This window comes from Paenibacillus sp. FSL H7-0331 (genome assembly GCF_001956045.1).
This window is the reverse complement of record NZ_MRTH01000034.1, coordinates 1-57,671: the sequence shown is the minus strand read 5'-3', so window position 1 is coordinate 57,671 and position 57,671 is coordinate 1. Positions and strand designations below refer to the sequence as shown.

The window sequence follows — 57,671 nt, the reverse complement described above, 5'->3', positions numbered from 1 at the left end:
AGCCAGCTGGCGATTTGGACTTCATTGCATACATCAAGCTCCGTAAAGCTCGCGCTGCCGTCATTTCGCCCAATTTCCCGAACAGTTTCCAAGCCGTTCGATTTATCGAGATCCACGATCAGTACTTCGGCCCCCTCTTCGGCGAACCGCATAGCAATCCCTTTTCCAATTCCTTTGGCCCCGCCAGTAATTACCGCTGTTTTCCCTTGCAATCGCATATAATCGCCTCATTGGTATGCGGGAGCTGTCTCCCTTAATCATGCTCCTGCCTGGAATGGCTTCAGTATACCTTAAACAAAATCGCAAAAAGTTCAATATTTATTGAAGTTGTTTCAATATTTATTGTCTGGTGAACGGAAATCATTTCAGCAAAAAGACTACTCCCGCGTAATAACTTCACGGAGAATAGTTGTTGATAATGAGAATTGAGCTATTCGGTTTATCAATGCGGAACGAACATGGCCGAGTCCGCTGTCGTGTAGTCGCTGGCGGCACCTACTATTTTCAAATAATTGCCTGTGCCTGCATTGAAGTTATACGTACCCACGAGCACCCATTTTGTGCCGTTAACTTTGTCATTCAGTGTTTTGCTCGTATCCGTGCTGGAGCCGCCATTGTAACCAATCTCAAGAGGAACGGCATTCGAGCGGTTCGGGTGAGACTCATACCAGACATAACATCATAGCTTCCGCTGGTCGGGATCGTAGGCGTGTATTTGATCGTATTCGCGGAACCCCCCGTTTGAAAACAAGAAGTCAGTGCCCTTGTATCCCGCTATGCTTGCGCTTGAAGTCCAGGTGCCTGTTTTGGTTATGCCCGCTGTTTTTCTTTTATGTCGGCTCACAGGATGTAAAAACTAAGAAGGAGATGAACGAGGAAGGTTTGGGTTACGAGCCGATCCAGAGTTGTTAAGTGGCGTCGACTGCAGCTTAACAGCGAATAAAAAGGAACTGCGCAAATTCGCAGTTCCTTTGTCGTATACATCGTTATGAGTGAGGCAACTCCATTCCAACTCAAATACCTGTATAATAATTAGCTGTAATATATCCCATCTTCATGGAAATTTTATCTGTGGCCTCGATCAGAATGGCCGACAGCTCAGCCTCCCGTCTGGAGAGATTGATTTCGGATAACGGCCCGGATAAGCTGATTCCGCCTATTACCTTGCCGCTGCGGCCTCTGACCGGCGCGGCGATGCAAGCTCTGCCCAGCGCCAGCTCTTCATTCTCTATCGCATAACCTTTCTTTCGGGTTGATTCCAACTGCGACTCCAGCGCTGAAAATTCCGTGATCGTTTTATCGGTATAGGCAGTCATCCCTTCCTCTTTCAATAATGACTCCGCCTCTTCCTTATCCAGAAAAGCGAGCAGAACCTTGCCAATGCCTGTGCAATGCAGCGGGTTTTTCCGTCCGATCAGCGTGTACATGCGAGGCGACTTGTGGCTGTCCACATGAGCCAGATAAAACATATGAGGCCCGTTCAATATTGCCAGGTTAGCTCCCAGCCCAAGCCGAGTCTCCAAGTCATGAAGCTCGGGTAGCGCCTGCTTGCGGATTTCATAATGATTCAAAGCGATCCCACCAAGCGAAATAATCGATGTTCCCAAGCGGTAAAAGCCTGTAAGTTCATCCTTCTCCGTATACCCGAGCGATACCATCGTTGTCAGCAGTCTGGAAACGTTACTTTGCGTCAGATTCAGCTTTTTGGCAAAATCGATTACCCGCAGCTCCGGCTGTTCATCGGAAAAACACGATAAAATCGCCAAAGCCCTTGTGACGCTTTGCGTTAACGCTGCTGCGGTTTGCTCCTGCTTCAATACAACCACCCTTTCATTTGAATTCATTGTATAATCTTTGATTCACAACATCAATAAATTGACTATTGAAATATATAATTTCTTATTATACAATCTATTTGCATATTATGATATTAAAAATCAAATTAAGTAGGTGTTTCATGAAAATTACGAGTGTAGACGTATTCCCTTTAAAAATCAAGAATGGTCCGGTGTATTTGGGAACCTCCATCGGCCAATCCGATGAAAGCGATTACTACATCCGTCCTGAATACCGCTCCATCTATTCACGCAATCTGGAAACGCTGCTGGTCAAGATTACAACAGACAGCGGCATATATGGCTGGGGAGAAGCACTGGCCCCCGTTGGGCCGGAGATTGCCGGGGAAATTATCGAACGGCTGTTTAAGAATTTCCTGATCGGGCAGGACCCGCGGGACATCGATGTGATCTGGAGCAGGCTCTACGATTCCATGCGGGAGAGGGGCTACTTCACCGGGTTCATGGTCGACGCCCTGACCGCCGTCGATGTGGCACTGTGGGATATTCTCGGCAAGTCCGTACAACTGCCCGTGTATCAGCTGCTGGGCGGCGCTTACCGTCGGGAAATACCAGCTTATGTATCCGGCATTCCGAAGCAGACGCAGGAAGAACGTATTGAACTGGCACTCGAATGGAAGTCGAAGGGGTTTACGGCAATCAAGCTGCATCTTGGGTTCGGGGTACATGAGGATGCCGAAATTGCCGCTTACATGCGTGAAGCGCTCGGACCTCGATTTCGTCTGATGGTTGATGCACACTGGCAATATTCTGTTCCCGAAGCGATCCGGTTAGGCCGGGCGCTGGAGCGATTAAACATTGAATTTTTGGAGGCGCCGACCGCACCAGAGGATATCGAAGGAACGGCTGAAATTACAAGAGCTTTGGACATAGCTATTGCCATCGGGGAGGCCAAACGCACACGCTATCAATTCAAGGACCGCTTGCTGAAGCGGGCAGCTGACATCTATCAACCCGACATCGGGCGCACGGGCATTACCGAAGCGCGGAAAATCGCCAACTTGGCCGATGCGTTCAATATTCCTATCGCTCCTCATCTGAGTGTCGGTCAAGGCATCTGTATTGCTGCGACTTTGCATCTCAGTGCCGCGATCTCCAATCTGCTCATTGTGGAGTATCAACCTACGGTGATGACAGCGGCCAACTCTCTGCTTGTCCGACCGCTCATATGTGAGCAGGGACGTTATCTGCTGCCGGAAGGCCCAGGGCTTGGCGTGGATATTGACGAGGAACAGCTGAGAAAGCATATGAGCGCATAGAAGCCTGCAAGCAGAACTTTCTGACTAAATGAAACATATGGAGGTTATGACTATGAGTCAACAAGTGAAATTAGAAGGCGTTTATCCAATTCTGGCAACACCCTTTACTGAACAAGGGGAGGTGGACGAGAATAGTCTGCGTGAGCTTGTACGCTTTCAGCTTCATGCCAAAGTCGACGGTATTGCTCTGTTCGGCATGGCCAGCGAAATGTATACGCTGCTCGATGAAGAAAAGGCGAGAATCGCTGAAATTGTCGTCGATGAAGTCAAAGGCCAAGTTCCGCTCGTCTTCGGCAGCGGTCATACGGGGCTAGAAGTTGCCGTTCAACTAAGCAAACGTGCGGAGAAACAGGGGGCCGATGCGCTCATGGTACTCCCCCCTTACATGGCCAAGCCGGACGGCAAGCGGCTGTACGATTATTTTGCCGCCATTGCCAAAGCCGTGACGATCCCGATCATGATCCAGGACGCACCGCTCGCAAGCGGTGTGAATATGCCTGCTGTCCTGCTCGCCCGTTTGTCCAAGGAATTCGAGAACATCGCTTACGTGAAGGTTGAGGCCCCGCCAACAACTTTGAAGGTTACCGAGGTGCTGGAGCAGTCCGAAGGCCGGCTGACGGTATTCGGAGGAATGAACGGACTTTATTTTTATGAGGAGCTGGGTCGTGGCGCTGTAGGTACGATGCCTGCCTGCGAATTTCCGGAGGTTTGTGTGCGGATTTATCAGGCCTTCAGATCCGGTGATCTGGACACCGCACGCCAAACTTTTTATCAGTATTTGCCGTTCATGCGAATCGGTACGCTCCCTGGTTTTGCGATGGCTGTCCATAAGGAAATACTCCGGACAGGTGGCGTAATCGAGTCTGCCTATGTCCGCAATCCAAATGCACCAATCGACGAACGTATCCGTCAGGAAGCCTTGGATACACTGAAAGATCTCGACCTTCTGGCGCTGCGCTGGCATGAGGTGAAGGCGGCGCGTTAGAGTGCATGTAAGACTTGTCTCCTTTTTATAAGCTCTAAGGCATTCTACTGAGTTAGCTTTATTCCGTAACCATCGGCTTGTCGCATGTACCGTTTCCGCTAAACCAGATCCTCGGGTCAGGTTTAGCGGCATATTGAAATGCGCTTCACATTGTTTTAAGTAACCCGAAGTTTCTGGCTGGCCTCTTCATATGTATATGTAGAAAAATTTGATTTTGATTTCCATTCGACTACACTGTAATAAAGAATTTTTATTTTACTGGTATATAAATATCAATTTCACCATCTTGACTTTCTAATGTATGAATATCATTCCAATATTCAATATCAATGGGTCTAACACCATACGTTTTGTTTATAAAATCATAAGTAGTACCGATCTGTGATTCTGCACCTTTATGTATAATTTTGATAAACCGCCCCGGAGACACAGTATGAGTTATCATACCAGTAGGAATCTCACCATAAGATTTCACTTCGAAGGCGACCACATGTTGAAATGGCACATGGGGAGTCCATTGACCGTCATGAGGATAAATTTGAATTAAAAAAACTCCTGGACCTTTTCTGTTTTCTATTTCAATCATTCGATTCGTCAAGTCCTCGCGTAATGTTCTTACAATCTTCGTTTCTAAAACATTGTTTAGACTTTCAGTTATTGAAAAACCAACCAACTTGATCTCTTCTTTTTCCACAGTATCGACATGATAAGTTTTCATTTTAATCTCCTCTCCCTCATATGTAAAATATATCCATTTAAATATTAACGAATATACGTTCGTTTGTACCATACTCAATCAAAATTTCAAATGGCAGACCTACGCCTCGCATTGTATCACACTGCACCAATTACCGGATGGGGAACATACGGCTCTTCCAGCGATGCAATTTCTTCAGGTGTTAACATAATCGAAACAGCGGCTACTGCATCTTCGAGATTAGATATTTGGGTAGCTCCGATAATGGGAGCTGTTATTGGTTCTTTCTGCAACAACCAGGCAAGTGCGATTTGAGCGCGAGGAACGCCACGTTTTTCTGCGATTGCTGCCACACGCTCCACAATCAATCGATCCGTATTTGCCGTCGCATCGTATTTAGATTTCTGAACTTGATCGGTTTCGGAACGATAGGTTGTTTCCGACCAATCACGAGTCAATCTTCCTGATGCGAGCGGGCTATATGGAATCACACCGATTTTTTCTTCCTTACAAAGAGGCAGCATCTCCCTCTCCTCTTCACGGTATATGAGGTTTAAATGATTCTGCATCGACACAAACCGGGTCCACCCATTTTTTTCAGCTACATGTAATGCCTTCAGGAACTGCCATGCGTACATGGCAGAAGCACCAATGTATCTTGCCTTACCAGCCTTCACAACATCATGCAAGGCTTCCATCGTTTCTTCAATAGGAGTATTGTAATCCCAGCGATGGATTTGATACAGGTCTACATAATCTGTTCCCAATCTCCTAAGACTCTTATCTATTTCACTCATGATTGCCTTTCGGGAAAGACCAGCACCATTTGGACCTTGATGCATACGGAAATGTACCTTTGTCGCGAGGACAATTTCATCACGATTGGCATAATCCTTTAGAACCCGGCCAACAATTTCCTCGCTTGTTCCGTCTGCATACACATTCGCTGTATCAAAAAAATTGATACCAAGCTCCAAAGCTTTTTTTATAATAGGACGACTGCGCTCCTCATCTAGTACCCAAGGATGAACCCACCGTTCTGCTACGCCAAAGCTCATACAGCCAAGACAAATCCGAGATACATCCAATCCAGTATTTCCAAGTTTCACATATTCCATTTGATTGTTCCTCACTTTCTACTAGATATTGTTTCCTTCATAAGGATACAATTCTCCCTACTCTCCATCATCCTCTTGGTTTAATTCAAAGTCAAAAATATTGTAGTTTTTTTTCGAGGAGGACTTACAGGTGTAAAACATCTGAAACAATGTGGTATGTCCGTGGAAGACATCAAAACCTATATAGACCTGTGTTTGGAGAGTTTTTCTACCATTCAGGAACAATGGACCACCTACAGCAAATGATCGACAGTTGCAAAGTCATCTAATTTAAAAATCCCATCCTGACAACTTACTTTTGTTATTGAACACTCGGAGACCAAATAGCTTTGCTCTGCAAGAAAATTAGGGTGTCTCTTTCGCAATTCCTCCTCGGTGATTACATTTACCAAGAAATCTGTTATCAGACCACCGTGTGTAACAACGATGATGCTATCCTGTGAATGTTCAACTGACAATTCCAATAAGCACAAAGCTAAACGCTCACCTGCTTTCCTTGCAGAATCGCCTGCTGGTGGTGAAAAGTCTCTATCCTGTACGCATCGTTCCCACATCTCAACAAACTCCTCAAATGTTTGTCCAGGTACATCTCCCCAGTTGGCACGCTCTCGCAAACGAATATCCTCTGCAATTGTTGTCTTTGTTTCTTTTGCGATGAACATGGCTGTCTGCTTAGCCCTTTTAAGGGGACTACTCACGATTTTATTAATCGCTATTTCACGAAAATGGTGTGCAGTCGCTTGAGCTTCCAATATGCCTTCGGACGATATAGCGACATCTCCAATCCCCTTTTCTTTTTTAGCATGTCTGACAAGGTAGAAATCAGTGGTCATTTCACGGCCTCCTACGATTTATTTTAATCATATGTATTCGATGTAAGTGTGTTTTAATATTGGTCTAATTAGTCGGTCATTTAATTATACTTGTTTCTCCACTGTCAGCGCCATGTGATGTTTAATTAAAAAGAATTTTTCATCCAAAAATAACTGTCCGTTACGTCTGGCATACAAACTTAGGAAGATGATTATGAAGGCTGTAACTTATCAAGGTGCAAGGAACGCATTGCGAACTATCGAGCCAGTGGTCTTACGTCGGCTGCGTGGTGCAGACCGGGAAACCGGAAACGTCGAAGAGAGATAGGGCTTTGCTCCTCCCATGCTTTCGCCCTTCCGGAGGCATTTTGAACCTATCGATTCAAATTGGGAACAAATGAAAGGAGACCCGTAACCACCGGATCTCCTTTTTCCATTTTCTCAAAACATCCTAAATCATTTAATTAATATGATGACCGAAACTGCCAGAAAGGCAGGTAAGCTGATATTCTTCAGTTTAACTCGCTGAATTATACTAAAGTCGTGGAACGGCTGAGCCAATCACTGAACCGCGTCGTAGTGATGCGCGCATTGTCGCTCGGGACGAGAGATTGATCGTCTAGCTCTGCGCCGAAGTAGCGCGCGTTGACATCTGCAACCACCTGACGTGTATCCTGTATTGCGCTCAAGTATTGTCGGACGAGTTCGTCGAGATGTAGCCTTTCGGGACCAGCTAACTCGACAATACCATTCACTGGTGCCTCGAGTGTGAAGTCGACCATCGCCGTAGCAACATCATCCGAAACGATAGGCTGCACAAAAACAGACGGCAATCGAACGGTTTGTCCTTCGGTGGCCGTATAGGCAATGCCGTTGACGAACTCGAAGAACTGCGTTGCACGAACGATGGTATAGGGAATCTTGGAAGCTCTGATCAGGTTTTCTTGGGCCATCTTCGCACGGAAATAACCACTCTGGAGAAGGCGTTCAGTGCCAACAACCGACAGCGCAACGTGATGTTTCACTCCAGCAGCCGCTTCAGCGGCAAGAAGATTTCGACCCGATGTCTCGAAGAACTCCAATACTGCTTTGTCATCAAACGAAGGCGAGTTCGCCACGTCGACGACAACCTGAGCACCACTAAGCGCTTCAGTCAGCCCCTCAGTAGTAATGGTATTGACGCCTAAGGATGGTGATGCTGCCACTACCTCGTGGCCAAGATTACGAAGGTTGTTAGCGAGTTTTGTTCCAATGAGCCCACTACCACCAATAACTACTATTTTCATGTTGATCCTCCCAGTTTTTAGCCCGTAGTATACTGGCTAGAGATGTCTAAAGCCTTGTACTGTTTTTCTGTGACATTGTCATAGGATGTGCCGCCAAAACACTGACCACTTAGCAAAGATTCGCCGAAGATCCGGCTCATAAGCCATGCAGTAAGTCGCGCGAAGTGTGATTTGCATTGGTAATTGGTCAGCTCAGACCTGCTTTAGACAATCCAAAAGCTGCATCAGCCGAGCCCGGTACAGTTTTGAAGCCGACGTTTATACGGTTCCAAGCATTGATCGCCATAATCGAGAAGGTCAGATCCGAGATTTCTTTTTCAGACAATTGCCCGCGAACGCGATCATAAACGTCGTCGGGCACACCTTGTTCAGGTAGTTTGGTCAGAATCTCGGTCCATGCCAGTGCAGCCCGCTCGCGTGGAATAAACAGCGTCGATTCCCGCCAAATTGAGATGTGGTAAAGGCGAAGTTCGCTCTCGCCGTGGATTTTGGCCTGCTTGACGTGCATATCCAGGCAGAAACCGCACCCATTGATTTGCGAGGCCCTGATGTGAACAAGATCGAGGATCTTCTCTTCAATTACGCTGTCTTTCTCGGCGTTGCTGAATTCCATTAATTTTTTAAAAAGTTCTGGTGATTGCTGCATATAATTTACACGTTGTGCCATAACAGTACCTCCTGTGTATTTTTTTGACACTAATAAGACAACTGACGAGTTCAATGTGTGACATCCAACAGATTTCTATTTTATGGATAAATGCCTCCTCCCCATCAAACATCAAAATAACCTATCTGGCGCACAAATTTCCCTTTGAAGAAAAGAGCTCAAAGAGATGTATTTTGAATTCAGTTTAAGTGTTGTAATTTATCTGGATTCACTATAATGTAAATCCGCTGAATCGTCATTGATTCAGCGTCCCATTCAAAACAAATAACCCCCGTTGGTAGGCCATCTTTCGTTAACAATATCCCTTTTTGATCATTGACCTCGACTAGCTGGGCTTGTGATTCTGGAAATCGATTTAACGAAAGTACATTCAATAAGTCAAGCACACGTTCTTTGCTATATATTGGATTGGTAGCGGCGGACACCTTTCCTCCACCGTCGGCAATCAATATTACATCCTCTGTTAACAAGTCCACAAGTGATTGAATGTTGCCATTCGCCAGTGCAGAGATGAAGCGATTCACCAGTTCCTTTTCTTCAATGGGATGGGTTAATAACCATTCATTTTTTTCGGAGGACAACTCTACTTTTTTCTTGACACGACTGAATATTTTACGGCAATTGACTTCTGTTTTGTTAAACATTTCGCCAATTTCACTATGCTCATATGCAAAGACTTCCCTTAAAATAAACACAGCTCTTTCCAAAGGCGTAAGTTTTTCCATAAGAATAAGAAAGGCATAAGAAATCGTATCATGACGCTCGACGCTCTCAAAGGGACTATGTTCGATGAATTGCACGGTTGGTTCTGGAAGCCAATTACCTACGTAGCTTATTCTTTTTTTTCGCACAGATTTTAATTCGTTCAGACATCGATTGATCATCATTTTGCTTAAGTACGATTTGATATTAATAATATTATCATTTAGATATCCATGAACGCTTATAAACAAATCTTGAACCATATCCTCTGCATCTGATCTAGAACCAAGCATACGGTAAGCAATAGAAAATAAATGAGGCTTGTAGGTTTTATACAAATCTTCGATGTTAGCAATTGGTGGATTGTTTGTATGACTTTGCATAGTATACCCCCTTATTGTGACACTGATAAGACAATTGGCGAGGTCATTGTGTGACATAAATCAAAGTATTTTTTACAAGAACTCTGAATTCCTAGGGATATTATTATCATACCTCCAGCTATCTATAAAATTTTTATCACTATTTTAGTAATGATAAATAAACCTCTATAGATGTGGAGGTTTAGAGTGGAAACAATCGCTCAATTGGGCTTTTATAGTTTAGACTGGGGAATTTTTAAGGTAAATATAAAAAGTCCTTCCGCCGTAGGAGTGCGAAAGGACTTCTGACAGTCAAACACGTGGTGAGCTCTTGCGGTATTGCCAGGCTTGCAGCCAGACAGTTAAGCATTCATATTGTTGGCATACGAATTTTATTAACCTACCTTGGCACCATGAGAAAGCGAAAACAATACAGATTGCTCTCTATCCATTCTCATACCTGTAATGGTGAATGTTTTAAAATCCACGCCTTCCATTTTTGCCCCTCTTACATCAGTACCTTGTAACTTCGCTTTTGCCAGTATCGCCATAGTCAGATCACAATCTCTTAAATCGGCTTTTTCTAAATTTGCTGCTGACAAGTCTGCTTCATGAAATTTAACCCCACGCAAGTCCTGTTTAACTAATCGGGTATGTCTCAAATTGGTATATGACCAATCGCCTTGAAAAATAGTGATCCCATCCAAATTAGAGCCAGAAAAATCCGAACCTGTCATTTTACATATTTCAAATTTAGAAACAAACAGATTTGCTCCGTTAAAATTGCAATTCTCAAACGCGGATTCTTTATGAATAGAGCCATTTAACGATGCTCCACGAAAATCACACTCGATGAAACGGCAGTTACTGGATGTAATCTCCTCTAGTGATCCATTAGAAAAGAAGCAACGATTAAATGTACAACTTAGTAGCTCGCCGTACCTTAAATCTTGTGTGCCAAAGTTTACTCCTTCATATTTTTGATTACTATGCTGAAACATTAGATGCCCCCTATGTATGGTTATTAAGCTGCTTCGTCAATGTCAGATATACTTTTTTTAGTATAGCACACGGCTGTCAAGTACCTGTATGATCACAACTAAAAGTCAAGCGCTTTATTTTTTCGTATTTATTGTGGGATTGGGTCTTAGTACCGCCTGCAAACAAACGCCGATTTATGCACCATTTAATGCTAACATAGTTTTTTACTTCCGACATCTTTTATCAACATAGCGGTTGACAAGAACATTAGGGAATTCCCCCATAGGTTTTACAACAACAAAAATAAGGATGAAACATGCTCACCCTTAAATTTGTTGTTGTAGTATTCGTTATTATTGCTCCCGGGGTTGCCACACTCAATATAATGAACGCCAAGTGCATCAAGCTTACACACGATTTTTAATTTATCCTCTGCAGTGAAACTGACACCTTCTCTTTGTGTTCCATCACGAAGTATTGTATCAAATACGAAAATCATCTGATTGCTCATTTTAAATTCCCCAGTTTAATCTCCGTATAACACGTTGTGAGCACTTTCCTTCATTAGACTAGAAATATTATATGGGCAAAAAAATCATTATATCATCAGATGTTTATTGATACAAGAGTATAGCATACTTTTATTTGCCCAATAGTTTTATTCAAATTTTTCAATGGAATTCCTCTGCTTTATAGAGAAAGCGAAAAAGAGTACATTTTTTCTATGATAATCTAATTTTTAACTCGGTAGGTGCAGCTTCTTTGAATAATTCTTCACGATTTCCTGATAAGGGTGGATAAATTAGTTTTTGGTTAATGTACTGTTTGATTTTTTTGCCGTCTTCTCCTTGAGACTGGGGAACTCGATCCCAACCATTAGTAACAAGTGCTCCCCAAGGACCTAAATCAAGGCAGGTATTATAAATTTCTTGTTTGTATGGAATTCCTTCCAATCCAAGTAAATCGCTCACAACGTTATGTCCGGCAAATTTCCCCTGAGGTATTGCATGCTGACAAGTCATTAGTGCTACATGATTATCATCTGTTTTTGCTCGAGCGGTATCTCCAGCCGCAAAAACAGACGGCAAACCCTCTACTTTCAAACACGAATCGACGAGTAAACGCCCCAATACATCTTTTTCCACTGGTAAATCTGCCGCCAAAGGACTCGCCTTTACTCCTCCTGTCCAAATTGTTGTAAGTGCAACAAGACGTTCCCCAGAATCTAAAATTACTCCTTTTGAATCAATAGAAATAACTGTTTCATTAGTATGAATTTCAATATCCATATCAATTAAAGCCTGTTCAATAATGGGTCCTGGGTGTACTCCCAAATCTTGGCCTATGGTAGGATTTCTATCAATTAAGATAACTTTTACTTCTGATTCTTTATTTTCCTTCTTAGCAATCTCTTTTAAGCGAGAAGTCATTTCAGTTGCTATTTCAAGCCCGGTAAAACCAGCCCCAACTACAATCGTAGTATATTTACCCTCAACTTCAGGCAAATCAGGTAGACCATTAATATGCTTGTCAAGATGAATTGCATCTTTTATGGTATCAACAGTAAATGCATACTCCTTTAGTCCAGTGATCTCGGGAAGTAACAATTGACTACCGGCAGCAATGACTAGCCGATCATAGTTTAATTCAATCTGCTTTTCTGTTTGATTAATAATTATTTTTTGAGATTGGGTATCTATTCGTCCTACTTCTCCTTCAATCAAGCGAACCCCAACCGGTTCAAGTACTTGAATAAGAGGGATACGATAATTGTGTGGATCTTTTTCATAAAAGCGAGGACGCACACCAAAAAAAGAATCACGGTTAATTAAAACAACTTCAACTTCGTTTCCTTCGACTCTTAATTCATGTAATTTTCGTGCTGCACCTATAGCGCTCCACAATCCAGCAAAACCTCCACCAATAATAACAATTCGTTTCATTTGAATCCTCCTTGTATTGCGCTCCAAATTAAACCTCTCTGCTATAATCACTACCATCCTATAGCAAGATTTACTGCCTTTGTCATCGCCTCACTGATAATTTCTTCCGCTTTCTCTGGGTTAATTTCGTGGCCTTCCACATAAAGCGCTTCTAAGTCACTTATACCTACGATACTTAGAACCATTTTCAAATAAGGATGACTGTGATCCATTATCGCTGCGGGACCATGAGAGTAAATTCCACCACTTATTTGAATATGAATGGCTTTTTTATTATTCAAGTATCCAACTGGACCTTTCTCTGTATAATAAAAGGTTTTTCCAACCACTACAAAACTATCAATAAACGCTTTTAAACGTGGGGGAACTCCCCAGTTCCACATTGGGGAAACAAACACATATTTATCAGCGTGAACCACCCTATCTGCGAATTTGTTGAGAGCATTTATTTTTTCTTGTTCGATAAGGTTTAATTCAGCAAAATTCATATAATGCTTACGCATTTTTCTCCAAGCATTGAGTACATCTTCATCAACTGTTTGAAAATCTTCTTTGTATAAATCTATTTCGATAATTTCATCGTCTTTATGTGTTTCACGATAGGACTTAAGAAAACCCTGTCCAATTCTATGTCCTATAGAGTATTCGAATGAGTTGGGATTAGCTGTAATGTAAAGTATTTGTGCCATGATATCCTCCTGAACTTCTTTGATGACTAAATACCATTTCTGTGCTTATTTCGCTAATACAGTCTGATTCGCACGATTTTTGTGCATTCGATCAAGGACAAATCAGTCTGACGAAGCTGGGCATCGCCAGCCTTCGTCGCTCATAGGTTAAGGTGCCGAAGCTTGTCGGGGTTCCGCAAGATGTACATGTTGCGGATGCCGTCGGCTTCGATCTGGAAGCTGATGACCGCGTTATAACGATCGCCGATACTGCCTATGATCAGGCCGATAGTACCATTGATCCGCGCAGAACGAATTCGGGTTTGTCCGTCCATCTTTGAAGAAAGACCTAGCACGAACGCTGCGACGCGCGGTATCGTTCTGATTGGATGGGTCGCAGCGTGCACTTTACCTCCCCCATCGGTGTAAACAGTGATATCTTCGGTCAGCGTCGCGACAAGCGCCTGCATATTTCCCGTCGAGGCGGCATGAAGAAACCGATGAACGAGTTCCTCGGACTTCGCTTCGTCAGTCTGCGAAGTATCTGGCTCAGCTTGAATTTTCCGCTTCAGGCGGCTGTAAATTTTGCGGCAACCCAGCTCTGTCTTGCCAATCATATCCGCTATGTCGCGGTAATCGTAATCGAAAGCTTCTCGGAGAATGAAGACCGCGCGTTCGACTGGCGTGAGCTGATCAAGCAGAATAAGAAATGCATACGAGATTGTATCCTCCAGAATGATCGTCTGTAGAGGATCTTGTCCCGATTCGTTCGTATCATACTGAACGAGCGGTTCCGGCAACCACGGACCGACGTATACCTCTCTTTGCTTGCGAGCGGATTTCAGGAAGTCAAGGCAGCGGTTCGTGACGACTTTGCACAAATATGCTTTCAGATTGCGAACGTGATCGCCTTCTTCGTTCTCTTCCCACTTCCGGGCAATGAAAAATACATCCTGTACCAAATCTTCTGCGTCGGACACGGAACCCAGCATCCGATATGCGATGGACAGAAGCAGCGGCCGATGGCACAAGTACGCTGAATCAAGCTCCAAGTGAATCCCCTACCTTGTTGTGATCTTTGTCTTTTAATATACATTGCGCGGCACTCTTGGCGCTAGCCAGCGATGCGCCCAGCAGCATGCCCTCTGCGCCCACCCAGTCTCCTGCAACGAACAGTCCTTTCCGTCCTTTGACGACAGGGCCCGGTCTTCCGGAGTATCCTCCACTTGCCGCGGCAACAACAGCATGCGATACGAGCAAGTGCGGCAAAAAACGACGCTGAATGACATGTAAGCGCCAGCCAGGCTGGATCAGGTCGAGAAACTGTTCCAGTTCCTGTTCGTCTTGCTTGGCGTTCGAATCAGCTCCCGGTCGCAAATATTTCATAACATGCACGACCATTTGTTTCGGGTTATCACTAAATTTAGCGATGGCCGAATGATTAGAGAAATACCAGGGATAATCGGCACCCATAGCGAAGGTTGTTTTAGGCTTTGGCATTTCAGCCATAACCAAATCCAGGCAAGCCGCCCGAATGGGAACAAGCCGCTCGAACATCGCTGCTTCCTCCGGCTGCAGGGCAGGATCAAGGAGTGCCAACGATTCTTTCGGTCCTAAGGTAGACAAGACATAGTGAGTCTTCAATATTGTTCCATCTTTCAGGGAGACTATCATTTCCGGTTCGCTTCCCGCGATGGTCCGTGCCGAACAACCGCATTGGATCGTCACTCCCGCAGCCAGAGCTTGTTCCTTTAATGCGTCCACAAGGGTACGCCAGCCTCCGTCTACGTACAGCACTTGCCCGTTTTGCAGCTGTGCGATCGCCGCTCCGGCGCTGAGTAAATCCGGGGCACTACAATACGTGGATGTGCGCACGAGCGCAAGTACGGCATTGCGAACGCGCGGACTCGGGAGGCGGGTTTCCAAATATTTCTGCAGATTGATGTTCTGGAGGATGGAAGTGTCCTCCTTCTGCATCTGGGCGTAGAATCGTATCAACTGGGTTTTCTCGGACCATTTAAGGAACGAGCCCAACAGAAATTGAAACAAAGGCAAGGCGACGTCTCCGCCTTTCGTTTTTTTGTAAACTAGCAAACTGTTCGGCTTCGGCGTCGCGCCCGTCGGTGTAACGCCAACTTCCTGTAAAATCCCGCACGCACTCTTATAGAGCGCATGCGGGCCAAGATTAATCCAAGCATCCGCTATATTCTTCGATGCGGCTCTGCCGCCGGGCTCTTCCGCTCTCTCTAGCAGTAGCACTTTACGTCCAGCCCTTGCCAAATAAACGGAAGCTGTCAATCCTGCAATTCCAGCTCCAATGATGACGACGTCCCATTTCATTTCGCTGATGTTCGACATCTTCTGCACCTTCCTTTTCCGGTTGGATGTTAATAAGACGATTTAGGAATCGGAAACGTGACAGAGCATACTACTTCGTAGCAAAAGTATGAACCCCATGTAAAAGCAAAACCAGTCGTATCTTTGAATTCATCACCAGTAAAAGCTACGAGCGCAAGAATGAACAACGCGGAGACAAGCACAAACACAATCATACAAATATAAGAGGAGATTTTTTGCGCACGCGGGGAAATCGTAATACCCCAGCTGATAAGGAAAGCCCAGATACCATTGCTAAAATGGAATACCGCCGACAATACACCAATAACATAAACAACGAAAAACGCAGGATTAGTGGCAATTTGATGCATCGTCGAACCAAGTTCATCATGCGTAATATTGCCCATATAAACTTGAAAACGAGTATTGTATAAATGCCAGAAAACGAAGATAAACGTCAGAACGCCAGTAATACGTTGCAGAGTGAACGCCCAGTTGCGGCTGTACGTGTATTGACCCGAGTTTATATTGGACTGATAGGCCATGTACAAGCCATACATGCCGTGAAACAAAATCGGAAGATATATCCCAAAAATCTCAAGCACCGGCAACAGCGGCAGGCTATTGATGAATTGCACGCCGTTTGCGAACCCTTCTGGTCCGCGCTCAAACGCTTGATAGTTGGTCAATACGTGCACAATAATAAAGCCCCCGAGCGGAATCACCCCAAGCAGCGAGTGCAGTTTACGCCAGTAATACGAGTTTCTTTTCATTTTATATTTCTCCTTTCTAGATGAATTACTTCCGGCTCGCATAAGTATTTCATTAAAACATTGGAAAAAAAGTTTTATGGTTTGCTCATAAGACGAATTACCTGTTTGTTTTGTGACAAACGACAGGTCGACTGCCGCAAGGAATACTTTCTCAATTCCAGTCAAGTGACATAAACCGCTTTAACTAAAATAAAAGAAGCAGCGGCAGTCTTGGACGAGAAAAAGTCCGAGACTGCCGCTGCTATATTGAACTTGCGTTATCCTTAAGATTCCTGTAGATGGATTATTTGTTTTGATGAATCCAACTGCCGACAAATCCAGGGACTTTACCGGATGGACTGCCATGCTGTACAGGCGCGACCAGCTTAGCTGTTGAACCTGGCTCTAAACTCGTTTAATGCCTCACCTTGCGACGGATGAACCCCGCGTATAAATGCGAGATACAGCGTGACATGATCGATCAGATATACCAGCGAGCACATCCGCGCCAATCGGCTCTCACCCACGGAAGTGATGACGCGCACAGCACCCGCCCGGGAGGCCAGTACCTCCCGGGTCGCCCGCAGCCTTCTTCCCATAGGCTCTGTATCCTCCCGGTCATGGATCAGGGTAAAATGGAACTGCCTCAGCATCGCGCTGTCCGCATCCCAACCATTAGCTTCATCGTGATGAAGCCCCGACATCGCGTTGCTGAAAGCCATCACCTTGCTGACCTCAGCCAATTGGTTCTTGAAGCGCACCGTAGAAGCATCCGTAAACGGCAGCGTGCCATATACCACAGGAATCAGCCCATCCATTTCAGTAGCAATCTGTTTGGCTTCATTGTCGGCCAGTACGGCCTGCGGCGCATAGGCCGGCGTCAATTGCTCGATCAAACGGATCGTTTCGGCAATCCCCTGATCGGGATCGGAGATCAGCCCCAGCCGATGCAGAATAACGAGCATCGGAACAAGAACATGGCTGGTCGAGATCATTCGCGGCTGTCTGCCCGCGGGCAGCTGGAACAGCAAATGTCCATTCTGCTCAGCAAGCTCCCTCGCCTTCCCGCCTGCAGTCAGTACAATAATCATCGCCCCGGTTGTGATCGCGTGTCGGTAGGCGCTGACAACCTCCTCCGAACCGCCGGAATAGTTGACGATGAAGACAATCGAATCGTCATCGACATAAGCAGGCATTGAATACGCTTGCGAAAGAATAATCGGAACCCTGATTTCATCGAACAGCAGCGACTTCAACTGAACGAGACTCGCTACCGGCCCTCCGCCGACACTGCACATCACGATTTCATCTACCTTGCCGGACAGCGCCTTGACTTCCAGTGCCTTGGCCTGGGTATACCCGTCTGCTATCCAGCTGGAATAATGGGCTGTTGCCTCGAACAATTGGGTTTTATCGAGCTGAAGCAGCGTATCGGATTGATCCAAATTGATTTTCATACCACGATCTCCTTTGGCGTTTCTTCAATCTTCACAACGATGGCGGCAAACTCCTGCAGCTCCGGCAGTTGAATCACTATCTTTCCGTTGGACATGGCATAGGCGGCTTCAACCTGCTCCGTTAAGCTTGTCAGCTGGCTGCAATGCCCTATATCATGTAGCGTGATCTCCAGCCTATAGACTGGAAGCGGCTCGGAATACGTCATCCCATTAAAGCCGGACAGGTTTAGCACGTGCAGGATATAGGTTTGATCATCAAGCTTATTGAAGAACACCTCCACATTGGACGGAGCGTTGGTCGTCAGCCTCCAGCGCTGGTCCAGCATATCGTCCAATATATCGAGTACAATGTGCTTATGATCGGCAAAGCCATACCTGTAGTACAGCTCCCCGGCCTGCCATGGCAGGTAAACGGCTCTGCGCAAGCTGTTCTTGCCTCCGCTGACCGGATTATCCGTACGGATCGAGGCTCCAAAGCTTTTGTCAGAAATCAGATGTCCCGATGCACGCTCCGGCGGGCCGAAGGTTGAGGGGATGACAAAAGGCAGCTGCGACAGCGTATGCTGCCCGAATTCCAGCTCCTGAAATGTCCCCTTCAGAAAGATCCAGTCCCGCTCCGGAAAGCTTTTAAACAGTCCTTTATCGGCAGTTTTCAAATATGCGGCGTCTCGTTCGTACACCTGTACCTGCCCGGGCTTTAGATCGAATACACGCTGCATAAAAGATAGATTGGCCGCCCCCTCGGTAAAGGAACATCCCGTACTGATGAGCTGCACTCCTTCCTGATAAAGCGTCTCCAGCAGCTGCAGTCCCTCCTCGGAAAATTCGGCAATGTCGGGGATGATCACAGCCTTGTAGCCCTGCAGACTGTCTCGTTGATTCAGCAAATTATTTTGATGAATCACATCAAACACGATATGCTGCTCCTTGAGCATCTTGAACAGGCCTGAGTATTCCTTCATGCTTTTGGGTGCTGGTCCGCCCGGCTTGATCAGCGCAACATCCGCAGCGGACAGAAAGCTGCCATAATAAGCCTCATGGTCCTTATGGTATTTGAAAATTTCGGCAACGATCGGCAGATTCTCACGGTCCGGGTAATCCTCGAACACCCCGATAATGCAAAAGTCCAGACCCGAGCCGCTGGCGAGGCATTCCCTTAAACGGATGCTCATCTCATGCTTGGAAACCGCTGTGAATCTATGTACCAGATCAATCGCATTGATACAGCAGTTGCTGATCAACTTATCCTCCCACGAATCCTCCAGCGATTTTACATTTTCAGATGCTGAATACAGCCATAACGGGTGCGGACGCCTGTTATCCGTATTCGATTCCTTGCGAACAATATCGACCTTATGCTCGTTATAGGTCGATATTGCAATTTCTTTGCCGGTGCTTGTTACCAACTCATGAATCCGCTCCAACATTTCCTTCGTTGTCACATCCTGGAACACTTTGTACCTGCGGAACACGAGATCATCCAGGCTTTGCGTTTCGGGAAGTTCCAGGCCGCTCCACTCGCGGAAGCGGGTTCTGCAGCTGTCGCAGAAGCAGATGCCGTAATCATAACCGCTGTAATCGCGGGTCTGATAGCCGAACATATTGAAGAAGATACCGTCCACTTCATATTGGGAAATAACCTCGTTGATCAACTGAAGTGAGTATTCACGCTGGTAGTATCCGTTGATGCACGTATGGACGATGCCGTGGTAGTTGACTTCCTTGCCTGCCTTGGTACGGTAAAACCACTCCGGCCGTTTATTGAACAGGCTTTCGTGCGCTTTGCTGAAATCAAACCGGGCAATGAACCTCATGTCGGCCGCATGCGCCTTGTCAATCGCTTCCTTGAGCAAATCCTTCTGCTGATTGGCGGCTCTGTAATGATATTCCAGCCGGGTCGGGTAAAAGGCGACAATACCGCCTGCATTCATCATCAGTACATTGGTTGATAGCTTCTTCAGGTCGCTGATCAGCAGATCCACATCAAGATTCGCATCGGTTTCACGAAGATTATTCTGGATAAGCCGCAGCTGATTGCCGGACCACCATGATGCCATGGGCATAGCCTCCTTAGTAGCCTTTTCCGAATTGACGGATATTGATCATCTCGTCCGTCCTGCCTGCAAGGAACAAGTCGAGATTATGCATGAACCCCTGGCTGAACCGGTCGTGGAATTGATCCCCGCCGCCTGCGCAGTGCGGAGTGATGATGACGTTGTCCAGCTCCCAGAACGGACTTTCGGCCGGCAGCTTGCCGAGCTTGAATTCTTCAACGAACACATCCAGTCCGGCTCCGGCAATCTTGTTGTTTTTCAAATAATCGAATAAAATTTCTTCGTTGATCAGCGCCCCACGCGATATATTAATAATAAATGCACTCGGCTTCATCAGCCTGAACTGCTCCTCATCCAACAGACTAAGCGATGCGTCAGTCAACGGGAGCGTCAGTATAATAAAGTCGCTTTGCACAATCACCTCATTCAGCTGCTCTTGCTTGTACATCCGGTCGAATTCAGGTAGTGGATTGCCGGTCGTATTGACGCCGATTACCTTCATACCGAAGGCGCGGGCGCGAATCGCCGTTTCCGTTCCGACATCCCCGGCTCCGATAATACCGGCCGTTTTCCCGGACAGATTCATAAAGGGGCCAATACGTCCCCAGGTATGCTCGAGCTGGTTTTTGACGCCTTTGACGCTGTTTCTAGCCAGCATCAGCATCTTGGCCATAATATCCTCGGCAATCGGCAGTCCCATCGAACCACGGGCATTGATTACGATAACACCGCGCTCCTTTAAATAATCCATCGGCAGACGCTCGATACCGATATGGGCTACCTGCACCCACTTCACCCTGTCGCATTTCTCCAGAAAGTCCTGCTGCAGCGTTCGGTGATTGGCAATGATGATATCCGCGTCCGTATAGGCATCGGAATCGATTAGCTCCTGTTCTCCTTTAAACAGTGTGACTTCGATTCCTTTACTGTTCATTTCGGTAACCTGTCCAGAGTCGAACGGGTAGGTGGATACTAATTTCATAGGGCTTCCTCCTTAAAATTGGCTAAGCTTACCAGTTCAGTTTAAAGCGTTTGCAATGAGATACCTATACAAAAGATTTAAGATGATACCACTTTATTTGTGCGGCCTTCCTATTGGCTCAGCTTGAACTCCTGAGGTGTAACGCCATAATATTTCTTGAACACCCGGATAAAATAATGTGGTGTCTGATAGCCCAATTGGCTTGCGATGTTGTAAATTTTCTCATGCTTGTTACGCAGCAGCTCGACGGCCTTCTCCATCTTGACCTTCATCACGTAATCGCTGATCCCGATACCGGTCTCGACCTTGTACATTTTGGACAAATACGCCGGATGCAGGGCGACATGATCGGCAATCGCCTGCAGCGAGGCGTCACCATCCATATGCTGCTCAATATAGGCCTGAATCCGTTCAACAACGGTCAATTTTGGGTCCTTCTGCTGCTTTTGCAGGTCATTTTGAAGCAGCGCGAACACATCGAATACCCACTCGCGTAACTGCGCAAGCGAATGAAAAGGACGAAAGGTGCGGTTCTGCTGCAGCTTCTTCCCGTAATGACCTATCATGTTTTGCAGCTGCCGCCCGTTCTTATGTGAGATGTGCATAAAAGTGCCGGCGATGAAGAAAAAGGCCTCGCTCAAATACTCCGGTGATTCCCTCCACTTCGCATCCAGCTCCTTAAAAACCAACTCCAGCCGCTCCTCCGCCATATCCCAGCGTCCTATTTCCAATACATGCAGCAGCATTGGCGGCTCATACAGGGAATGCAGCGAGCCTATACGGATCGTCTCGGCATCATCAGTAACAACAGCAAAAAACTGCTGCTCACTACCGATATGCTTACGGATTCCCGTGATGGCGCAATGATATAGGGGGACAATCTGCTCGGACAGACGCACCCAGCGGTTAACTAAAAGGACCGATATTTTACGCTTCAGATAGGTTCTCGTTTTCTTCTGCAGCTCCCCGATATCCGCTGCCAGCTGCAGCCGGTACTGCTCATTCGTCTGCTCATGAAGTGGTTTTTCCAGCTGCTCATGATTGAGGCTGACCAGAAAAACCAGATGTCCATTGATGTCCTTGCAGTGCCAGAGATGGAAGGTTTCACGAAACACCTCCTCAGCCATATTCGTAATCGCATATTCCAAAAGGGAGAGCTTAACTTCATCCTCCACAGCGCTCTCCTCATCCATCCGGATGACCATCATACACACATAATCCTCGCAATCAAAAGGCAGCTCCAGCGCTCTCATCTTCTTGCATAACACGGGACGCGCGATTTCCCTGCCCTGCAGCAGGTCCATTAATAATTGGGAACGCAGAAAAGGAATGTTCTCACGCAAGGTATACATCGCATTGTGGTATACCTCCTTCACATTCCACTCCTCCCGCAGCTCGCTGCAGATTTGCTCGATGAGAGCTGTCAATTCCCCGGTATCAACCGGCTTCATCAAATAACCTGCCGTCTTAAATTGAATAGCCTGCTTGGCATATTCAAAGTCACTATATCCGGACATCAGTACACAGCGGATTTTCTCAGATATAGACCTTACGCTTTGGATAAGCTCCAGACCGTTCATATCGGGCATGCGAATATCGGTAATCAGGATATCAATGGATTGGGCTCGGATCGTTTCCAGCGCTTCCTTAGCCGAATAAGCCTTATAGACCGCTTTGACTCCGTAATCACACCAAGGAATCGTCTGAGCCATACTATCGACCTGGGCCGGATGATCGTCAACAATCAGCAACTGCATTAGCAACCCTCCGCTGCGAGTATGTTCTTAACAAGGAAACGAATCAGCTTATCCGTACTTTCATCGTAAGCGCAACCTTCCAGCCACCCAGCAGTGAAGCGGAAATGTGCAGGCCGGAGCCTCCCCCGAATTGATGCCTCAGCCGCTGATGCACGTTCCACATGCCATGTCCAAGCTCTTCATCCAGCCCTCTTCCAAACCTTTCATTCATCTGTGCAATTTCTTCCAGACTGCTGCCGATTCCGCTATCTTCGATGATCAGAGTGTGCTCTGTTTCGGTAGTATAACCGGAAATTCGGATCGTTCCGATACCCGACTTGCATTCAATTCCGTGAACGATGGCATTCTCTACAATAGGCTGGACAAGCAGCCTCGGAATAATACTCGCCTTCATCTCCTCCGGAACATCCAGCACATACTCCAATCTGCGGGTTTGCAGCTTGTGAATTTCCAAATAATTTACAATTAAAATCAATTCATTCTCCAGTGTAACCTCCTGATGCTCAATATGGGTTGCATAACGGTAATATTTACTCAAATGCTGTGTCATGGCAATGATTGCCTGCTTGTTTTCCAACTGGGCCATACTCTGGATAAAAGCGAGGCTGTTATATAAAAAATGCGGATTAATCTGTGATTGCAGCTGCTTCAGCGTCGCGTCACGCACCCTGATTTTCTCCCGAAGCACCTTTTCTACCAAATCCTGAATTTGCTCGGCCATGCTGTTGAAATGATTGAATAAAATCGTGAATTCGCGGCTCGCCTTCAGCGTTATCCGTGTCGAGAAGTTTCCCCGCTTCAGATTGTTTACGCTTCCAATCAATCGGGTTATCGGAACCTGAACATTTTTAAATAACAGGTAGGAAGCCATAATACTCGTCAGCAGCAGCATAGAGATCGTGGTGTAGAACAAATTGCGGCTCGTCGTAATCGGAGCCAGCACGCTCTCCAGAGGAACCACGTCAACCAGATACCAGTCCAGGGAGCTGGATTTAGCATAACTCAGCATATATTTGATTCCATTCATCTCCACAGTCCTGCTACCCGACCGCTGCAGCTTATCGCCTTTGAGTAGAGCAGCCAGTTCCGAGACAGTTTGCCGGTTTGCCGTGGAATTCATGATCGGATCATAGCCCTCATGAAAGAAAAACGGCTCCCCGACGCTGCCAGCTTTGAATTGGTCCAGCATCAGCTCGATATTCCGGGCTGCGAAAGCCACCTCAATGATGACATTCACCTGACTGAGGTCGCCAAACAGCAGCGACGGATCGGTCGAATATCGGTAAAAATAGTTTGGCTGCTCGCTGCCACCCGTATGGGGACGATAAACCCAGTCGGGTGACATGTTTTTCTGGAAATAGCTTAAATCATAATTTTCCAGGGCGTTCGTCGAAACCAGCTGCTTCAAAGCCGGTGAGTAGATCGATAGCTTATTCGTCCAGCTGTAGGAGGCGCTTTGCAGATTGATTTTTTCCAGCAGCGTTTGGCGAATCTGAATCGAATCGAACAACTCGTAGGACAAATGAATCGACTGGAACTTGACGGCCTCCGGTTCTCTACCCAATGTAAAAGCTACCTTGGCCAGCTGATCTGCGTTCGTATCCATCTGATTCAAAAAAAAGGAAAGACGGTTCACATTCGATTTCTCAATTTCCGATTTCACGACATTCGTGCTCACCTGATTCGAATAAGCGAACAACAGCAGCAGTGGAATCAGCAGCAAGCATACAATGATCATGATTTTGCTGAAAATACTCAAGTTTTTCACCATGACATGAAGCACCCCATCACCTATTATCCAATGATACCCATATTGTACAGAGCTGTCCCCGCAATGCACAACCCTTTTTTCACAGCAGGTCAGGATACAGGCACACAGGGATTTAGAAACGGAATGAGGTGCCAGGCCAGGCATCAATGCACGCTATTTTATTCCTTGACGGACCCGAGAATAACTCCCTTAACAAAGTAGCGCTGCAGAAACGGATATACCAGTAGTATAGGCAGCGCGCCGATAAACACCTGAGACGCCTTCACGGTCCGTGGCGATATGTTTTTGATCTCATCCTCGGTAAGACCGAGTACCGAGAAATTCTCGGATACAATAATCGATCGCAAAAAGGTTGATATCGGATAATCGCTGGCATTTGACAAATAAATCATCCCGTCAAACCAGGCATTCCAATGGGTCACCATCGCAAATAAAGAGAGCGTCGCCACCGCCGGCATCGAGATCGGCAAATATATCGTGAACAGAATCCGCAAATGGCTGGCGCCGTCCATCAATGCCGCCTCCTCTAGCTCCTTGGGAATCGCACGGAAGAAGTTCAGCATCAGGATCAGATTCCAGATGCTCACGGCTCCGGGCAGCACCAGCGCCCAGATCGTATTCATCAGGCCGGTTCCCTTGACTACCAGATAAGTCGGAATCAAGCCTGCATGGAACAGCATCGTAAAGACGAACAGCCAAGCATAGAACGTACGCCCTTGAAACCGCGTTTCTTCCTTGGACAGCGGATAGGCCGCCAGCACAACCAGCAGCATGGACAGCGACGTGCCCAGTACGACCCGCTTGATGCCTATCCATAACGCATGGAGGAAGTTGCTGTTGCCAAGCGTCTCCGTATACGCTTCGAACGTAAAATGAACCGGCCAAAAGGTGACAATATTACCGGTCGCAGCAGCGCTGGAGCTTAACGAAATCGCCAATACATGAATCAACGGAAGAACGCAAAGCGCGCTCAGGATGAACAAGCAGGCGTAGTTGCAATAAGAAAACACTTTATACGGCATCGATCGATACATGGCAGCTCACCCGCTTCAGAATATTCGATAGTTGGCAAATTTGTAGGCCAACCGGTATGAAACGACAACAAGTATAAAACCGATCAGCGATTTGAACAAACCGACAGCCGAGGCAAAGCTGAATTGTCCACCGACAAGCCCGACACGATAGACGAAGGTGTCAATAATATCGCCTTTGTTATATACCAACGGATTATAGAGATTAAATATTTGATCAAATCCGCCGTCGAGAATTTTGCCGAGCGCCAATGTCGTGACAACGGCGACAATCGGCAGCACGGAAGGCACGGTAATATGAATCGTTTGCTCCCAGCGGTTGGCTCCATCCACTTCAGCGGCCTCGTACAAGGCAGGGTTGATTCCACTTAATGCGGCCAAATACACGATCGCCGAGAACCCAAAATCCTTCCATACATCGCTGACGATAACCGTAACCCGGAACCAATCCCCGTCTCCCAGAAAGAAAATCGGCTGAAATCCAAGCAGCTGCACCACATGGTTCACAATCCCGTCCTTTACCGACAGTACATCAATCAATATCCCTCCAAGAATAACCCATGATAAAAAATGCGGTAGATATACGAGTGTTTGCACCACCCGCTTGAAATACGTCTTTCGGACCTCATTCAGCAGGAGAGCAAATATAAAGGGAATCAAGATATTGGTACTGATCTTCAGCGTCGAAATCACGATTGTATTGATAATGACCTGTACGCTGTCGGGATAGGTGAATAAATATTTGAAATGATCCAGCCCCACCCATTCGGAATTTATGATGCCCAACCAAGGCTTGTATTCTTTAAAAGCTATGACGATGCCGAGCATCGGGATATATTGATATATAATGACCACGATTAGTGCAGGCAGCAGCAGCAGGTGAAAGCTCCAGGTTCTTTTGAAATAGGAGATGAATTTGGAGTTTTTTCTGGCGGCAGCAGTCTGTGTATCCGTGATCGGACGGATCAGCTCGCTCATATGCCTGCCCTCCTATTTTTTTAGCGATTTGTACCACTCGTTGACTTCTTTGGTAATCTCATCGCCTCCGCTTGCTTTCCAGTCCGATACAAATTTATCGAAGGCTTCGACCGGCAGCTTGCCATATATAATTTGGGTAAAGGTTTCCTTTTCCATTTTTTCGAGAAGCTCCAGCTTGGTCCGCATCGTTTTGGTTGGTGCGCCTTTAAATTCATTCGCCAGATCGAATTTGTTCTGCTCTACCCTGATTTTCCCTGCTAATTGATGCACAGGCACGCGGTCCTTGATGCTGTCCTCGATAGGATTGGCAGGTGTCGCCTTCGGGTCGTTGGCAAATTTGAGGATACCCTCATCATATGAATAGGGCCGATTTAAATTCGTTCCGCCGATTAGCGAAGCATAGGCTTTGGCTTCAATCGGTGTTTTGCCATCGGGCAGCGGCCATTTGTCCTTAGGAATACCTGCCTGCTCGAACTGCTGGTAAACCGGCTTGCCATCCTTCATCACATAATCATAGCCTTCGTGATTACCGAGATAGAACTCCGAATCCTTGACGAAAAACTGGTATTCGAACATCTTCTGGTAATAAGCAAACCACGCATCGACATGCTTGAAGTCCTTATTGAATAGAATTCCGCGCTTCACCATCGGCGTCTCGACTCTTCCTATATTGCCCGTTGGACCTGCAGGAAGATAAAGCGGCTTGAATTCTGCCTGCGGATTGTTTTTCGTCGTATCCAGCAGCGGATTCGGATACATATGATACTCACCGGCAACCAAGCCGGCAGAGCCGTTGACGAAGCTTTCCGTTGCTTTGTTCTTGTCTTTAATGCCCGCTTCCGGATCGATATAGCCCTTGGCCATCCAGTCACGAATCTTTGAAAGCGCTTGCTTAACAGACGGCTGAATAGAGCCATACATCAAATTACCGTCCTTATCCTTGATCCATTGAAAGGGCATGTTGTTACCATAAGCGCCGAATACCCAATCGACTGTTGCTCTCGTTCCATTGACCCGATCCAGCATGGAAAGCGCGAGACCGAATGTATCCTTCTTGCCGTTTCCATCCGGGTCCTGATTCGTAAAGGCGTCAAACACTTTGTCCATATCATCGATCGTTTTGGGATCAGGCAGATTTAATTTTTTCAACCAATCCTGCCGTACCCAAAATATGGTGCCGCCGGTCAGGCTCTCGTACATCGGGATTCCGTACGTCTTGCCACTGCTTTTAAACATATTAAATCCATCTGGATATTTGGCATACAAATCCTTGATATTTTGCGGAGCATATTTGGCAATTGCCTCATCTACAGCCATCACCTTGCCGGACTGGATTAATTCGCTGATCAGCGTCGGATCGCTCACTTGAAAAACATCAGGCAGCGGATCGCTTCCGGCCAGCAGCAGACGCAGCTTGGTATTGAAATCCTTATCATTATTCACGACAAATGTATGTTTGACTTGAATCCCCATTTTATCCGCCATCCAGCGGGTGTGCACATTATCCTCAATCGTTTCGCCCGGTTTAAACTTCACATTCGGATCCAGCACACGCGCTGTTGAAATTGTAATTGCAGGATCATATTTTCCATTGACTACCTTGGCAGCTGCTCCTGTCGTTTCGCTTTTACCATCCGTACAACCTGCGACCGCCAACGCCATGCTTAATACCGTACCCGTGAGCACATAATTTTTATGTGACATGAACATGTTATTCTTCCCCCTACTGTACAAATATTTGGCTTACTTTTATTGTAAATCTGAGGGTCGGGTGAATATATACAAAAATTTTAAGGTGATACCACAATTGCTTAAATTCGAGCAAATCCAAGGAAACTAAACATGCCCCAGTAGTGGACTGAAGCATGTTAATGAGACTTTTAAGCATGAAAAAGCCCCCGATACACGGGAGCTCTCTGGGATTCGCTTATGTTGCTGCTTACTTCTTAACTGCTTCCTTGCCTGACCTTCTCAAAGAAATGCTCACCACCGACCTGGCCTCCTTTAAGCACCAGCTCCAATCCGTCAAACTGTGGATCATGGGAATAAGCTATACATAATGGAGCTCCCGGATCAAGCACTGCCTTGCATTCCAATGCATAGATACCAAGCTCACGAGTAATATAACCGGAGGTATCCCCACCTGCAATCAGGATTCGGGAAAGCCCAAGCTCGGCAGCCAGCCTGCGGGTTAGTACACCAAGTGCACTTCCTAATATACGGCCACTGTCCTCAGCTTTTAACCCCTGCTTCATAAGCGCTTCACGGATCATAGCGATACTGTCATCAGTCGGACCTGCAGCGGTATACAAGATTACGCTTTTCCTATCTGTTATCGCCTTATGAGCTTCATGTTCCAGCTTTGCAAGTGCTGCTGCTGCCCGATCTGGCTGGATCAGATCATGAACCGGAACCTGTATGCCGACAAAGCCCGCTTCCATAGCCAAACGGATCTGTTTCTCAGTTACAGGTGAACAGCTGCCTGATACGACCAGCAGCTGTTCAACTTTTCCAGCAGCTTCATGTTTTCCAATCGATGCAGCAATGAGCCCATCTGCCTGCCAGCAGGCGCCAAGTGCGTATTCGACACCTGAGGAACCGATTACGAATAATCCGTCATCTGCTTTGGCCGCTTCAGCCCAGATTAATCGGCCTGCTGTCTCCAGCCTTGACTCATCCAGCACATCAAAGAGAACAAGATCCGGCTGTTCATCGTGAACCAGGTTATGCAGCCTTTGTTCCACCTTTTCATAGATTCCGTCCAAGGCCATTAGGTCAAACAGCGAGGTTTTTAGCAGGGTCTGCTTTGATAAATGCTTCCTTAGATCAGCCTCTGCCATCGGTGTCACAGGATGCTGTGACATCGTAGGATGACGGTCCAGTCTGTGTACGGTATCTCCAGCTGCCGCAAAATGATTGCCAAATATCGTGTACCTGTGCAAATAAGGAACACCCGCGAGTAGAGGTATATAACGACTGCGGAACACATCCTTACCTATTTCTGCTGCCTTACCGATACTTCCTGTATCGGGTGATGAATCGAAGGTGGAACAGATTTTATAGTGAGTGACAGCAGCTCCCGCGCTTTTAAGCGTCTCCAGCAGCGGACGCAGCTCGCGGTCCATCGCTTCAGGCGATAGCGATCTCCCTACACCGGCTACTCCAAAGCATTGTACGTTCCGAAACTGTTCACTCAGCATAGTTTCTGTAGGGGGTTCCAGGAACAATACCGTTCTGAGACCCGTCTGAAACAAAGACTCAAGAACATCTGTTGATCCTGTAAAATCGTCTCCATAGTAGCAGAGCAAACGCTTGACCTGTGAGCGAGATAGGATTGGTTCCACATCCATTGTTGATTGTATATTCAAGCACTCAGACTGAGCTTGACCCACTTTACGTTCATTAGGATTTGTCTGCATCTCAGGTCAACCTTTCCCATACTTATCAATTGCATGCTGCAGGGCTGGATGCTGCTGAGCATACAATTCAAGTGGAATCCCCTGTACAGCCGCCTCCCAGCCCAGCTTCATACTTTCAAAACCGGCTGCTGGACCGTCGGGGTGGGCCAGCATTCCCCCACCAGCCAGATGCATCACATCAACTGAACCCACAGCACTGTAGGTTACAGGAGCCGTTCCCGCCCATTGCATGGATGAGACTACTGGCATCGTTGTGTACCCGCCAAGAATTGGGGTTGTACAAGCATGAATGGAACGAGTAACCGATTCGTTGCTTTCATAAAACTTACTGTTTAAACCATTAACATGCAGGTGATCCGCACCGGCAAGTCGGCACAGCTTTTGGTAGGCCGTGAATTCAATACCCAATAACGGGCAGCGCGTCAGCATCCCCCACTGGTTACGGTGACCATGTATGGGAACCTCGCTATAGCTGTTCAGGGCAGCAAGACCAGAGAGCCCTACACTAAGTATACTGACCATCACACAGTTGCCTCCTGCCTTCACGACAAGATCATGATTGCGACGCAGCTCATCATAATCACCCGTAATATTGAAGGCATACATCAGCTTCTTTCCCGTGACATCCGCTGCACGCTCCACTGCTTCCATGACTGCCTTTACCTTATGCTCTATGGGAGCGAAAGGGGGATTGGCATTTAATTCATCATCCTTGATAAAATCCATTCCCGCTTCTGCCATCTTGCCGACCAAGATGGACAGCTGTTCGGTGGTTAAACCTATGCTCGGTTTTACAATCGTCCCAAGAATAGGTCGGTCATAGACACCTGTCAGCCTTCGTGTTCCTGCAATACCGAATTTAGGACCTGGATAACGTGACGTGAATGCCTCCGGCAGCTCAAGATCCATCAGTCGAAGACCCGACAGCTCTTGAAGCTCATATAAATTCCCTGCTACAGCGGACAGCAGGTTCGGAATGGATGGGCCAAAGTTATGGAGCGGAAACGATACGGTAATGATGCCGCGGCGAAATCGCCCGTCATGCTGAACAGGAATTTTCGCTCCAGGTAAAGAAGGCATATCCACCTCCTCCAACGCTTCGATCCGCTCTACCGTCGCTCCATATCGCGCCTTCAACTCATCTGTCTCTCCTGGTACCGCTGTAAAGGTGCCAGTGGATTGCTCTCCCGCAATAGTCGCCGCAGCGCGCTCCAACGAATAAGGGGTTTCTACCAAATATGTGGCTATCACTCGTTCTTGATTCAATGGTGCACCTCCAATACTCAAATCTCTATGCAGTAGGTTCGGCTGCTTCAGCTGCTGCCAGTATAGCTTTTACTGCTTCAACACCCATTCGCGGCGAAGACAAAACGGGCTTACCGGTCACTTCGGCAAGTGTCCTCTCCATTCTAGCCATTGAGCCCTGTGCCAGCACAAGAACGTCCGCTTCAGCCGCGATCCGCTTGGCCGTTTCCAGCAAAATCCTGTCATGCTCCTCGGGACGTCCATCAACCAGCGCATCGAATGCACCGTCGGCTAGTCCATTAACCAATGTAACCTGTTTACCTGCCAGGTCCGCTTGCTTGCGAATCAACCGCATTGTCGGCTCCAAGGTCGACGGCAGTGTGGCCAATACCCCAATACGCTCGTAACTGAGAGCTGCTTTGGCCGCCATCGACTCATCAATCTTCACAATTGGCACACCAATCAAACGTCGAGCATCATCGGCTACTTCACCTACAGAGGAGCAAGTATTCAGAATAACATCCGCTCCCATCTCTTCCCCATGATGAAAATATTGCACCAATCTTCGCGCTACGCCTGTTGGTACATGGCCTGCCTTCACCACATCACCGATCAGACTGTCGTCGATGATATTAACTAGCCGAACGTCCGGCAGAAGCTCTTTAAATACCGCCTTCAGCGGATCGGCCAGCCCTTGACCGGTATATACAGCTACTACGGTTTTCATCTCGATATGCCTCCAGAACAGGTTATTTTTTTACATTAAGGGTTACCACACAAATTCGTTATCCAGCCGACGGTAGTCACCCTCGCGCATAGGCGCTTCATTATATACCTTACGCCCGCTGTACAATGGCTTCTTCGTTCCTTGCGGTGTAATACCGACGACATCATCGCCGCGCCACTGCGTCTCGAACGTTTGTCCGACTGCATTTTCGAGCGTACGGCGATAACTGAGCGGGAACGTTACCGTGATGGTCTCTCCAGCCGCAGCGGGTCCGAGAACCAGGAAATGCTTGTTCACCCATCTGCTCTCCTCATTGCCTTTACCTTCCGTTTCAACACCATCAAGGCTGCGGGTAAACCGAATTTTCGTAAAACCGGCCCATTCCGGAATCCGAATCAATAGCCGTGGGATATCCATATGAACATCAATGACGACTTTACCCTCATGCGGCAGGTAACTGCTGACATCGAGCCATTTGGAACCCCGGTTCAACAGGAAATTGATGCTGACCGTCCCATTCTTCTCCGTCACGCTGTTGCTCCAGCCCATGAATAGCCCCCGTGTACCCGATCCGAGGCAGCATATTTGCAAATCACTTGTATGTCCCCGGCCCTCATTCACATCACAGACAAAATCATTGGGTGCCGAATATCCGGCGAAAGCTCCTCTGGTACGTTTACCTACTTGGAAATAAGTGGTATGAGCATGAATATCGTTGGATTGATCATCAGAATCCTCTACCCAATCCAGATCCAATAACTGCGATTCCGCCAAATGGTTGCGCAGGAATCTCTCGACCACACCCCAATACTCCACATAACCGCTCTTCGCCAGCGTAATTCCGGTAGCGATCAAATCGACCAATGAGCACGTTTCGTGCTCGTAGGCTTGCTCATGCAAATCTCCTGGCGTCCAGCCAAAGGCTGTGGATTTGGTCAGCGCCCAATCGTAGCACTTTTTCACCCAGCTGATCATTGCCGCATCTCCGGTAAAAGCGCCAAACCGCGCTATCGCATCCAAAGTACCGATACGTGTGTGAAAATGACCGCTGCGATAGGCGAGTGAATCGTTAAAGCTGCCATCCTGATTGAAGACACCGCTCCGCTCGATAATAAGAGCTGTAAAAAATTGACACAAATCAAATGCATCCTGATTGCCCGTCAGCTCGTGATATTTTAAGAGCGGCATCACCAGCCGTCCGCAAAAGGCAGCAGGATCCGGCGCCAGCCGCAGCTGGATACCGTTGGCAGAAGGCCAACCGGTTTCTTTATACTCTGAGGCGGGGTAGTACCAGACATCACGCTCCTTGATCGCAATCCGCTTTAATGCAGCTACGTGTCGATCCGCCGCTTCCTTAACCGCCACATCGCCTGTTTCCATAAACCAGGTCGTCAACGATAAAATAACTGCGCGTTGATCGATCAGATTGGCGTTCGGCTCCCAATTTCGGGTCGGATTGATTTGGCGATAGCTCATCCCGTCTTCCTTGAAGAAAGATAGGAGATTGGCCCGATAACGCGCCTCCACCTCTGCACCGAAGGTTTCACCTGACATATGGCGAGCAAGGATCAGTCCGTCAATCATTCTGCCATGTGAGGAACCGTAATCCCAATCTCCATGCGACATTTTTGACGGTTTATTCATCAAATCCGCTCCGAAAAAGGGAATGTAATTATGATCGCTATCGGCCATGCCTACCATCGCATTAATGGCAGCTCGCGCACGTTCCTCCAGCATAAGCGTATCCGGGATCCATCGTTTATGATCATCCCTGTTTAGATTATCGTTTTTAAAAGTGTCCACAGTTGTTCTCTCCCTGTCTTTAATTAATTTCGGCTAAAATTCGGTAGTCGCCAATCGTCATCCCGGTTTTTTTCTTGAAAATTTGACTGAAATAGCGATAATCCTCGTAGCCAACCATTTGTGCGATCTCGTAATTTTTATATTTCGATAGCTTCATAAGCTCCTTGGATTTGTTAATCCGGATATCCATCAAATAATCAACAAAGTTGTGACCGGTCGTTTTTTTGAACAAACGGCTTAAGTAATCGGTATTCATGTAGTGACTAGTGGCTATCTGATGCAGTGAAAGCGGCTGGTCATAATGGGATTCAATTAATTTTTGCACCTCCCGAACCACCTTCTCCCCCTGCTTCTCACCCGAGCGTGAATAATAAGTCAGCACATGAGGAAGGATTTCATTGTCAAAAATCGACTTGACCGAAGCTGCATCATTGCGGTGCTGAATGATTTCCGTGTACATCAGTGGATTTTTGCCACATACCTCCTGCAGTCTTGTATCTGTGGCTCGCAGCTGTTTTTCAATAGAGTGGATAAGTAAAATAGCACTCCGCTGCATATGATCCACGGTCATCGTATCTTTACTAAATGCAGTAAACAGCTGTTCGAACTCCTGTCCGGCTGCTTCTTTATTGCCCAGATGGAGCGATAGTAAAAAAGCGTTTTCTTTTTCTTGCGGGTACAGGTCTGTTGAAGACACGGAATCATGCCCTGTAAAGAGAATGGTTCCAGCCGCGCTCAAGCTTTTGTTCTTTAAAGTAAGTTTGGCTTCCAAATAGGCTTCCCTCAGGTGCTGAAGATTTGTTCTTTTTTCACTAATACCAAAGCTGTAGCCATGGTGATCCGCCTGCTTCAATACCGTCTGAAGCGACAGATTGAGCTTCACGATTTCCTCTTGCTGTAAGCGCGCTCCTGTGATGATCATCACCAATTCCCTGGAACCATCAGGAGCCGTCGTTACGACATAGTTCCAGCGTCCTCCAAACAGGAACGGCCGGGTTCGATTCAACTGCTCCCGGAGTGGCTGCAAAAGCTTCGCTTGCTCCGAGCACTCCCGGTATATATCCGGCTGCCCTACAAGCACGAAGGATTCACCTGTTGTCCACTCTTTAGGAAGCTGTGAGTGCTCCTGATCATCAGGTCTTCCGCCTTCAGCATCCGCTTGAAACAATATTCGCTGCAGCCAATCCTCCCTATGATCCAGAGAAGATTGTCGCTTCTCGTTCTCACGTTTGGCTAATTCAGAAGTTGCTTTTTCCAGCAGCGCAGCGAGCTCTTCCTTCTTAACCGGTTTCAATAAATAATCGAAAGCTTTATGACGAATGGCCTCCTTCGTATATTCAAAGTCCGAATATCCGCTGACCACAACGGTCAGGAGCTCAGGCATATCGCGATTCAGCATAGCAATCAGCTCTTTACCATCCAAGCCTGGCATCCGCATATCCAAGAACAGAAGGTCCGGCTTCTGTTCAAGCGCGATCGTATACGCTTCCTGACCATCTCCCGCCTCTCCTACAAGTTCGAGTCCAAATTGATCCCATGGAATCGATTGAATCAGCCCTCTACGGATCCAACGTTCATCGTCGACAATCACGACTTTCCACATGGCTGGACCTCCTTTCTAAGTAAAAGTATTTTGAATCCGATTACCCTTTCATAGACCCCGCCGTTAATCCGTCGATAATATATCTTTGCAGCAGCAGGTATATGACCAATATGGGAGCTACAACAATAACCATAAAGGCGAACACAACACCCCAATTCGTACTGAACATCGTAACAAAATTAAATATTGAAAGCACCAAGGTCCACTTCGTACTGTCCGTCATTAAGTAAAAGGGTCCGAAGAAATCGTTCCATACCGAGACCATCACCACTATCGTAACCGTTACCAGCACAGTCATCAGCAGCGGCAGAATGATTTGGGCATACAGTCGGAAATAGCCACAGCCCTCCAACAGCGCCGCTTCATCAAGCTCCCGCGGAATCGATTTCATAAATCCGACCAACAGAAATACCGAGAAGGGCAGTAATACAGCCGTGTAATACATAATCAAACTAAAATAAGTTCCTTTAATATGCAGATCCCCCATCAGCTTGATGGTCGGTATGATCGACACTGGCACAATTAAACCCATAATGAACATATAGAAGGAGCCGCGCAAAAACTTCGAGTCCCTCCGCTGAATAATAAACGCGGCCATGGAGGCAAATACATTGACACACACCACGGTAAGACCAGAAATCAACAAGCTGTTGGAAAATCCACGCATGATATGGCCTTGATTGAACACTTCCTTATAATTATCAAACTGCCAAACCGTAGGAAGCGATAGGGCGAACAAGGCGGATTCACGTATACCCTTAAACGAATTGACCAGAATCATCAGAAAAGGGATCAGAATGAGCAGCGCCAAAGCAATCGCCACCAATTCAAGCACAATCAGTCCCAGACGCCGCTTAGGCTTATAGCTTTTGACCATTTGCCTCTGTACAGCTTGTTCTGTGATCACATCTCCACCTCCCTTTTCTTCATTACAGCGAGCACAGGTATTCCTACAGCACTTACCAGCAGGAACAGCATAATGTTGATTGCCGTGGCATATCCGAACTCACCAGTACTGAACATCCCTCGTATATAAGTGAAGAACACTTCCGTCGTATAACCGGGCCCACCCTCGGTCAGCACCATGACCATTTCGAATACCTTCATCGAGCCGATCATCGAGAGCAGTACATTCACCGTAAAAGCAGGAGCCAGCAGCGGAAATACGATATTGCGGAAACGTCTCCAATAATTAGCACCGTCAATGGACGAGCTTTCAATCAGATCTTTCGGAATAAACTGCAGCCCTGCCAAGTAAACAACCATCGAGAATCCAGCAACACGCCAAAGATCGGTCACGATAATGGAAAACAAAGCGTAGCTTGGATCATTCAGCCAATCGTGCGAGAGGAACCCAAGCCCCGTGCTCTTCAACACCACGTTCACAATACCATGCTCAGGATGATAAATGGCACGAAAAATATAGCCGATAACAAGAGGCGCGATCACGTAAGGCAGGAAAAATATCATCCTCAGCAAGTTGCGCAGCTTCAGAGCCTCATTCAAAATCAAAGCCAGACCTAAACCGATAACGTTCTGCATCACCGTGACTACCGCAGCAAAAATCAACGTATTGGAGAAAGCCGTTGCCAATCTCGGCTCCTTCATCAGCTCTTTATAATTATCCAAGCCGATAAATTTGATGTTCGGCGCGTTGATGTTCCAATCGGTAAAGCTATAATAAAATCCGATTATAGTTGGTGTAATAAAAAATAACAGGAAAACAGCGAGCGCAGGAAATGAAAAATAGAGTGGATACTTATTTTTCCCCATGTCTTCACCTCCTCAAAATTTTTGAACTAATCTTTATATCACCTGCTTCAAAAAAGGGAGAGCGGAAGAGAAGGGGTGTGATGGAGGAGCGTAGCGTTCGCCTTTGAAATCGTGAATACACCACTTGAAATGATACAAATTCACGATTTCAACAGCGACCGGAGACATACCCCTTCTCTGAAGCAACCGACCTTTTTCCCCTCTTACTCAAATCCAGGAAGCCGCTTGGCTTTACCATCCTTCTTATAATTGGCATCAAATTCCTTGATAGCCGCATCGACACTGCCATTGATAAAGAAAGTTTGAAGCGTTTTTTGGAAATCAGCGAAGGTAGGCGTCAGACGGTTCTGAACATTCACCTTCGATTTGCCAGCAGCAATCAGATCGTTAACCGTTTGCTGAACCGGATACAGCTCGCTTTTGGCGCCTTTGAAAATAGGAATACCAGGTGCCGCTTGGTAATACAGGTTAACCATATCGGGTGAAATCATGAATTTAATCAGCTCGGCTGCTTCCTTGGCATTTTTGGCTTTGGTCGGAATCATCAGCTGGTTGGGAGGCGTGATTAACGCAGTACCTGCATCCTTAGCCGATGGGAATGGGAAGAACCCGATTTTATCCGTGACGAAAGGCTTGCCGAACTTCTTTTCCAGCTGCGGAATGATGCCATCCAGCATAAAAGCCATTCCTACCTTGCCGTCACCCATTCCATTTTGCAGCTCATCATAAGTTCCAGCCAGTACGTTGTCTTGATACAAACCCAAATCCTTCAGTTCCTTTTGCTTGGCGAACAAGTCTTTCAGCTCAGGTATATCAGCAAGATTCAGTTCGTTTTTCTCCAGCTTCTGGACACCTGCATCGCCAATAACAGGGTCTACGTTGGACACCCAACCGGTAAAGTAAAAGATTTGCGGCGGCCATCCGTCCTTCACACCCTCATAGAAAGGAGTAATTCCGGCGCCTTTGATTTTCTTCGCTATGTCGATCAAATCGGCGTAGTTTTTGGGTGCTTCAACCCCTACTTTTTTGAACACATCTTTATTGTAGTAAATGCCCATCATTCCCGTTGCACCGAAGGGAACGCCGTAAATCTTTTTGTCAGGAGTCGTTTGAAACTCTTTCATCGAAGGAATAATCCGATCCCATATATCAGCACTGCCTGACCACTCCTGCAGTGTTTCTTCCGCTCTCAATTTAACATTCTGCTTCGTACCCGGCTGCATCAGGAACAGATCGGGAAAATCACCTGTGGAAAATCGGGTTTTCATCATGTTATCGAATTCGCCGCCCGGCAGCGCTTGCAGCTCGACTTTGTTGCCGGTTTGCTTTTGGTAGGCTTCAAAAATTTTGTTGAAAGGCGCAGCATCGACCGTGTTCGCGATGACAAATGTCAGGGTAACGGGATCTTTTTTCTTCGCTGGCTCTGGCGCCGCAGGTGCCGCTCCTGTATCCGCTTTCTTAGTGTCGACCGCTGGGGCTGCTGTATTACTTGATCCACAACCGGCCAAAGCCGCTGCCGTCATACAGAACGCCAACAACGATACCACCGTTTTCTTCTTGTTCATTTATTTAGACCTCCTCAAGGAATCGCTTACAACTTGATTATATGCAAACGCTTTCCAAAGCCATATCCATGATTTCGACCATTAATGTTGAATATTCTTACTGTGGTTTGGTAAGTGAATTTTCCGCTGACAGCTTGAGTGTCACCGAGGTTCCATGTCCAGCTTGACTATCGATTTGGAACTCAAATTGGTCACCCAGCCTGATCGCATAACGAGCATACACATTTCTGAGCCCAATACCACCCTCGGATGCTGCGACCGGAAGATGCTCCATATAGAAGGGTTCGCCCAATCTGGCATAGATTTCTTGTAAACGCTCCCCACTCATCCCTACGCCATCGTCGCTAATCGTCAGCAGCATATGGTTATCCTCTTTGCGGGCAGTGATTCGGATCGTGCTTTTGCCAAGCTTTTGCTCCACTCCATAAAAGACGGCGTTTTCCACCAGAGGCTGAAGCGTCATTTTGAGAATAGCAAACGTATACAACTCCTCTTCAATGTCCAGCTCGTAGGCTAGCTTATCCTCGAACCGCGTCCGCTGAATGTTCATATAAGCATCAATCTGCTCCAGCTCATCACGGAGTGTCACAACCTCATCCTTGCTTTTGGTGTTATACCGAAACATATCGGCAAGTGATTGAGCCATGTCCCCAATATCCTCAACCTTGTAATAATCAGCCATCGCCTTGATACTATCCAGCGTATTGTACAGAAAATGCGGGTTGATCTGGGAGTACAGCATCGCCAGTTCCACCTGCTGCAGCTTGATCTGGTAAATGTATTTGGATTCAATCAACGTCTGCAGCTCATCCTGCATATCATTGAAATTCGTCGCAATCCGCCCGATTTCATCACTTCTTTTCACATGAACACGAACTGAAAAATCGCCTCTTTTGACCCGGTTCACGGTTTTGTATAAGTCCAGAATCGGATTGGTAATGCTTCTTCCAAACAATAAAGAAATACATAAGGTTACGACAAACGCAATCAGTGCGGTAACCAGAGTCGTCGTTTTGATTTGATCCAATGGCCCGAATATTTCTTTCTTTGGCGTAACCAGCACCACTTTCCAATTGGAATAATCGGAACGTGTGTAAGAAACAAGCCTTTCGTCTTGACCGCTTCCATACCAGAACTTGCCGCTTTCACCGTTAATAAGAGACAGCATACCTGGCTCTGAGGCTGTATCCGGACGCTCAGAGGAACTGTAAACCTGCTGATTATGCTCATTCAGAATGACGATGCGGCTGCTGGCGGACAGGTTATCGTTCTGGCCTATACTGCGAAATAATTCATCATTGTATTCCGCACGCACGATAATAAAATTGACCGGATTCGAGAAGTCTCGAATCAGCAGCGAAGAAGAATAAGCGGCTTCCCCTGTTTCTGCAGGCATGCTGGTGAGCGGACCGTTAAAGTGAACACGTCCGTCCTTGGCTACCGTTTGGCGAAACCAATCGGCATTTTGTACATCCTTGGCAGCGATCGCTTTGTACGCATCTGATGCATTAAGAAGCTCGCCGCTGCTGTAGTAAATTTGAAAGCGCTTAAAGTCACGAATCGGGGTAATGTTGAAGCTTTTCAAAAACAGGTCGCCGATTTTTTGTCGAAACAGAAATTGGGCCTGCTCGTCCATCGTCGCGTAAGCGTTGATTCCATCTATATATTCCTGATTGTAGTAGGGAGCGAGCAGCAGATTTCGTTTGTTTTGAAAATCGTTATCCATATTTTTCTCGATTTGCCTGACAATCTGAAAGCTTGCCGACTCCACACGCTCCAGCATCGACTGATAGGAGACGTAGAAGGAAACGGTTCCGACCAAAGTAATTCCGAGCAATATGACGACAAAGTAGCTTAAGTGCAGCGTCACCCGAATACTCGTAAATAAGGAACGAGCTGCTCCCAAGATTCCTTTTGATAGATGAAAGCGCATGGTGTCTCCTCCCAAATGGGGATATAGGTGCATGAAATTGGTGGCGCTGAACAGTCCTTATGCTGCTCATAAACAACTACAGACAGTGAAGGAAGCCAGCATAAGCGCTGCCGCTCTGCTGCTTCGATCCTGTCTGCTTTTTTACGGATAGGTGTAGCACTAAGCACTACTCACCATGTCCGTACCGCTATACTAACGATATAACGCCGCTTGATTTCTGTAAACTGTTTTATGCAGGAAACCCTTCGCTCTCGAATACATAAACACCTGAGCCGATTCGGAATCGGGAGACACCATCTGCTTCACCCAGAGGGTAGCAGCCAATTACAGCAGACGCACCTATGCTGTCAGCTTGAATCTCAACGCCATCGACCCGTACTCCGCTGCCCGGTACATATACGGTGGCAGCTGCATTGGCTGGCACCTTGACCTGCAAACGGAATGTCCCACGGTCGGATACGCACCATTCCACAGAAATCGTACCGTATAACGAATCATAATCTGCTTGAACCCAAGTCAAGCTTCCTCCTGGCTGCGGCCGGATAACAGCATGCTGAAACCCAGGTTGTTCGGCATCCGTATCGATACCAGCCATATAACGGTACATCCATTCCCCTATCGATCCAAGTGAATAGTGATTGAACGAGTTCATCCCAGGCGTCTGAAAACCGTTCTCTTCGGTCCAGCCGTCCCAACGCTCCCAGATCGTTGTCGCTCCGTGCTTGATAGAATACATCCAGGATGGGAATGCTTCTTGACTCAACAGCTTATAGGCAATATCCAGTCTGCCATTGTCAGTGAGAGCCGGCAATAAATAGCCTACACCGAGAAATCCAGTCGATAATCGGTTGCCACGGCGCTCGATATCGTTCACAAGATGCTGGATTGCTTGCTGACGCAGCGCCTCTGTCAGCAGTCCAAATTGAAGGGCCAATACGTAAACGGTCTGCGTATTCCCGTAAATTTGTCCTTCGCTGTCTATAAAGGCATTGCGGAATGCCGCGGCAATCTGCTCAAACAAGGAGTGGTAATGCAGCTCATCGGCTGCGTGACCGAGAACCCCGGCAATTTGCGCAAGCAGCTTCGTGCTGTAGGCAAAGTAAGCTGTTGCCAGCACTTCATTCGGTGTATCCGCATCAATGGACAGCCAGTCCCCGTAGTTGGCATAATCGGGCCGAACGAGATCATTCGTATTCGCCTGCAAATACTCGACCCAGCGGACCATAGCCGCATAATGGGTCCGCAGGATTTCCGTATCCCCATACATCAAATATAGCGTCCAGGGAATAACAACCCCCGCATCCCCCCAGCCGGCATTGTCGGGAGCAAACCAGTTTAAGCGGGTACTCCAGTTTTTATAACGAATCCAACCGGCATCTGGAGCCACATCGGCAAACGCTCCCGAGGGCTGCTGACTGTCAATCACATCCCACATATATTTGGTGAAAAAGCGCGATACGTCCATATTATAAGAAGCTGTACGGGCAAATATTTGCGCATCTCCTGTCCAACCCAAACGTTCATCTCGCTGTGGGCAATCCGTAGGCACAGAAAGAAAATTGCCTCGCTGACCCCACGTAATATTGGCGTACAGCTTATTGACCATTTCATCAGAGGTTGTAAGCTTGCCCGTGAGTGGTGTATCGGAATGCACAACTTTCCCAAGTACAGCATCCGGCCCCGGCTCTCCCGGATATCCAATCAGCTCCACATAGCGGAAGCCTTGGAATGTAAAATGGGGCTCATAACGCTCCTTCCCTTCACCTTTACATATATAGTGGTTTTGCTGCACGGCCTCACGTAGATTGTCCAGATACATCGACCCGTCAGGGTTAAGCATCTCCGTATGACTGAGCGTAATCTTTGTACCGCGCTCACCCTCGACTCTGAGCTCGGTCCAGCCGACCATATTTTGTCCCATATCATAAATATAGCTGCCCTGTTCCGTCTTTCTAACATCAATAGGCCTTACAACTTGTGTAATGCGAACCGGCGGCTCGACGGCGGCAACCAGCAATCCATTATAGCCCGGGCGGATATCCAGCTCTTCCCATGCCGCATCGTTGTATGCTGGACGATCCCAGCCAGTAAGCTCCAGACGGGCGTCATAGGTTTCACCTTTAATCATATCCGAATATTGAATCGGGCCCCTCGCTGTTTTCCAACTTGCATCCGTGATAACACTTTCTCTGGTTCCATCCGCATAATCGATATTGACCTGCATAAGGAAAAACGGTCTTTCCCCATACACGCTTCTCCCCAAAAATCCGACATATCCCGAGTACCAGCCGTCTCCAAGAATCGTACCGAAAGCATTCGCACCCTCCTTAAGCTTGTCGGTCAAATCAAAGGCTGATACCTGAACACGCGTATCGTAATCCGTCCAGCCCGGTGCAAAACGATCTCCGACAGCTTCTCCATTAACCCGCAATTCAAACAGTCCAAGCGCAGTTGCGTAAGCTACGGCACGTCTCACCGGTCCTTTGACTGTAAACTCCTTGCGAAAATAAGGAGAGGGCTGCATATCGATATCCTCTTCTGCTTTCCGTCCAATCCAGGTTGCCTTCCATTCTCCTCGTGACAATAAGCCCATCGTCCAAAACGCGGTTTCGCTCCAGTCCGAGGTACGTTCATGATGATCCCAGACGCGTACTTTCCAGAAATATTCGCCTTCCGATTTCACAGGCTTACCCTCGTACACAACATGAACCGATTGCCGAGACTCAACCTTGCCGCTATCCCATAAATCACCTTCATGATGACTCAGCTTTTCACGCGTGCTGGCAACCAGTATCTGGTAAGCCTTCTGGTTCGTCTCACGCTCCTCCGTCTCCAGCTGCCAAAATAGTCTTGGCTTGCGCTCATCAAGGCCTAACGGGTTTGTCATATATTCCGTTTTGCAAGCAATCACACGAATTGTCATCGTGAAACCTCCATTCGATTTTTTAGTCTATAAGTCTCGCTGCACGGGCTGTATACACACTGTAAATTTCATGGGTTTTGCTTCAATTAAATACGGTTCCAGTGTGGGAGCATAGCCACAGCTATGATTGCCTAAACCACTCTGTGCAGCATCGATTTTGATAATCGTTTCCTCAACACGTGTCAATAAATGAACATTTTTCGTTATGGTCATATTCTTGGTCTCATAATGATGAGCACTGAATTCGAATAACGGCAGCCCGCTGAACAACAAACCGATCCCGTCATGATTCGTTACCTTGGCATATCGCACGTCGGATTTATTTCCATTTTCCTGAGGTTTAATGTAAGGTACAAACTGCTCCTGTACAGAACCACTGTGTACACCCAATTTTCCACTTTCCTTGCGATCGGCATAACATTCATGCGGGCCTCTGCCAAACCAGCTCAATTGGTTAAATTCCACTGGCATTCGCAGCTCAATTCCAAATCGCGGCAGCGGCGGCAATCCTTCTCTTGGCTCGAGACTAACCTCCAGTATAAGCTCACCGCTATTTGTAAACGTGTACACTGTCTTGGATCGGAAGGCAATGGGTTCACCTCTTGCACCGATTACACCTTGTACAATAAGTCGTGCACCCTGTTCACCGGGAGGTTCAATCGAAAGATGATGATACTGAATCACCAAACGATTATATCCAGCCTTGATCCATTCTTTAGCCATATGAACATCGTTGTCAACCGGTGCTCTCCATAAATGAATAACAGGTCCAGCGGAGAGCAGCTGCAATCCCTTAAAGCGCCATGAGGAGATGATTTCCTGCGCCTTGCTAAACGCGATTAAGGAACTGCTATCTCCTATCCTTATGGCGTTCAACGTTTCCTCCAGCTTGAGCAGCGGTAAGGTTTCCTCATGCTTACTCGGGTGCTTAATGTACCCTAAAGCGAGATCACTCCAGGCCACTTCATGCCCCTTCTGTGCCCATAGCGTATCGTTCTTTAGCTTGAAACGAACATGCAGCCAATATTCGCCTCCCTGTATCATGGCATCTACGGGTAAAAGTACGGGTATGTTCTCTTCTACACCCGCAGGTGTTTGCAGTAACGGCAGTTCACCTGACGTCACGACCCTACCATCACGCAGCAGCTGCCATTCACCATCAAGATGAGATAAGGTCAAAAAGTCGTATTTATTCTTGATCTTTATTACTCGATGCTGAGAAGCTCCTGGAGTTGTTCCTAAATCAATTGTGTTGTTATCCTTATCGTTATCCTCTACCATTTCAATCTTAACAGGCTCGATCACCTTTTTATATTCCAATATAGCTGCCTTCAAGCTCCTGTCCGGAAACAGCAACCCATCCAGGCAAAAATGACCGCTGTTCGGCTCATCCTCAAAGTCACCACCGTAAGCGTACCAAGCTCGGCCATGCTCATCAACCTGACGAATGCCTTGATCGGCCCACTCCCAAATCAATCCACCGAGCAGCCTGGGATACTTATCAATAGCTTCCCAGTACTCCTGCAAATTGCCAGTCGAATTCCCCATCGCATGACCGAACTCGCACATCAAATAAGGACGTGGATCGTCTTTCTGTCCCTCTTCAACAACCATTGCCACAGACGGATACATGCTGCTGACGATATCGACAACCGGGGCATCATATGCCCGTTCATAATGAACAGGTCGGGTGGTATCCACTGCTCGAATCCATTGTGCCATCTTATCATGATTTGGACCATAACCGGATTCATTACCAAGCGACCACATGATGATTGACGGATAATTTTTATCCCGCTCCACCATTCGTTCGGCTCGCTGCAAGTAGGCTGCTTCCCAATCCGGATGTGAGGATAAATAGCTTTCGTTGCCTATAAAATGAAAACCATGCGTTTCCAGATCAGCCTCATCGATGACATACAGACCATAGCTGTCGCACAGTTCCAACCATTTTGTATCATTTGGATAATGAGACAGACGAACTGCGTTAATATGATGCTGCTTCATGATAGTAATGTCCCGCTTCATCGACTCCAGCGTCGTCACATATCCCAGGTCGGGGTCAAACTCATTACGATTAACACCCTTAATCGTGATCGGACTGCCATTGACCAGCATCTGTCCTACTTCAATCCGAATATCGCGGAAGCCTACTGAGACCCTCAATACCTCGGACATTGTTTGCTCTGCATCATATAAGGTTAACAAAAGTACATACAAGTTCGGTGTCTCAGCCGACCACAGAAGTGGACTTTCTATAGGCTTCACAACCTGAATGATCTGCTCGCTGCTCGGTTCTGGATCAATTAACTCCTTGTAATAATGGTCAAAGACCTGCTTTCCCTGCCCGTCCAGCAATGTCAATCTCAGCTTAGAAGGCTTAAGGCCGCTTCTACCTGACCGATTAGCAGTATCCACGCGAATATCCAATTCTGCACGGCTGTTCCCTGTCGCCAATCGAGTCTGAACACATACATCGCGAACCGATATATTGGGATACGAGAGTAAATAAACATCACGGAAAATTCCGCTCAGCCGCCACTTATCCTGACTTTCCAGATAGCTTCCATCCGACCACTGATAGACGCGAACGGACAAGCTGTTTTCCCCAGGCTGCACATATGAAGTAATGTCGAATTCAGAGTGATAGTGACTGCCTTGACTGTAACCTGCAAACTGTCCATTGATCCATACATGAAATGCTGAATCCACACCTTCGAAAACCAGATGAACTCGTCTATCGGACCATATGTCGGCTACCTTAAAGGATCGACGATAGCAGCCTACCGGATTACGGCTTGGCACATGAGGCGGGTCAATGGGAAATGGATAGGGACAACTGCTATAATGGGGTCGTCCGTACCCATGCAGCTGCCAGTTGGAGGGCACGGGTAGAACAGGCCAGTCGGCCGTAGAATAGTCTGGGTCCATAAAATCCAGCGGTGCCTCGATCGGAGATTCTGCATACATAAACGGCCAATCTCCATTCAATCCCTGATAATAGGCGGACGCCTCAGAGGATTGCCCTAAAGCATGCTCCCAGCTATCGTAAGGGATCAAATGAGCATGAGAGGGCAGTAAGCCTCTCTCCAGTACTTGTAGATTTGCCCAATCTGGTATTTCCTTGGTTTCATTATGCATATCCGAAAGCCTCCAGCGGATTGTGTAATCGTTTTCAATAATCATAAATAAAAACCTGCTTTGAAACCATTCACAATACCGACCTCTTATGTTTGTCTTTCTGATTATCGTATTCAAGCTATATGCTGTTTTCTCCAAAAAATAAGCCACCGAAACATTTGGACATGTTTCGGTGGCTTATTCCATTACCATTTAGCCTCGCTTATTCGTATAATGCGGGACGGCATCGCAGGTTTCCTGATAGAAGGTTAGCAAGCGTTCCTTCAGCTCTGCCAACACATCAGCCATTCCGGGATCATTGATCCGGTTGACCGTTTCTCCGGGATCATTGATTAAATCATATAACTCGTCCAGCTCGTTCACCATGGCGAATTGTTTGTCAACACGGGCACACATTCCGTAATAGGTTGCACGAAGCTCGTTCCACCGTTCCTCCGTCCAGCCTTGTAAATGCTGCTGCTCATAAATTCCTTTCATCAGGCTTGGCTTGGTGCTCCAGTCTTGTGGGGCAGGAATACGCGGTGGAAGCATATCCCGATCGATCATACTGAAATAAGGCTCTTCTACACCATACGGAGGATGGGGATAAAGCAAAGGCAAGTAGATACATAACGGCTTATCGGAGGGCGCATGGCGAATCATATCAATGGCTCCCAGCACATTCGCCCAATCCCCATCGTAGTAGGTTTCTTCTTCCTCCCCCTTCTCCAGCTTACCAGCATAGAAAGAGAAGTAATTATCTGCCTCTGACGTCCCTCTCCATACATCATGGGCGTGTAAATTCGTCTCTCTCCGGGGAGTACGGGCAGGTTGATACTTTATGTCGCAATACTTCTCAAACCCAATTTCAGCTGGCACGAGGTCATTTTTACCGCCCCACCATACAAAATATCCTTCCTCTTTAAGTGTTTTCAATAATACAGGCTCCTCGGGCTGCATCATATGGTACATAGTCCGATGTCCTCGAACATGTGGATACCACCCACTCATAAAGGAACAACGGCTAGGTGTACATACCGTATTCTGGCAAAAGGCATTGCGGAAGGAAACTCCATCGGTTTCTACCAGCTGGTCCAAATAGGGAGTTACGGCAGCCGGATTTCCCATATGGCCCATGACATCACTGCGCCATTGGTCAGGGTTAAATATAAGTATATGCGGCTTCTTTTTCATCGTACTGTGCCTCCTAAATTCAAATTACCTCACCACCCCAGAATCATTTGTTTAACGAAATTAGAAAGCCAAAAACATCCCGAACCGACTGTAGCGCTTTGACGCCAGCCATGGTCAGGGATGTTTTTGCTATTGTTGGATTAACCTCTCTCAATCAGCAATCGGAAGCATCCGAACGTGTGACGATGTTCTCCGACTGAACCAATTTTGATCTCGCAAGTCGGTTGGATTCAATATAATTGCCCATTCGAGCCACAACCATGGAGATGAGTACGGTAAAAACAATGAGTCCATAAAACCCGGCGCCGATCCCAATACCAACACCACCTACAAATAAGATCATTGCTGCCGAAGTTAATCCCTTCACTTGAAAGCCGTCCTTCAGAATAACACCAGCCCCCAGAAATCCAAGGCCGGCTACAATTTGAGCCGCCAAACGCATGGGATCCATCATGGTCCGGTTCGTTTCCGAACTATACTGCTCCACACTGTATATCGAAATAATCGTTAATAATGCGCTGGATACACAAACATACATGAATGTTTTAATACCAGCCGGTTTATTTTTGGTTTCACGATCCAATCCAATAATAAAACCTACAAAAGCACTCATCAAGATGCGTAGATACATTTCAAAATGAGTTACCGAAAATAGGTTATGCCACATATCGATCAATTCCAGTCCCATCCTTCAATCCGTAATTGCCTCCATGTCAATAGCCGAGTCAGTCCTTAGTGCTGGCATATTCAGAGCGGCCTCAGGAGGAAGCAGCCGGTCTACATAATAAATATTTGCCAATCGGTTAGGCGTAAAATTGGAGGCGAAACCGAAACTTAATTGAGCGTTCTCCGGATGTCTGGAATCTGTAAGATGAATGCTGAGTCCTTCCGGTTCTCTGAATGAGAGCGTATCTCCGGCTGTTATGAGCTGCTTGTCAATAACATCTCCCGTGTTTAAATCTACAGCTGTGATGTAAGTATTCCCGATAGGCGCAACCGAACCGGCCGAACCGTAAGAACTACCTTCAAGAAGGTACAAATACCCGCCGTAGGAAGCAAATCCTTGGAAGGTACCAACCGCCGGTTGAAGAACGTCAGCCAATGGAGTGTACTGGTTCTTTTTAATTTCTTCCAGCTCATACACGCCGAAACGGAATACACCATTGACACGATAACGCAGGGTCAACAATCCGTTAGCCGCATCAATATTGACCGTCGTCCGATCCGCGCCTTCCACAAGGCGGTATTTTTCAATTTCCGGCGATTCTGTGCTGAGAATCTTACCGTTCTCGAATGGGAATCTGCCAATTTGCGTTCCCCAGCCGCTGCTGCCCTCCTTTACAGAATCCGTTTCTGTCCATAAATAGGCTGTTTCGCCCACCGTTTCCACACCGATTTGAACTCCATGACCGAATCCTTTCAGGTACATATAGCCAAGCTTGTTGCCCTGCATGTCTAGCTGCGTTAATGCCAAATCGCCGTTTGCATCCCTGTTTGCTCCGCTAACCACAGCGTTCTCTCCCGGCAGTTGCTGCCCGCCTGCCATTAATTGAACTACATAAATATGCTGATTCACATTATCGAAGGCGAACGATTGCATTACCGTGCCATCCTGCAGCGCTTTTTCATGGATCCATTCAGAAGCCGGGTCCGAAAGCACAAACATCTTTGATTTTAAAACATCCCGTTCTGCTTGGATAGTGGAAGAAGATAAGGGAAGCAGGCTTAGTAGTGCCGCTCCAATTACAATTTTCAAAAGATGTTTTCTGTTAAATGACCGACGAATTACTTGATTCATGGTTCCAGTAAAAGATTTCATAGGTCACCTCTCTATTATTTTATCTGACCCCGAATCCGCATTGCAGGCCGCGGGTTGTTGCAGGTCATCAAAAATGCACCGCAACCTAATGCATAATAAACCTGTTGATCAATATCAGGGCAGTAGCACCATGGTTTAATACCCATATTCAAAAAATCCTTGACGATCATTGGCGTCAACAGCTTCATACTGATACCTGCAGCCCACATCTTGGAGTAGGTGCCGTCCGGTCCATTAACAAAATTAGACATCAGCTCTGCAGGGAATCCCTGGGTTTTTAATTGGTACGTATCGTAGATATAAGCAATAATCTCCGCATCAAAGCAGGTGAAGACGCAGCGTGGAAGGTAGTCATACGCCTCCAGCATCGCTACCGCCTTATCCGCAGCCTCCTTTGCATGTGGGCTTGGCTTAATCTCCACATTTAGGAGCACATCCGGGTAGGCGGCAATCAGCCTGCACAGTTCTTCAAAGGTCGGAATCTTCAGTCCCTCGAATACAGGTCCAAACCAGGCCCCCGCATCCAACTGCTTAAGCTCAGCACATGTATAGTCGCTTACTTGACCGGAACCATTCGTGGTGCGTTCCAAAGTTTCATCGTGTATGACCATAACAACACCATCCTTGGATAGCCGGAGGTCAAACTCCAGCATATCCACTTCAGACTCAAGTGCTTTTTGAAAGGCTAGCAGCGTATTTTCCGGATAATCGGATTTTAATCCTCTATGTGCCGCTACAATGATGTCAGTATTGTTTTCAAGACGTTCAATCATGAGCAATTTCCCATCCTTTCCACCTACTTTTTAATAATCCGTTCTGTTTCTTTCTTAAAGGTATCCAGAGTCGCTTCTATATTCTTGTTGTCATACATAATGGCCTGAATGGCTTTGTTGAACTCTTGATTAACCTGCGTCCAAGCTACATTCTTATTCGTATCGATCGCATATTGAAGCTGATCGTAAGCCACTTTGCGATTCGGCTGTTTGGCCCAAAGATCCTTCATCTGTTGGGACTCCACCATTTTTTTAGTGAAAGGTAGATAACCTGAATCCAAAATGAATTGTAAGCCGCCTTGAGGATCCGTCATGGTCCAACGAATAAATTCCCATGCGGCCTCTTTATTTTTGGAATCCGACATTAATGCTACGTTGGCTCCCCCAGTAGGGTTCGCATAAACTTGATCCATCGGCAGGAATGCCGTTACATAATCAAACTTCACTGAATCGGTCAAACTGCCGATGACACCGGTGGATTGGAACATCATGCCGATCTTACCGCTGGTAAACATCTGATTGACAATGTTGCCCGAATCCTGTGCAGGTGGATAATACAGAGCGCCGGTGCTTTGCATATCCTTCAGAAATTTAAAGGTTTTTACACCTTCACCATTATTAAATCCGATTGAAGTATTGGCATCATTAAAAAACTTGCCCTTGGCTTGGCTGATCATGGCAATCGGATACCAGGTGTCGTAAGGCATGCTGTACCCATAGCGTTTGAATTCTCCATTTTCTTTGATTACCAGAGCGTTCGCGACTTTGTTCAATTCTTCCCATGTTTTTGGTACAGCGAGTCCTTTTTCATCCAGCATCGTCTTGTTCACATGTAAAATCGGGGTGGAACGATTCAATGGCAAGGATACTAATTTCTTATCAAATGTCGAATGTCCCATCAGGCCGGCAGTAAAGTCATCACTGCTTAATCCCGACTTTTTAAGATAAGGATTCATGTCTTCCAGCACGTCCGAGTCTGCAAACATCTGCACATAAGCGCGTTCCAGCATCGCTACATCCGGTCCGCTTTTAGCAGCAACCGCCTGCTGAAGCTTGGTAACGGTCTCATCATAGGAACCCTGAAAGGTTCCGACCACTTCGATTTTGTCATGGGATGCATTAAACCGTTTGATCATAGCATCGGTGTATTCGCCGTTTTTGCCGCCTAAGGAATGCCAGAATTGCACGGTTGTTTTACCAGTTGTACCCGTCGGCGCCGGTGCAGTCGTTGAGGCTTGGGGAGTGGTCTTCGGTTCCATGGTTTGCTGAGATGGACCACCACTGCAAGCTGCAAGCAGAGTCGACAGCATTGTCATCGACAATAATCCAGTTGAAAGCGTTTTCTTCATAACGGATAACCTCCATATGATTTATAGTTTTCTTCGTATATATCGCGATTCGGGCATCATTTGATCCCGGAGTAAACAAAAGCTTTGACAATTTGTCTGGAAGTAAACAGATATACGATAAGAATAGGAACAACCAACACGACATTACCTGCCATGATAATGTGCCAGTTGCTGATCCCTTCGGTCTCCCTCAGCATGGCGATTCCCATGGTCAAAGGTCGAACCTGCGCCGAATCTGTCATGACCAATGGCCAGAAATAATCATTCCAATGACTGACAAAGCTGAATAAAGCGATCGTTGCTAATGCAGGCATTGACATGGGAATCATGATTTTCCATATAATTTTCAATTCGCTGGCGTTATCCAATCGTCCTGATTCTATGATTTCCTGCGGAATTTGCATAAAATATTGGCGCAATAGAAATATCCCAAATGCGTTTGCCATGAAAGGAATAATTTGCGGTAAAAGCGAATTAATTACTCCCCAATCCGCCAGCATCAGGTATACAGGAATGAACGTAACCTGCCCGGGAATCATAAATGCCAGCAAAACCAGGGCAAATAACAATTCTTTCCCCACAAACTTGTATTTGGCAAAGGCATACGCGGCCGGTATCATCACAACCAACTGCAGGATAATGACGGACAATGTGACAACAAGAGAGTTTCTGGCGTAGGTCAAAAACGGCCCTGACTGCATCGCTTGCACAAAATTATTCCACTGCGGCCATGCCGGAATCCACGTTGGCGGAAACGTCAATGTTTCCTGAAAGGTTTGCAGAGAGGTTGAAATCATCCATAGAAACGGAAATACAAACACCATCAAAATGGCAGCCTTACATATAAATCCAAATGTTCCCTTGACGAATTTGATATCGAATGTCACCAATTACACACCTCCTTTGTCTCGATCATCTCGGCAGCTTATTGATAATGCACCTTTTTGGACAGCAGTCGGAAGTAGATAAACGTCAAAATGGCAATGATCGCCATCAATACCACGCCGGTAGCCGAAGCGTAACCAATACTGTTCGTTCTAAATTCGTAAATATAGTAAACGAGTGTCGTAGTGGCATTATTCGGACCGCCTGCGGTCATAATTTTGACGGTATCAAACACCTTAAAGGAGCCGATCGTCATAATGATTAAAATGAAAAACAGCTGCGGAGAAATAAGCGGTAATGTGATTTTGTAGAAAATCTTGAACCTGCTTGCATTATCAAGTGCAGCGGCCTCATAGATGCTGGGCGGCACGCTTTGAAGCGCAGCGACGATGATTAACGTATAGTAGCCGATATTTTGCCAGACCGACACGATAATCACAGAGATCATAGCAGTACTTGAGCTCTGCAGCCATGAAGAAGGAGGCAGGCCGATAGCCTTGAGCAGGAAGTTCAATATGCCGTGACTAGGCTCCATAAGCCACATCCACACCAGAGCGACAGAAACGATGGAAATGATATGCGGAGTGAAGATACCAGCTTGCACAACCGCATTGAAGCGGGTCTTTTTGTTCAGCCAAATAGCAATCAGCATCGATAAAATCATCGTAAGCGCTACGACCCCTATTGTGTAGACAACCGTATTGGTTAGAGCGCTGTAGAAATCCTCGCGAGTGAATATTTGCGCGTAATTGTCAAATCCGATAAATTTGCTTTTATCCTTGTTCATCAGGTTGTATTTATAAAAGCTGAGTTTAATCAAATAGAACACCGGGTATATGACGAACAAAATAATACCTGCCATAGCGGGCAAGACCATCACGTAGGGTCGAGTCGCTTCCCATATTCGTTTTTTATCCATATCGCTGCCCTCTCAGCATGTTCATATAGTTGCCAAAACGGATATCGTCCTCGTCAATACGATTCTCATCTGCCCCAAAGAAAAAGAGCTTAGCCGCATCCACACCTACATAAACCTCCTGATCAAAAGAAAACAAATCTTCTATACATTTGATCATAAAAGCATTCTCGCCGGATTTAACCTGATAGATCGTTTCAGACCCCAGCATTTCTCTTGTGGCTACCACGCCCCGCATGGAAAAATGTGAGTCACCGGGTTCGGTGGTCAGCACTGCGCTCTCCGGACGGAAGCCGAACTTCACCCCGTCTACACCCAACTCACCTACATTCATGGGTGGAACTCCGATAAATTGTGCTGCAAAAAGGTTATTCGGCCGACGGTAGATGACCTCAGGAGGCGCCTCCTGCTGGATTCGCCCGCGATTCATTAATACAATGGTGTCCGCCATCGACATCGCCTCTACTTGATCATGAGTGACATACACAAAAGTCGTACCGAGCTTTTTATGCATTTCAATGAGTTCAATACGCATCTGCACTCTCAATTTGGCATCGAGATTAGACAGCGGCTCATCCATAAGAAATACGGATGGTTTCTTGACCATAGCGCGGGCCAAGGCCACACGCTGACGCTGTCCGCCCGATAAGGTGGACGGTTTACGATCCAGGTAATCAGACAACCCTACCGTTGAACTGATACCCTCTACTAATCGGGTTCGTTCCTCTTTGGCTACCTTATTGTTCTTCAGACCAAATTCAATGTTTTCCCTTACGGACATAGTTGGGTAAATCGCATAGTTCTGAAATACCATGGCTACTCCTCTTTGACCCGGAGCTATTCGTGTCACGTCCTTGCCGTTGATAAGCACCGATCCGGAAGTATGGGGATCAAGTCCGGCAATCATTCTTAGGAGTGTTGTCTTCCCGCAGCCTGACGGACCTACCAATACCGTGAATTTGCCGTCTTCAATTTTTAAATCGAGACCTTCAATAATAATATTTTTGTCAAATGACTGCGTTACTTGTACGAATTCAATAGATGCCAAGTGCAATCCTCCTCACCAATGATTCCAAGACCTTAAATGATTGCGTTTACAAAAAGAAACAGGAATTCAATTACCGTTATTAACAATTATTCAGTTATGTGATACAATTCTTTATACGACTTTCACTGTGTCACCAGTGAAAGTCGAGGATTGTTTTTTTCCAGTCCCTGTGAGACATGGCAGATTCCATAGCGCTAGCAAGGTCTTCTGCCGTGCTCACCACTGTATACTTCTCCGGAAGCAATTTTCTTAACGTTTCCTGACAATCTGTGTTTTCCATAACCTTCAGTACTTGTTTGAAATCACTCACCGAACTTCGGCTGCTACCGTGAAGCGTAATTCCTTTCTCCAGCACATCTCTTGTATTGATCGGTACGAGATCTTCGCTAACCCCCATCGCTATGAGATGACCCCCAGGCTTTAGAATATCGATCCCCTGATTGATAGCACTTTCGCTAAATCGCCCGCCTGTACATTCCACCACAATATCGACTTTCTCACCAGATAAGAAATCGTAGTTCTGCACCATCTCTGTCGTTGCAAAAGTAAATTGGTCCACCTTTTCTTGTATGGCTCCGAACACGACTAAACGGTCCCTATCGATTGAATACGCATGATGCAGCATAGCTGCAGTTAAATATCCAACTGGTCCATCACCGAATACTGCAATGCGACCCCGATCCAACAGGTGACTGACGCTTCTTAAGGCTCTGTAGGAAACGCTGCATAATTCCGCCAAAACGGCAATTTCGTCGGGTATGGAATCGGGAATCGGAATCGCGCACTCCTCAGGAAGCACCAATCGGCTTTGCGCAATCCCATCCGTACCACTTCCCAGAAATTCAGAGTGATAACAATAGTTATCTTCAATCTCATTCCTGCATGCTGGACAACATTCCTCAGGTTCGATCCCGCGAAGTAAATAGCCCGGTAAGTTCGGAACAATGAGCACTCGCTGACCTTCGGAGAGCTTGGTTGACTTGCTTTCGACCACTGTGCCGATCCCTTCATGCAGTAAGGCCATCGGTAATTTTCTGGCCAATACCTCCGGCTTTCTCTGTCCACTAAAGTAACGCAGATCAGCGTGACATATACTCGCGATGGTTGGCTCCACAGCAACTTCATTCTTGCGAATTTCCCTTTCGACTACCAACTCTTGAATCTCACTCGGCTTAGTTAAGCGTAGAGTTCGTGAAGGTACGGTGCCGGTTATTCTGCTGACCACTAACTAAAACACCTCCGTTTATTTTTGTAATTATTTATGAAATTTCGAGATTGTACGATCAACCTTGAAAGAATCATTGGATGTTAAACAAGAATGACATTCATTCCGGAATCTAGAAATTGCTTTCTGTCATATTCCGTAATATCCTTGCCTGTAATTAAAGAATGAATAGTGGAATTTGGCGTAACCGTATGCAGGGATAGCTTACCGATTTTGGTGTCGTCGGCAACTACAATTACTTCCTGTGCCGCGTTAATCATTCCTTGCTTGGCGAGTACAAGTTGGGCTTCCGGATGCATTAATCCATGCTTCGGATGAATGGCCGGTGTACCGATAAAAGCTTTGGATACATGCAGCGACCGAAGCGCTTGATCCGTAAACATCCCGTTGAGCATAAAGCTCGAGGGATACAGATCGCCACCGGTTACCGTAATCTTGATACCCGGGGAATCACGCAGCTCTGCTGCGATATTCATATCATTGGTTACAACAGTAATGTTGGAGCGGTAGATCAAATTCTTGGCAATGTGAAGCGTAGTTGTACCTGAATCAATGATGATATGATCTCCGTCCTCCACCATGCTGGCAGCCATCTTGCCAATTCTCATCTTTTGCTCAAGCTGCACATTGGACCTCTCATTAAAGGAAGGCTCGTTATGTGTCAATTGCTCCACGATAACTCCTCCGTGAGTTCTCTTGAGCAGTCCTTCCTGCTCTACCTCCGCCAAATCCCTGCGAATGGTCGCTTCATGAACATCAAATTCCAAGGCTAATGCTGCAACTGAAGCAGCACGATGCTGTCTTACAAATTCAACAATTCTCAATTTTCTTTCAGCAGGTAACATGGTCATGCCCCTTTCAAACAAACATTAGCACGCAAATAAATGTTCATTTATGCTCTTATTTGTATTTTTAAATTATCACTGGTAAACATTTCTGTCAATACTATTTTTAACATTCCTTGCACATTTTTTTTATGATTAGCGCATAATTAATGGTGAAATGAAAGAAAAACCTATCTTTGAACAGGTTATATACATGTTCATTTAAGCTCGATAAGCTAAATTAATGTTTGATAATATGCTCTAATATGTTATTATTGATGATATCATTTGTAATCGTTTACAATACTCAATTCACAATAAAAATGAAATCTGAAGGTTGTGATACCATGCTAACGCCAGTGAGACTACCAGGTCGTCTAATCTGTCTAGAACCCATGACGATTGATCATGTGAATGATCTCTGCAATGCCGCTTCGGAAGATAGGTCGACTTACACTTATACAAATGTGCCATTTGGACTGGAAGAAACTAAACGTTACATAGAGGGCGCTCTAATGTCCTTTGCGAAAGGCCGAGCATTACCATTTGTGGTTCGTCACATCGAAACAGATCGTATTATCGGTACGACAAGATTTCTCGATCTTGAAGTTTTTTCCTGGCCGCCTCCATGGCCACCAGGCGTCGCCAATGGACCCACGCCTACTGATGAGACCCCGCCGTCAGTGGCTGAAATAGGAAGTACTTGGTTTGCCTCCTCAGTTCAGCGCACTGGTGTAAATACAGAATGCAAGCTGCTAATGCTGACCCATGCGTTTGAATCTTGGCATACGATTAGAGTCACATTAAAAACCGATGCGCGCAACACGCGTTCTCGCTCTTCCATACAACGGTTAGGCGCTACTTTTGAAGGTATTCGCAGGGCACATGCTCCTGCTAGTGATGGCGGTATCAGGGATACAGCGTATTTTTCGATTCTGGCTGAAGAATGGCCAGCGGTACGTACGAATCTATTAGAGCGCCTTCAAAAAGGTTTGAGAGGGTGTCCCAAAAGCCATGAAAATGGCGAGGGGCACCCTCGTTGCAATTTCGTCAAACAAAAAGAAACCATTCT

45 protein-coding genes and 3 pseudogenes (1 of these 48 running past the window's edge) are annotated in these 57,671 nt (G+C 46.6%); 3 read left to right on the top strand and 45 right to left on the bottom strand.

The genetic code is table 11. The annotated features are described in order from the left end of the window. The 3 genes and pseudogenes from BK127_RS32285 to BK127_RS32280 form a co-directional block, all read right to left on the bottom strand. Nucleotides 1-218 carry the 5' portion of an SDR family NAD(P)-dependent oxidoreductase gene (locus tag BK127_RS32285; RefSeq protein WP_076236215.1) on the bottom strand. The gene continues 610 nt to the left of window position 1, outside the view, so the window shows 218 of its 828 coding nt (coding positions 1-218); it begins with the start codon at nucleotides 216-218; its stop codon lies off the left edge, out of view. Nucleotides 219-442: 224 nt separating this feature from the next. Further along, nucleotides 443-664 (bottom strand): annotated as a pseudogene (locus tag BK127_RS46110) (golvesin C-terminal-like domain-containing protein); the annotation flags it as partial. A gap of 349 nt (nucleotides 665-1,013) precedes the next feature. Next, nucleotides 1,014-1,844, bottom strand: coding sequence for an IclR family transcriptional regulator (locus BK127_RS32280; protein ID WP_076236214.1), 831 nt, complete (start codon nucleotides 1,842-1,844; stop codon nucleotides 1,014-1,016). Nucleotides 1,845-1,957: 113 nt separating this feature from the next. On the opposite strand from BK127_RS32280, the gene BK127_RS32275 reads away from it, so the two are divergent. Beyond that, entirely contained in the window at nucleotides 1,958-3,115 is a 1,158-nt protein-coding gene (locus BK127_RS32275) for a mandelate racemase/muconate lactonizing enzyme family protein (RefSeq protein WP_076236213.1), read from the top strand. Between the two features lie 52 nt (nucleotides 3,116-3,167). Continuing rightward, entirely contained in the window at nucleotides 3,168-4,100 is a 933-nt protein-coding gene (locus BK127_RS32270; RefSeq protein ID WP_076236212.1) for a dihydrodipicolinate synthase family protein, read from the top strand. A 250-nt stretch (nucleotides 4,101-4,350) separates the two neighbouring features. Here the strand turns inward: BK127_RS32270 and BK127_RS32265 are convergent, their stop codons facing one another. The 42 genes and pseudogenes from BK127_RS32265 to BK127_RS32055 form a co-directional block, all read right to left on the bottom strand. Beyond that, nucleotides 4,351-4,818, bottom strand: a complete 468-nt coding sequence (locus tag BK127_RS32265) for a GyrI-like domain-containing protein (protein WP_076236211.1) — start codon at nucleotides 4,816-4,818, stop codon at nucleotides 4,351-4,353. A 116-nt stretch (nucleotides 4,819-4,934) separates the two neighbouring features. Further along, nucleotides 4,935-5,915, bottom strand: a complete 981-nt coding sequence (locus BK127_RS32260) for an aldo/keto reductase (RefSeq protein ID WP_076236210.1) — start codon at nucleotides 5,913-5,915, stop codon at nucleotides 4,935-4,937. A 233-nt stretch (nucleotides 5,916-6,148) separates the two neighbouring features. Beyond that, entirely contained in the window at nucleotides 6,149-6,748 is a 600-nt protein-coding gene (locus BK127_RS32250; protein ID WP_076236209.1) for a histidine phosphatase family protein, read from the bottom strand. Between the two features lie 509 nt (nucleotides 6,749-7,257). Then, nucleotides 7,258-8,013, bottom strand: a complete 756-nt coding sequence (locus BK127_RS32245) for an SDR family oxidoreductase (protein WP_076236208.1) — start codon at nucleotides 8,011-8,013, stop codon at nucleotides 7,258-7,260. Between the two features lie 187 nt (nucleotides 8,014-8,200). Continuing rightward, nucleotides 8,201-8,680, bottom strand: coding sequence for a carboxymuconolactone decarboxylase family protein (locus BK127_RS32240; protein WP_076236207.1), 480 nt, complete (start codon nucleotides 8,678-8,680; stop codon nucleotides 8,201-8,203). A gap of 179 nt (nucleotides 8,681-8,859) precedes the next feature. Then, nucleotides 8,860-9,765: an RNA polymerase sigma-70 factor gene (locus BK127_RS32235; protein WP_076236206.1), complete on the bottom strand. Its 906-nt coding sequence runs from the start codon at nucleotides 9,763-9,765 to the stop codon at nucleotides 8,860-8,862. 374 nt (nucleotides 9,766-10,139) lie between these two features. After that, a complete protein-coding gene (locus BK127_RS32230; RefSeq protein ID WP_076236205.1) occupies nucleotides 10,140-10,745 on the bottom strand; it encodes a pentapeptide repeat-containing protein in 606 nt (201 codons plus the stop codon). Between the two features lie 326 nt (nucleotides 10,746-11,071). Next, nucleotides 11,072-11,236: pseudogene (locus BK127_RS32225) on the bottom strand (citramalate synthase); the annotation flags it as partial. Nucleotides 11,237-11,447: 211 nt separating this feature from the next. After that, nucleotides 11,448-12,668 (bottom strand): NAD(P)/FAD-dependent oxidoreductase, encoded by a 1,221-nt coding sequence (locus BK127_RS32220; protein ID WP_076236204.1) that lies wholly within the window; start codon nucleotides 12,666-12,668, stop codon nucleotides 11,448-11,450. A 50-nt stretch (nucleotides 12,669-12,718) separates the two neighbouring features. After that, nucleotides 12,719-13,357 (bottom strand): FMN-dependent NADH-azoreductase, encoded by a 639-nt coding sequence (locus BK127_RS32215; protein ID WP_076236203.1) that lies wholly within the window; start codon nucleotides 13,355-13,357, stop codon nucleotides 12,719-12,721. A 140-nt stretch (nucleotides 13,358-13,497) separates the two neighbouring features. Next, a complete protein-coding gene (locus BK127_RS32210; RefSeq protein ID WP_256711545.1) occupies nucleotides 13,498-14,367 on the bottom strand; it encodes an RNA polymerase sigma-70 factor in 870 nt (289 codons plus the stop codon). 10 nt (nucleotides 14,368-14,377) lie between these two features. Beyond that, entirely contained in the window at nucleotides 14,378-15,703 is a 1,326-nt protein-coding gene (locus BK127_RS32205; protein ID WP_256711544.1) for a phytoene desaturase family protein, read from the bottom strand. A 20-nt stretch (nucleotides 15,704-15,723) separates the two neighbouring features. Beyond that, entirely contained in the window at nucleotides 15,724-16,446 is a 723-nt protein-coding gene (locus BK127_RS32200) for a succinate dehydrogenase cytochrome b558 subunit (protein ID WP_083689764.1), read from the bottom strand. Between the two features lie 365 nt (nucleotides 16,447-16,811). Further along, a complete protein-coding gene (locus BK127_RS32195) occupies nucleotides 16,812-17,882 on the bottom strand; it encodes a bifunctional phosphoglucose/phosphomannose isomerase (protein WP_076236200.1) in 1,071 nt (356 codons plus the stop codon). Beyond that, entirely contained in the window at nucleotides 17,879-19,939 is a 2,061-nt protein-coding gene (locus tag BK127_RS32190; protein ID WP_256711543.1) for a family 10 glycosylhydrolase, read from the bottom strand. The genes BK127_RS32195 and BK127_RS32190 overlap by 4 nt, the downstream gene beginning before the upstream one ends. A gap of 13 nt (nucleotides 19,940-19,952) precedes the next feature. Further along, nucleotides 19,953-20,918, bottom strand: a complete 966-nt coding sequence (locus tag BK127_RS32185) for a D-2-hydroxyacid dehydrogenase (RefSeq protein ID WP_076236198.1) — start codon at nucleotides 20,916-20,918, stop codon at nucleotides 19,953-19,955. 110 nt (nucleotides 20,919-21,028) lie between these two features. Further along, nucleotides 21,029-22,675 carry a response regulator gene (locus tag BK127_RS32180; RefSeq protein ID WP_076236197.1) on the bottom strand — a complete coding sequence of 549 codons (1,647 nt, stop codon included), beginning with the start codon at nucleotides 22,673-22,675 and terminating at the stop codon, nucleotides 21,029-21,031. 43 nt (nucleotides 22,676-22,718) lie between these two features. After that, nucleotides 22,719-24,446, bottom strand: coding sequence for a sensor histidine kinase (locus tag BK127_RS32175; protein ID WP_076236196.1), 1,728 nt, complete (start codon nucleotides 24,444-24,446; stop codon nucleotides 22,719-22,721). Between the two features lie 158 nt (nucleotides 24,447-24,604). Further along, nucleotides 24,605-25,468, bottom strand: coding sequence for a carbohydrate ABC transporter permease (locus BK127_RS32170; protein WP_372237392.1), 864 nt, complete (start codon nucleotides 25,466-25,468; stop codon nucleotides 24,605-24,607). A 27-nt stretch (nucleotides 25,469-25,495) separates the two neighbouring features. Next, complete coding sequence (locus tag BK127_RS32165) at nucleotides 25,496-26,389, bottom strand: ABC transporter permease (protein ID WP_256711546.1); 894 nt, start codon at nucleotides 26,387-26,389, stop codon at nucleotides 25,496-25,498. Nucleotides 26,390-26,467: 78 nt separating this feature from the next. Beyond that, nucleotides 26,468-28,165, bottom strand: a complete 1,698-nt coding sequence (locus BK127_RS32160; protein WP_083689762.1) for an extracellular solute-binding protein — start codon at nucleotides 28,163-28,165, stop codon at nucleotides 26,468-26,470. 236 nt (nucleotides 28,166-28,401) lie between these two features. Beyond that, on the bottom strand, nucleotides 28,402-29,805 hold the full coding sequence (locus tag BK127_RS32155; RefSeq protein WP_076236241.1) for a four-carbon acid sugar kinase family protein: 1,404 nt from the start codon (nucleotides 29,803-29,805) through the stop codon (nucleotides 28,402-28,404). Nucleotides 29,806-29,880: 75 nt separating this feature from the next. After that, nucleotides 29,881-31,140 carry a ribulose-bisphosphate carboxylase large subunit family protein gene (locus BK127_RS32150; RefSeq protein ID WP_076236193.1) on the bottom strand — a complete coding sequence of 420 codons (1,260 nt, stop codon included), beginning with the start codon at nucleotides 31,138-31,140 and terminating at the stop codon, nucleotides 29,881-29,883. A 25-nt stretch (nucleotides 31,141-31,165) separates the two neighbouring features. Then, nucleotides 31,166-31,846 carry an aspartate/glutamate racemase family protein gene (locus BK127_RS32145; RefSeq protein WP_076236192.1) on the bottom strand — a complete coding sequence of 227 codons (681 nt, stop codon included), beginning with the start codon at nucleotides 31,844-31,846 and terminating at the stop codon, nucleotides 31,166-31,168. A 42-nt stretch (nucleotides 31,847-31,888) separates the two neighbouring features. Beyond that, a complete protein-coding gene (locus BK127_RS32140) occupies nucleotides 31,889-33,649 on the bottom strand; it encodes a glycoside hydrolase family 127 protein (RefSeq protein WP_256711542.1) in 1,761 nt (586 codons plus the stop codon). Nucleotides 33,650-33,668: 19 nt separating this feature from the next. Continuing rightward, nucleotides 33,669-35,252 (bottom strand): response regulator, encoded by a 1,584-nt coding sequence (locus BK127_RS32135; RefSeq protein WP_076236191.1) that lies wholly within the window; start codon nucleotides 35,250-35,252, stop codon nucleotides 33,669-33,671. Nucleotides 35,253-35,292: 40 nt separating this feature from the next. Next, a complete protein-coding gene (locus BK127_RS32130) occupies nucleotides 35,293-36,159 on the bottom strand; it encodes a carbohydrate ABC transporter permease (RefSeq protein ID WP_083689761.1) in 867 nt (288 codons plus the stop codon). Continuing rightward, nucleotides 36,156-37,025: a carbohydrate ABC transporter permease gene (locus BK127_RS32125; protein WP_076236190.1), complete on the bottom strand. Its 870-nt coding sequence runs from the start codon at nucleotides 37,023-37,025 to the stop codon at nucleotides 36,156-36,158. The genes BK127_RS32130 and BK127_RS32125 overlap by 4 nt, the downstream gene beginning before the upstream one ends. Before the next feature lie 203 nt (nucleotides 37,026-37,228). Next, complete coding sequence (locus BK127_RS32120) at nucleotides 37,229-38,590, bottom strand: ABC transporter substrate-binding protein (RefSeq protein WP_076236189.1); 1,362 nt, start codon at nucleotides 38,588-38,590, stop codon at nucleotides 37,229-37,231. 97 nt (nucleotides 38,591-38,687) lie between these two features. Beyond that, entirely contained in the window at nucleotides 38,688-40,523 is a 1,836-nt protein-coding gene (locus tag BK127_RS32115; RefSeq protein WP_076236188.1) for a cache domain-containing sensor histidine kinase, read from the bottom strand. Between the two features lie 229 nt (nucleotides 40,524-40,752). After that, nucleotides 40,753-43,446 (bottom strand): glycoside hydrolase family 78 protein, encoded by a 2,694-nt coding sequence (locus tag BK127_RS32110; RefSeq protein ID WP_076236187.1) that lies wholly within the window; start codon nucleotides 43,444-43,446, stop codon nucleotides 40,753-40,755. Nucleotides 43,447-43,473: 27 nt separating this feature from the next. Continuing rightward, a complete protein-coding gene (locus BK127_RS32105) occupies nucleotides 43,474-46,587 on the bottom strand; it encodes a glycoside hydrolase family 2 TIM barrel-domain containing protein (RefSeq protein ID WP_076236186.1) in 3,114 nt (1,037 codons plus the stop codon). A gap of 192 nt (nucleotides 46,588-46,779) precedes the next feature. Next, nucleotides 46,780-47,760: a sulfatase-like hydrolase/transferase gene (locus BK127_RS32100; protein ID WP_076236185.1), complete on the bottom strand. Its 981-nt coding sequence runs from the start codon at nucleotides 47,758-47,760 to the stop codon at nucleotides 46,780-46,782. A 154-nt stretch (nucleotides 47,761-47,914) separates the two neighbouring features. Continuing rightward, entirely contained in the window at nucleotides 47,915-48,427 is a 513-nt protein-coding gene (locus BK127_RS32095) for an MgtC/SapB family protein (RefSeq protein WP_144026635.1), read from the bottom strand. Between the two features lie 24 nt (nucleotides 48,428-48,451). Next, nucleotides 48,452-49,579 carry a phage baseplate protein gene (locus BK127_RS32090; protein ID WP_076236183.1) on the bottom strand — a complete coding sequence of 376 codons (1,128 nt, stop codon included), beginning with the start codon at nucleotides 49,577-49,579 and terminating at the stop codon, nucleotides 48,452-48,454. Between the two features lie 14 nt (nucleotides 49,580-49,593). After that, nucleotides 49,594-50,352 (bottom strand): glycerophosphodiester phosphodiesterase family protein, encoded by a 759-nt coding sequence (locus BK127_RS32085; protein WP_076236182.1) that lies wholly within the window; start codon nucleotides 50,350-50,352, stop codon nucleotides 49,594-49,596. 23 nt (nucleotides 50,353-50,375) lie between these two features. Next, nucleotides 50,376-51,701: an ABC transporter substrate-binding protein gene (locus BK127_RS32080; protein ID WP_076236181.1), complete on the bottom strand. Its 1,326-nt coding sequence runs from the start codon at nucleotides 51,699-51,701 to the stop codon at nucleotides 50,376-50,378. A gap of 56 nt (nucleotides 51,702-51,757) precedes the next feature. After that, nucleotides 51,758-52,591: a carbohydrate ABC transporter permease gene (locus BK127_RS32075; RefSeq protein WP_076236180.1), complete on the bottom strand. Its 834-nt coding sequence runs from the start codon at nucleotides 52,589-52,591 to the stop codon at nucleotides 51,758-51,760. A gap of 35 nt (nucleotides 52,592-52,626) precedes the next feature. Continuing rightward, nucleotides 52,627-53,505, bottom strand: coding sequence for a carbohydrate ABC transporter permease (locus tag BK127_RS32070; protein WP_076236179.1), 879 nt, complete (start codon nucleotides 53,503-53,505; stop codon nucleotides 52,627-52,629). Beyond that, nucleotides 53,498-54,550: an ABC transporter ATP-binding protein gene (locus BK127_RS32065; protein WP_076236178.1), complete on the bottom strand. Its 1,053-nt coding sequence runs from the start codon at nucleotides 54,548-54,550 to the stop codon at nucleotides 53,498-53,500. Before BK127_RS32065 ends, BK127_RS32070 begins: the two co-directional genes overlap by 8 nt. Nucleotides 54,551-54,680: 130 nt before the next feature. Next, nucleotides 54,681-55,775, bottom strand: a complete 1,095-nt coding sequence (locus BK127_RS32060; RefSeq protein ID WP_218639060.1) for an alcohol dehydrogenase catalytic domain-containing protein — start codon at nucleotides 55,773-55,775, stop codon at nucleotides 54,681-54,683. A gap of 83 nt (nucleotides 55,776-55,858) precedes the next feature. After that, complete coding sequence (locus BK127_RS32055; protein WP_076236177.1) at nucleotides 55,859-56,620, bottom strand: DeoR/GlpR family DNA-binding transcription regulator; 762 nt, start codon at nucleotides 56,618-56,620, stop codon at nucleotides 55,859-55,861. 326 nt (nucleotides 56,621-56,946) lie between these two features. Here BK127_RS32055 and BK127_RS32050 point away from each other — a divergent pair. Beyond that, a pseudogene (locus BK127_RS32050) lies at nucleotides 56,947-57,582 on the top strand (GNAT family N-acetyltransferase); the annotation flags it as partial. Nucleotides 57,583-57,671: the final 89 nt, after the last annotated feature.

What these genes read in the sequence shown, in the direction of transcription:
- BK127_RS32280 (WP_076236214.1), bottom strand. Translation starts at nt 1,844, where the DNA reads ATGAATTCAAATGAAAGGGTGGTTGTATTGAAGCAGGAGCAAACCGCA.
- BK127_RS32275 (WP_076236213.1), top strand. Translation starts at nt 1,958, where the DNA reads ATGAAAATTACGAGTGTAGACGTATTCCCTTTAAAAATCAAGAATGGT.
- BK127_RS32270 (WP_076236212.1), top strand. Translation starts at nt 3,168, where the DNA reads ATGAGTCAACAAGTGAAATTAGAAGGCGTTTATCCAATTCTGGCAACA.
- BK127_RS32265 (WP_076236211.1), bottom strand. Translation starts at nt 4,818, where the DNA reads ATGAAAACTTATCATGTCGATACTGTGGAAAAAGAAGAGATCAAGTTG.
- BK127_RS32260 (WP_076236210.1), bottom strand. Translation starts at nt 5,915, where the DNA reads ATGGAATATGTGAAACTTGGAAATACTGGATTGGATGTATCTCGGATT.
- BK127_RS32250 (WP_076236209.1), bottom strand. Translation starts at nt 6,748, where the DNA reads ATGACCACTGATTTCTACCTTGTCAGACATGCTAAAAAAGAAAAGGGG.
- BK127_RS32245 (WP_076236208.1), bottom strand. Translation starts at nt 8,013, where the DNA reads ATGAAAATAGTAGTTATTGGTGGTAGTGGGCTCATTGGAACAAAACTC.
- BK127_RS32240 (WP_076236207.1), bottom strand. Translation starts at nt 8,680, where the DNA reads ATGGCACAACGTGTAAATTATATGCAGCAATCACCAGAACTTTTTAAA.
- BK127_RS32235 (WP_076236206.1), bottom strand. Translation starts at nt 9,765, where the DNA reads ATGCAAAGTCATACAAACAATCCACCAATTGCTAACATCGAAGATTTG.
- BK127_RS32230 (WP_076236205.1), bottom strand. Translation starts at nt 10,745, where the DNA reads ATGTTTCAGCATAGTAATCAAAAATATGAAGGAGTAAACTTTGGCACA.
- BK127_RS32220 (WP_076236204.1), bottom strand. Translation starts at nt 12,668, where the DNA reads ATGAAACGAATTGTTATTATTGGTGGAGGTTTTGCTGGATTGTGGAGC.
- BK127_RS32215 (WP_076236203.1), bottom strand. Translation starts at nt 13,357, where the DNA reads ATGGCACAAATACTTTACATTACAGCTAATCCCAACTCATTCGAATAC.
- BK127_RS32200 (WP_083689764.1), bottom strand. Translation starts at nt 16,446, where the DNA reads ATGAAAAGAAACTCGTATTACTGGCGTAAACTGCACTCGCTGCTTGGG.
- BK127_RS32195 (WP_076236200.1), bottom strand. Translation starts at nt 17,882, where the DNA reads ATGAAAATCAATTTGGATCAATCCGATACGCTGCTTCAGCTCGATAAA.
- BK127_RS32190 (WP_256711543.1), bottom strand. Translation starts at nt 19,939, where the DNA reads ATGGCATCATGGTGGTCCGGCAATCAGCTGCGGCTTATCCAGAATAAT.
- BK127_RS32185 (WP_076236198.1), bottom strand. Translation starts at nt 20,918, where the DNA reads ATGAAATTAGTATCCACCTACCCGTTCGACTCTGGACAGGTTACCGAA.
- BK127_RS32180 (WP_076236197.1), bottom strand. Translation starts at nt 22,675, where the DNA reads ATGCAGTTGCTGATTGTTGACGATCATCCGGCCCAGGTCGATAGTATG.
- BK127_RS32175 (WP_076236196.1), bottom strand. Translation starts at nt 24,446, where the DNA reads ATGGTGAAAAACTTGAGTATTTTCAGCAAAATCATGATCATTGTATGC.
- BK127_RS32170 (WP_372237392.1), bottom strand. Translation starts at nt 25,468, where the DNA reads ATGCCGTATAAAGTGTTTTCTTATTGCAACTACGCCTGCTTGTTCATC.
- BK127_RS32160 (WP_083689762.1), bottom strand. Translation starts at nt 28,165, where the DNA reads ATGTTCATGTCACATAAAAATTATGTGCTCACGGGTACGGTATTAAGC.
- BK127_RS32155 (WP_076236241.1), bottom strand. Translation starts at nt 29,805, where the DNA reads ATGGATGTGGAACCAATCCTATCTCGCTCACAGGTCAAGCGTTTGCTC.
- BK127_RS32145 (WP_076236192.1), bottom strand. Translation starts at nt 31,846, where the DNA reads ATGAAAACCGTAGTAGCTGTATATACCGGTCAAGGGCTGGCCGATCCG.
- BK127_RS32135 (WP_076236191.1), bottom strand. Translation starts at nt 35,252, where the DNA reads ATGTGGAAAGTCGTGATTGTCGACGATGAACGTTGGATCCGTAGAGGG.
- BK127_RS32125 (WP_076236190.1), bottom strand. Translation starts at nt 37,025, where the DNA reads ATGGGGAAAAATAAGTATCCACTCTATTTTTCATTTCCTGCGCTCGCT.
- BK127_RS32120 (WP_076236189.1), bottom strand. Translation starts at nt 38,590, where the DNA reads ATGAACAAGAAGAAAACGGTGGTATCGTTGTTGGCGTTCTGTATGACG.
- BK127_RS32115 (WP_076236188.1), bottom strand. Translation starts at nt 40,523, where the DNA reads ATGCGCTTTCATCTATCAAAAGGAATCTTGGGAGCAGCTCGTTCCTTA.
- BK127_RS32110 (WP_076236187.1), bottom strand. Translation starts at nt 43,446, where the DNA reads ATGACAATTCGTGTGATTGCTTGCAAAACGGAATATATGACAAACCCG.
- BK127_RS32105 (WP_076236186.1), bottom strand. Translation starts at nt 46,587, where the DNA reads ATGCATAATGAAACCAAGGAAATACCAGATTGGGCAAATCTACAAGTA.
- BK127_RS32100 (WP_076236185.1), bottom strand. Translation starts at nt 47,760, where the DNA reads ATGAAAAAGAAGCCGCATATACTTATATTTAACCCTGACCAATGGCGC.
- BK127_RS32095 (WP_144026635.1), bottom strand. Translation starts at nt 48,427, where the DNA reads ATGTGGCATAACCTATTTTCGGTAACTCATTTTGAAATGTATCTACGC.
- BK127_RS32090 (WP_076236183.1), bottom strand. Translation starts at nt 49,579, where the DNA reads ATGAAATCTTTTACTGGAACCATGAATCAAGTAATTCGTCGGTCATTT.
- BK127_RS32085 (WP_076236182.1), bottom strand. Translation starts at nt 50,352, where the DNA reads ATGATTGAACGTCTTGAAAACAATACTGACATCATTGTAGCGGCACAT.
- BK127_RS32080 (WP_076236181.1), bottom strand. Translation starts at nt 51,701, where the DNA reads ATGAAGAAAACGCTTTCAACTGGATTATTGTCGATGACAATGCTGTCG.
- BK127_RS32070 (WP_076236179.1), bottom strand. Translation starts at nt 53,505, where the DNA reads ATGGATAAAAAACGAATATGGGAAGCGACTCGACCCTACGTGATGGTC.
- BK127_RS32055 (WP_076236177.1), bottom strand. Translation starts at nt 56,620, where the DNA reads ATGTTACCTGCTGAAAGAAAATTGAGAATTGTTGAATTTGTAAGACAG.